The organism is Streptomyces sp. NPDC056222 (genome assembly GCF_042264065.1).
Classification (GTDB): Bacteria; Actinomycetota; Actinomycetes; order Streptomycetales; family Streptomycetaceae; genus Streptomyces.
Map to the genome: position 1 here is coordinate 1 of NZ_JBHJTL010000019.1, position 56,273 is coordinate 56,273.

At 72.4% G+C, this 56,273-nt stretch carries 50 protein-coding genes (1 of these 50 running past the window's edge); 18 read left to right on the forward strand and 32 right to left on the reverse strand.

Annotation, left to right across the window (positions count from 1 at the left end; translation table 11 throughout):
• Positions 1-60 precede the first annotated feature (60 nt).
• From ACFC0D_RS12015 to ACFC0D_RS12045, 7 genes are all read right to left on the reverse strand, one after another.
• On the reverse strand, positions 61-1,113 hold the full coding sequence (locus ACFC0D_RS12015; protein ID WP_376433793.1) for a LuxR C-terminal-related transcriptional regulator: 1,053 nt from the start codon (positions 1,111-1,113) through the stop codon (positions 61-63).
• Positions 1,114-1,221: 108 nt separating this feature from the next.
• Positions 1,222-2,238, reverse strand: coding sequence for a LuxR C-terminal-related transcriptional regulator (locus ACFC0D_RS12020; protein WP_376433795.1), 1,017 nt, complete (start codon positions 2,236-2,238; stop codon positions 1,222-1,224).
• 166 nt (positions 2,239-2,404) lie between these two features.
• Positions 2,405-2,833, reverse strand: coding sequence for a Fur family transcriptional regulator (locus ACFC0D_RS12025; RefSeq protein ID WP_376433797.1), 429 nt, complete (start codon positions 2,831-2,833; stop codon positions 2,405-2,407).
• A 69-nt stretch (positions 2,834-2,902) separates the two neighbouring features.
• Positions 2,903-3,745 (reverse strand): SAM-dependent methyltransferase, encoded by an 843-nt coding sequence (locus ACFC0D_RS12030; protein ID WP_376433799.1) that lies wholly within the window; start codon positions 3,743-3,745, stop codon positions 2,903-2,905.
• A gap of 178 nt (positions 3,746-3,923) precedes the next feature.
• The gene (locus ACFC0D_RS12035; protein WP_376433801.1) at positions 3,924-4,403 is read right to left on the reverse strand and encodes a GNAT family N-acetyltransferase; all 480 of its coding nucleotides are present in this window, start codon (positions 4,401-4,403) and stop codon (positions 3,924-3,926) included.
• Between the two features lie 126 nt (positions 4,404-4,529).
• Positions 4,530-5,441, reverse strand: coding sequence for a M56 family metallopeptidase (locus ACFC0D_RS12040; RefSeq protein ID WP_376433803.1), 912 nt, complete (start codon positions 5,439-5,441; stop codon positions 4,530-4,532).
• On the reverse strand, positions 5,438-5,815 hold the full coding sequence (locus ACFC0D_RS12045) for a BlaI/MecI/CopY family transcriptional regulator (RefSeq protein WP_329125474.1): 378 nt from the start codon (positions 5,813-5,815) through the stop codon (positions 5,438-5,440). The genes ACFC0D_RS12040 and ACFC0D_RS12045 overlap by 4 nt, the downstream gene beginning before the upstream one ends.
• 83 nt (positions 5,816-5,898) lie before the next feature.
• Here ACFC0D_RS12045 and ACFC0D_RS12050 point away from each other — a divergent pair, with 83 nt between their 5' ends.
• The gene (locus ACFC0D_RS12050) at positions 5,899-6,054 is read left to right on the forward strand and encodes a hypothetical protein (RefSeq protein WP_376433805.1); all 156 of its coding nucleotides are present in this window, start codon (positions 5,899-5,901) and stop codon (positions 6,052-6,054) included.
• Between the two features lie 30 nt (positions 6,055-6,084).
• Here the strand turns inward: ACFC0D_RS12050 and ACFC0D_RS12055 are convergent, their stop codons facing one another.
• The 3 genes from ACFC0D_RS12055 to ACFC0D_RS12065 all read right to left on the reverse strand — a co-directional run bounded on the left by ACFC0D_RS12055 (position 6,085) and on the right by ACFC0D_RS12065 (position 9,088).
• Entirely contained in the window at positions 6,085-6,366 is a 282-nt protein-coding gene (locus tag ACFC0D_RS12055; RefSeq protein ID WP_015035316.1) for a metal-sensitive transcriptional regulator, read from the reverse strand.
• A gap of 40 nt (positions 6,367-6,406) precedes the next feature.
• Positions 6,407-8,677: a heavy metal translocating P-type ATPase gene (locus ACFC0D_RS12060; protein ID WP_376433807.1), complete on the reverse strand. Its 2,271-nt coding sequence runs from the start codon at positions 8,675-8,677 to the stop codon at positions 6,407-6,409.
• 126 nt (positions 8,678-8,803) lie between these two features.
• Positions 8,804-9,088, reverse strand: coding sequence for a cation transporter (locus ACFC0D_RS12065; RefSeq protein ID WP_376433809.1), 285 nt, complete (start codon positions 9,086-9,088; stop codon positions 8,804-8,806).
• 166 nt (positions 9,089-9,254) lie between these two features.
• Here ACFC0D_RS12065 and ACFC0D_RS12070 point away from each other — a divergent pair, with 166 nt between their 5' ends.
• Positions 9,255-10,232, forward strand: coding sequence for a hypothetical protein (locus ACFC0D_RS12070; RefSeq protein ID WP_376433811.1), 978 nt, complete (start codon positions 9,255-9,257; stop codon positions 10,230-10,232).
• Positions 10,233-10,283: 51 nt separating this feature from the next.
• Complete coding sequence (locus ACFC0D_RS12075) at positions 10,284-10,973, forward strand: copper homeostasis protein CutC (protein WP_376433813.1); 690 nt, start codon at positions 10,284-10,286, stop codon at positions 10,971-10,973.
• A gap of 101 nt (positions 10,974-11,074) precedes the next feature.
• Here ACFC0D_RS12075 and ACFC0D_RS12080 read toward each other — a convergent pair whose 3' ends face one another.
• Positions 11,075-11,812 carry an SDR family NAD(P)-dependent oxidoreductase gene (locus tag ACFC0D_RS12080; RefSeq protein WP_376433815.1) on the reverse strand — a complete coding sequence of 246 codons (738 nt, stop codon included), beginning with the start codon at positions 11,810-11,812 and terminating at the stop codon, positions 11,075-11,077.
• Between the two features lie 82 nt (positions 11,813-11,894).
• On the opposite strand from ACFC0D_RS12080, the gene ACFC0D_RS12085 reads away from it, so the two are divergent.
• Both ACFC0D_RS12085 and ACFC0D_RS12090 read left to right on the forward strand, forming a co-directional pair.
• Complete coding sequence (locus tag ACFC0D_RS12085; protein ID WP_376433817.1) at positions 11,895-12,764, forward strand: aminoglycoside phosphotransferase family protein; 870 nt, start codon at positions 11,895-11,897, stop codon at positions 12,762-12,764.
• A gap of 85 nt (positions 12,765-12,849) precedes the next feature.
• On the forward strand, positions 12,850-13,545 hold the full coding sequence (locus tag ACFC0D_RS12090; protein ID WP_376433819.1) for an esterase/lipase family protein: 696 nt from the start codon (positions 12,850-12,852) through the stop codon (positions 13,543-13,545).
• Between the two features lie 58 nt (positions 13,546-13,603).
• Here ACFC0D_RS12090 and ACFC0D_RS12095 read toward each other — a convergent pair whose 3' ends face one another.
• Entirely contained in the window at positions 13,604-15,433 is a 1,830-nt protein-coding gene (locus tag ACFC0D_RS12095; RefSeq protein WP_376433821.1) for a hypothetical protein, read from the reverse strand.
• A 345-nt stretch (positions 15,434-15,778) separates the two neighbouring features.
• Between ACFC0D_RS12095 and ACFC0D_RS12100 the strand changes: the two genes are divergently transcribed.
• A complete protein-coding gene (locus ACFC0D_RS12100) occupies positions 15,779-16,591 on the forward strand; it encodes a hypothetical protein (RefSeq protein WP_376433823.1) in 813 nt (270 codons plus the stop codon).
• Between the two features lie 37 nt (positions 16,592-16,628).
• On the opposite strand, the gene ACFC0D_RS12105 is transcribed toward ACFC0D_RS12100, so the two are convergent.
• Positions 16,629-18,689 carry a HelD family protein gene (locus ACFC0D_RS12105; protein ID WP_376433825.1) on the reverse strand — a complete coding sequence of 687 codons (2,061 nt, stop codon included), beginning with the start codon at positions 18,687-18,689 and terminating at the stop codon, positions 16,629-16,631.
• 252 nt (positions 18,690-18,941) lie between these two features.
• Between ACFC0D_RS12105 and ACFC0D_RS12110 the strand changes: the two genes are divergently transcribed.
• Positions 18,942-19,115, forward strand: a complete 174-nt coding sequence (locus ACFC0D_RS12110; protein WP_376433827.1) for a hypothetical protein — start codon at positions 18,942-18,944, stop codon at positions 19,113-19,115.
• 93 nt (positions 19,116-19,208) lie between these two features.
• Here the strand turns inward: ACFC0D_RS12110 and ACFC0D_RS12115 are convergent, their stop codons facing one another.
• Both ACFC0D_RS12115 and ACFC0D_RS12120 read right to left on the reverse strand, forming a co-directional pair.
• The gene (locus tag ACFC0D_RS12115) at positions 19,209-20,864 is read right to left on the reverse strand and encodes a DNA repair helicase XPB (protein WP_376433829.1); all 1,656 of its coding nucleotides are present in this window, start codon (positions 20,862-20,864) and stop codon (positions 19,209-19,211) included.
• A gap of 108 nt (positions 20,865-20,972) precedes the next feature.
• A complete protein-coding gene (locus tag ACFC0D_RS12120; RefSeq protein ID WP_376433831.1) occupies positions 20,973-23,681 on the reverse strand; it encodes a helicase-associated domain-containing protein in 2,709 nt (902 codons plus the stop codon).
• 63 nt (positions 23,682-23,744) lie between these two features.
• Between ACFC0D_RS12120 and ACFC0D_RS12125 the strand changes: the two genes are divergently transcribed.
• Positions 23,745-24,680: a hypothetical protein gene (locus ACFC0D_RS12125; RefSeq protein ID WP_376433833.1), complete on the forward strand. Its 936-nt coding sequence runs from the start codon at positions 23,745-23,747 to the stop codon at positions 24,678-24,680.
• 564 nt (positions 24,681-25,244) lie between these two features.
• Here the strand turns inward: ACFC0D_RS12125 and ACFC0D_RS12130 are convergent.
• From ACFC0D_RS12130 to ACFC0D_RS12140, 3 genes are read right to left on the reverse strand one after another with little or no spacing between them, the layout of a single operon-like run.
• Positions 25,245-26,063: an ABC transporter ATP-binding protein gene (locus ACFC0D_RS12130; protein ID WP_376433835.1), complete on the reverse strand. Its 819-nt coding sequence runs from the start codon at positions 26,061-26,063 to the stop codon at positions 25,245-25,247.
• Positions 26,060-27,115, reverse strand: a complete 1,056-nt coding sequence (locus tag ACFC0D_RS12135) for a FecCD family ABC transporter permease (RefSeq protein ID WP_376433837.1) — start codon at positions 27,113-27,115, stop codon at positions 26,060-26,062. The genes ACFC0D_RS12130 and ACFC0D_RS12135 overlap by 4 nt, the downstream gene beginning before the upstream one ends.
• A complete protein-coding gene (locus ACFC0D_RS12140) occupies positions 27,112-28,116 on the reverse strand; it encodes a FecCD family ABC transporter permease (RefSeq protein ID WP_376433839.1) in 1,005 nt (334 codons plus the stop codon). The genes ACFC0D_RS12135 and ACFC0D_RS12140 overlap by 4 nt, the downstream gene beginning before the upstream one ends.
• Positions 28,117-28,220: 104 nt before the next feature.
• Between ACFC0D_RS12140 and ACFC0D_RS12145 the strand changes: the two genes are divergently transcribed.
• The gene (locus tag ACFC0D_RS12145; RefSeq protein WP_376433841.1) at positions 28,221-28,850 is read left to right on the forward strand and encodes an HAD family hydrolase; all 630 of its coding nucleotides are present in this window, start codon (positions 28,221-28,223) and stop codon (positions 28,848-28,850) included.
• Here ACFC0D_RS12145 and ACFC0D_RS12150 read toward each other — a convergent pair.
• A complete protein-coding gene (locus ACFC0D_RS12150; RefSeq protein ID WP_376433843.1) occupies positions 28,847-29,116 on the reverse strand; it encodes a hypothetical protein in 270 nt (89 codons plus the stop codon). The two genes, ACFC0D_RS12145 and ACFC0D_RS12150, sit on opposite strands and share 4 nt — an antisense overlap.
• Before the next feature lie 195 nt (positions 29,117-29,311).
• On the opposite strand from ACFC0D_RS12150, the gene ACFC0D_RS12155 reads away from it, so the two are divergent.
• Positions 29,312-29,695: a cold-shock protein gene (locus ACFC0D_RS12155; protein WP_308354918.1), complete on the forward strand. Its 384-nt coding sequence runs from the start codon at positions 29,312-29,314 to the stop codon at positions 29,693-29,695.
• 29 nt (positions 29,696-29,724) lie between these two features.
• Here the strand turns inward: ACFC0D_RS12155 and ACFC0D_RS12160 are convergent, their stop codons facing one another.
• From ACFC0D_RS12160 to ACFC0D_RS12175, 4 genes are all read right to left on the reverse strand, one after another.
• Positions 29,725-30,609: a 1,4-dihydroxy-6-naphthoate synthase gene (locus ACFC0D_RS12160; protein ID WP_376433846.1), complete on the reverse strand. Its 885-nt coding sequence runs from the start codon at positions 30,607-30,609 to the stop codon at positions 29,725-29,727.
• Positions 30,606-31,385, reverse strand: a complete 780-nt coding sequence (locus ACFC0D_RS12165; RefSeq protein WP_376433848.1) for a futalosine hydrolase — start codon at positions 31,383-31,385, stop codon at positions 30,606-30,608. Before ACFC0D_RS12165 ends, ACFC0D_RS12160 begins: the two co-directional genes overlap by 4 nt.
• A 7-nt stretch (positions 31,386-31,392) precedes the next feature.
• A complete protein-coding gene (locus ACFC0D_RS12170) occupies positions 31,393-31,872 on the reverse strand; it encodes a DUF2771 domain-containing protein (RefSeq protein WP_376433850.1) in 480 nt (159 codons plus the stop codon).
• A 90-nt stretch (positions 31,873-31,962) separates the two neighbouring features.
• Positions 31,963-33,330: an MFS transporter gene (locus ACFC0D_RS12175; RefSeq protein ID WP_376433852.1), complete on the reverse strand. Its 1,368-nt coding sequence runs from the start codon at positions 33,328-33,330 to the stop codon at positions 31,963-31,965.
• Between the two features lie 358 nt (positions 33,331-33,688).
• Between ACFC0D_RS12175 and ACFC0D_RS12180 the strand changes: the two genes are divergently transcribed.
• Both ACFC0D_RS12180 and ACFC0D_RS12185 read left to right on the forward strand, forming a co-directional pair.
• Positions 33,689-34,609, forward strand: a complete 921-nt coding sequence (locus ACFC0D_RS12180) for a DUF3027 domain-containing protein (protein WP_376433854.1) — start codon at positions 33,689-33,691, stop codon at positions 34,607-34,609.
• 175 nt (positions 34,610-34,784) lie between these two features.
• A complete protein-coding gene (locus tag ACFC0D_RS12185) occupies positions 34,785-37,988 on the forward strand; it encodes a sacsin N-terminal ATP-binding-like domain-containing protein (protein ID WP_376433856.1) in 3,204 nt (1,067 codons plus the stop codon).
• Positions 37,989-38,007: 19 nt separating this feature from the next.
• Here ACFC0D_RS12185 and ACFC0D_RS12190 read toward each other — a convergent pair whose 3' ends face one another.
• Positions 38,008-38,874, reverse strand: coding sequence for an LPXTG cell wall anchor domain-containing protein (locus tag ACFC0D_RS12190; RefSeq protein ID WP_376433858.1), 867 nt, complete (start codon positions 38,872-38,874; stop codon positions 38,008-38,010).
• A 199-nt stretch (positions 38,875-39,073) separates the two neighbouring features.
• On the opposite strand from ACFC0D_RS12190, the gene ACFC0D_RS12195 reads away from it, so the two are divergent.
• Together ACFC0D_RS12195 and ACFC0D_RS12200 are read left to right on the forward strand one after the other, a co-directional pair.
• Positions 39,074-40,459 (forward strand): glycosyltransferase 87 family protein, encoded by a 1,386-nt coding sequence (locus tag ACFC0D_RS12195; protein ID WP_376433860.1) that lies wholly within the window; start codon positions 39,074-39,076, stop codon positions 40,457-40,459.
• Positions 40,460-40,464: 5 nt separating this feature from the next.
• Complete coding sequence (locus ACFC0D_RS12200; protein ID WP_376433862.1) at positions 40,465-40,845, forward strand: VOC family protein; 381 nt, start codon at positions 40,465-40,467, stop codon at positions 40,843-40,845.
• 37 nt (positions 40,846-40,882) lie between these two features.
• Here ACFC0D_RS12200 and ACFC0D_RS12205 read toward each other — a convergent pair whose 3' ends face one another.
• Positions 40,883-43,288, reverse strand: coding sequence for an HAD-IC family P-type ATPase (locus ACFC0D_RS12205; protein WP_376433864.1), 2,406 nt, complete (start codon positions 43,286-43,288; stop codon positions 40,883-40,885).
• 110 nt (positions 43,289-43,398) lie between these two features.
• On the reverse strand, positions 43,399-43,668 hold the full coding sequence (locus ACFC0D_RS12210) for a DUF2530 domain-containing protein (RefSeq protein ID WP_362369515.1): 270 nt from the start codon (positions 43,666-43,668) through the stop codon (positions 43,399-43,401).
• 145 nt (positions 43,669-43,813) lie between these two features.
• On the opposite strand from ACFC0D_RS12210, the gene ACFC0D_RS12215 reads away from it, so the two are divergent.
• Entirely contained in the window at positions 43,814-45,271 is a 1,458-nt protein-coding gene (locus ACFC0D_RS12215) for an NCS2 family permease (RefSeq protein WP_376433867.1), read from the forward strand.
• A 9-nt stretch (positions 45,272-45,280) separates the two neighbouring features.
• Here ACFC0D_RS12215 and ACFC0D_RS12220 read toward each other — a convergent pair whose 3' ends face one another.
• Positions 45,281-45,481: a ribbon-helix-helix protein, CopG family gene (locus ACFC0D_RS12220; RefSeq protein WP_362369521.1), complete on the reverse strand. Its 201-nt coding sequence runs from the start codon at positions 45,479-45,481 to the stop codon at positions 45,281-45,283.
• Positions 45,482-45,613: 132 nt separating this feature from the next.
• Here ACFC0D_RS12220 and ACFC0D_RS12225 point away from each other — a divergent pair, with 132 nt between their 5' ends.
• Together ACFC0D_RS12225 and ACFC0D_RS12230 are read left to right on the forward strand one after the other, a co-directional pair.
• On the forward strand, positions 45,614-46,057 hold the full coding sequence (locus ACFC0D_RS12225; RefSeq protein WP_329117645.1) for a MarR family transcriptional regulator: 444 nt from the start codon (positions 45,614-45,616) through the stop codon (positions 46,055-46,057).
• A gap of 27 nt (positions 46,058-46,084) precedes the next feature.
• Positions 46,085-47,422: an MFS transporter gene (locus ACFC0D_RS12230; protein ID WP_376433870.1), complete on the forward strand. Its 1,338-nt coding sequence runs from the start codon at positions 46,085-46,087 to the stop codon at positions 47,420-47,422.
• A gap of 248 nt (positions 47,423-47,670) precedes the next feature.
• Here ACFC0D_RS12230 and ACFC0D_RS12235 read toward each other — a convergent pair whose 3' ends face one another.
• On the reverse strand, positions 47,671-48,177 hold the full coding sequence (locus ACFC0D_RS12235; RefSeq protein WP_376433872.1) for a GNAT family N-acetyltransferase: 507 nt from the start codon (positions 48,175-48,177) through the stop codon (positions 47,671-47,673).
• A 33-nt stretch (positions 48,178-48,210) separates the two neighbouring features.
• On the opposite strand from ACFC0D_RS12235, the gene thpR reads away from it, so the two are divergent.
• The gene (gene thpR / locus ACFC0D_RS12240) at positions 48,211-48,780 is read left to right on the forward strand and encodes an RNA 2',3'-cyclic phosphodiesterase (protein WP_376433874.1); all 570 of its coding nucleotides are present in this window, start codon (positions 48,211-48,213) and stop codon (positions 48,778-48,780) included.
• A gap of 106 nt (positions 48,781-48,886) precedes the next feature.
• Here the strand turns inward: thpR and ACFC0D_RS12245 are convergent, their stop codons facing one another.
• The 4 genes from ACFC0D_RS12245 to ACFC0D_RS12260 all read right to left on the reverse strand — a co-directional run.
• Entirely contained in the window at positions 48,887-49,660 is a 774-nt protein-coding gene (locus ACFC0D_RS12245) for a 3-oxoacyl-ACP reductase (RefSeq protein WP_376433876.1), read from the reverse strand.
• Positions 49,661-49,700: 40 nt separating this feature from the next.
• Positions 49,701-51,068 (reverse strand): glutamine synthetase family protein, encoded by a 1,368-nt coding sequence (locus ACFC0D_RS12250; protein WP_376433878.1) that lies wholly within the window; start codon positions 51,066-51,068, stop codon positions 49,701-49,703.
• Positions 51,069-51,108: 40 nt separating this feature from the next.
• Positions 51,109-54,894, reverse strand: a complete 3,786-nt coding sequence (locus ACFC0D_RS12255) for an MFS transporter (protein WP_376433880.1) — start codon at positions 54,892-54,894, stop codon at positions 51,109-51,111.
• Positions 54,895-55,077: 183 nt separating this feature from the next.
• On the reverse strand, positions 55,078-56,273 hold the 3' end of the coding sequence (locus ACFC0D_RS12260; protein ID WP_376433882.1) for an amino acid adenylation domain-containing protein. The gene runs 2,209 nt beyond the window's last position; only the last 1,196 of its 3,405 coding nucleotides appear in the window; its start codon lies off the right edge, out of view; it ends in the stop codon at positions 55,078-55,080.

Here is a 56,273-nt window from a genome sequence, read left to right on the forward strand (position 1 = left end):
CCGTAACGGCGACCGCGGGGCTTCTGCGTTCCCCGTCCACTCCGGGAGCGGAGTTTCGATTCAGTCGAGCCAGCCGAGGCGTACCGCCCGCACACCGGCCTCGAATCGGCTCGACGCCCCCAATTCCTGCATGAGTTCGGAGAGCATCCGGCTCACCGTGCGCAGTGACACCCCGAGGTTCCGGGCGATCTTCTCGTCCTTCATTCCCGAGGCGAGCATGTGGAGCGCCGCCCGCTGCTGCTCCGAGAGCCCGTCGCCACCCCGCTCCGGCGCCGCGTCGTCGCCGTACGGGGTCGCGGTGTGCCAGCAGTGTTCGTACAGGCCCAGATAGGACCTGACCAGCACCGAGCCGCGCGCCAGGATCGCGCCCTCGCGGGGCTCCTCGGGCCGGATCGGCACCAGGGCGAACTGCTGGTCGGCGATGATCATGTTCATGGGGATGACGGGCGCCAGACGGATCTCCACGCCCAGCGCCACGCGCCGGCTCAGCAGCTCCGCGACCTCGGGCCGCACCGCGTCCTGGCTGCTGTAGATGGCGCGGACGCGCACGCCGTTGCCGATCTGGCGCCGGTCACGGTCGAGCATCCGCTCGGGGATCTGCCGGTTGGGTCCGCCGGGGTGCATGGCGGCCGAACTCTCCTGCATCACATCGGTGATGTCCTCGAGGGCCTGCTGGATCCGGCGGTAGTCGGTGATGGCCTCGACGGCGATCTCGGAGCGGGCCAGCGCCCCGGCGCGGAGGAAGGTTTCCGCCAGCGTCTCCAGAGTGGAGTAGGCCCTGTCGGCCTCGGCCAGATGGTCCCGCAGCCGCTCGCGCTCCCGCTCGAGCAGGCGCAGCAGGGCGATCTCGGGATCGACGGTGGCCACCGTGTCCGTGTCCGGTTTCCAGCTGGTGTCCCGGACGTCGGCGATCGTGGCATGGGTCTCGGTCGTCGGCACGATCAGGCCGAGGGAGGTCAGTTCGACGCGACATCGCTCGTACTCCTCCGGCGCCAACCGCAGCGCCGAGCAGGCCTCCCGGAAGCTCGACACACCGCGCCTGCGCAGCTCCTGATAGAGAGTCAAAAGCGCCTCGGCGGCCAGTCCTTCCCTGCCGTCGTCCGTCGTGGCCATGGCGCTGTGACCCCCCTCGTCGATCCCCGTCTCCCCACACCACCCTGTCACAGGGGGCGGCGGATGTCCCCGTACGATCTTGGCCACGTCACCTCGGCCCGGCCCGTGTCACAGCTCCCGGTCGCGTACCTCGCCGTCCAGGAGCCCGAGCCTGGCGGCCTTCACCCCGGCCTCGAACCGGCTCGCCGCGCCCAGCTCCTGCATGACCTCGGAGAGCAGCCGGCTGACGGTACGCAGGGACACCCCGAGGTTCTTCGCGATCTGCTCGTCCTTGATGCCGGAGGCCAGCATCCGCAGCGCGGCCCGCTGCTGTTCGGAGAGCCCGTCACCGCCGTGCTCGGGCTTCTCCTCGTCGCCGTACCGGGTGGCGGCGTGCCAGCAGTACTCGTACAGCGCGAGATAGGAACGGACCAGGGCCGGCCCGCGCGCGAGGATCGCGGCGGATCCCGGGTCGTGCGCGTCGGTGGGCAGCAGCGCGAAGTTCTCGTCGGCGAGCACCATGTTCATCGGCACGACGGGGGAGAAGCGGACCTCCACCCCGAGGGCGGCCCGCTCCTCCAGATGCTGGGCCATGTCCGGTACGGAGCCGATGCGTCGGCTGTACATGGCGCGGACGCGCACCCCGCGCGCGGTCCAGCGCCGGTCGCGCTCCAGCTCGGCGGCCATGTCCTCACGCCGTACCGAACCGGTGTGCAGGGAGTGCACCGAGGTCTGCACGGACTCGCCGAGGCCTGCCAGCTCCCGCCCGATGCGGTGCGGGTCGGAGACGATCTCGACCTCGACCTCGGAGCGGGGGGCGGAACCGGCCCGGAGGAAGGGGCCCGCCAGGGTCTCCAGGGTGATCTGGGCCCGGCCGGTCTCGGCGAGCCGGCGCTCGAGCCGGTCGCGCTCGCACTGCAGAAGGCGGACCAGAGCCACGTCGGGGTCGATCACCGAGCGCGTCGTGTCGGCTTCGATCAGACCGAGCGTGGCGAGGTCGCCACGGCATCGTTCCCGTTCCCCGGCGGAGAGGGCGAGGCCGTCCGCGACCTCGTCGAAGGAGCAGGAGGGGTGGGCACGGAGCTCCAGGTAGACCGCGAGAGCCTGTTCGCTTCCCGTACGCGTCCCGGTGGCGTTTTTGGACACAGTGCAGCAGACTCCCCTCGGATCCGTGCGGATCCCGTTGAATCGCCCCGCTAGACCCTGCCACAGATTCGAACGCAACGCACGGTGTTCAAGCGGTCTCAGGGTGCGGTGCGGTACGCGTCCGTCAGGGCCGTCCGGTACCGGCGTCCGGTTCCTGTGGGCGGTCTCAGGAGGCGGCGGACTGTGCGCAGTCGGGGCACAGACCCTTGAAGACGATCTCGGCGTCGGTGGTTCGCCAGTCGGGCAGGCTGCCGCGGGGCGGGGTGGGCGCCTTGGCGTCGACGTTCTCCACCCGGCCGCAGTGCACGCACAGCGCGTGCTGGTGCGGCGGTCCTGAGATCTCGAAGACGGCCGGCATCCCGGGGCGGTCGAACTTGCTGACCAGGCCCGTCTCCTGGAAGTGCCGGAGCATTTCGTACACCGCCTGGCTGGTGAGCGTGCCGAGACGCTCGCGGGCGGTGGCGGTGATGGCCTCCACGTCGAGGTGGCCGGCCGAGGCGAGCACCGTGAGCACCTCCAGGCGGGGGCCCGTGACCCGCAGACCTACATCGCGCAGGCGCTGGATCACCGCCTCGCGGCCTGTCAGCTCATCCACGACTGCCATCTTCTCCGCCTGGTCGGTTCAAACTTTTGCAGGCATCGTACCTCTTGGTGTTCCTCGATGTCAGTCGTCCGCACGACAGACGAGCAGCACGCTCTCGGTGCGTTCGTCGATCCGATGCCGCCGCCGGCCCTCGATGTGCAGGCCCGCGGAGCGCAGTTCCGCCGCGAGGCGCTCCGGGTCGACGATCCACTTGTCGGTGGTCAGTACGGCGCGCTCGGCGGAGAGTTTGCCGGTCCGGGCGGCGTAGTACGTGATCCGTTCGCTCATCTCGGCCAGGTCGAAGACCTGCCGGGCGACCACCCATTCGTCGATCCCGTCGAACCGCGGTACCTGGAAGGCCCAGGTCCGCCGCGGTTCGGCGACGAGTCCGGGGAGCAGGTGGGAGGTGTAGTCCAGGGCGAGGGCGCCGCCGGTGTCCAGGTGCGAGGCGATCTCGCGCAGCAGACCGGGGCGGGCCCTCGGGGGGACGGCGGACACCATGGCGCCGGCGAGCAGGGCGAGTCGGTAACTGCCCTGCAGACGGAGTTCGGTGAGATCGGCGCGGGTGGTCACGATCAGATCGGCGACCTGCGGGCCGATGCGACGGGCCCAGGCCTGGAGCCGCTCCAGGGCGTCGGCATCCCGGTCGACGGCCTCGACGGCGAAGCCGTGCCGGGCGAACGGGACGGAGAGCCGCCCGGCGCCGGAGCCGAGGTCGAGCACGGGACCGGGGCCCGGGGTGGCGCGGGCGAGGCCGAGGTAGCGGACGATGTCCGCGCTGTGCGGGCCGAGGAGGGCGTCGTACAGCCAGACGGAGTCGGCGTCGCCGGGGGCGACGGATTCCAGTCCGGGGAGGGTGTCGGTGGTGAGGTCGTATCGGGACGGCAGGACCGGCGCGAGCGCGGCGCCGCTCTGTTTCCGCATCGCTCCTCCAGGGGCTCGCTCGGTCCATGCCGTCCGGACGAGGAACCCGTGCCGCCGGGCCCGCGCCGCTGTGACCATCCTGGAGCGGGGTCGGGCCCGGGGGCCAGCGGATCGGGCGGCGTGAACACGCGATGGCGTTGATCTGCCAGGGGCGTCCGCGGGAGGGGTGGAGTGTGCGTCAGACCTCGCGGGCCAGGCGCGTGGGCGCCAGCGGGGTGAAGCCGCGCGTCTCGTAGAAGGGGAGCGACGGGTCGCTCTCCGTCGGAAGGCTCACGCGCTGTTCGCCGGCGCCGAACCCCTTCATACGGTCCGTCGTCGCCGCGAGGAGCGCCGAGCCGATGCCCCGTCGGCGCGAACCCTCCGCGACGGCCAGCGCGTACAGTTCGCCCTCGCCCGGGACCGGGACCCCGCCGGCGGCCGCGCCGACGACCGTGCCGTCCGTGTCGGTGGCCACCAGCCAGCCGAGCCAGCCCGGTGCGCCACCGGGAATTTCAATTTCCGCTCGGATACGGGGAAGTGCGCATTGCGTGGAGATCAGTCGACGCACCGGGATTTCACCGAGGATTCCGTCGTAACTGCCCCGAATGGCGTCCGCCAGCAGTCTGGATATCGTCGTCGCGTCGGCGGCAGCCGCCGTCCGCACGTCAGCCAGCTGCATTGGTCCGTACCCTTCGACGTGCCGAGCCCGAGCGTCAACATACCCACAATAGCCGGGAATTCAGCCCGATGTGACCGATGTGAAATCTACGAATTCACTTAGTAAATAGGGGCTGAACCGAGTCAATTAGTTGGGGAAGGAACAACAGGCGATGATCAGCGGCGCGACCGCGAGACCTCCGGCGGCGACCGTCGACAACCCTCGCAGTACGGGGTGTCCCGCGCTGTGCGGAGCGAGGATGCGGCGCATGCGCAGCGCCGCCGACGGCCCGCCCGCCGCGAACGCCTCGCGGGGTGCCTGGCCCGAGGCGAGGGCGTACAGCGCGGTGGCCAGCGCGTCGCGCGTGCAGCGCCGCAACGCCCGGTCGTCCGCCGTCATTTCGAGCAGCAGCGGTACGGCGGTCCCGCCGTGCCGTGCGAGGGGGAGTCGCGGGAACACCGCCGCGAACGCCTCGGCCGCCGCGACGAGAAGATGGTGACGGCCGGTGATGTGGGCCCGCTCGTGCGCGAGCGCCGCCGCCAACTGGGCCTCGGTGAGCGTGTCCACGGCTCCCGAGGAGACGACGACACGGCGTGAGCTGCCGGGCAGGCAGTAGACGGCCGGTCGCGCGTGGTCGAGCACGGTGGCCCGGATCGCCGGGTCGTACCGTCCGACGAGGCGCAGCACCCTCGCGTGCCGCAGCCGGGCCCGCCGGGCCCGCAGCAGCTCCCGTACGTATCCGGCGACCGGCAGCGCGAGCACGACGAGCCCCAGGGTCAGGGCGAGCCGTTCGCGGCCGGTGAGGGTCAGGAGCCGCTCGGGGGCGGGGATCTCGAGCCCGAGATAGACGTCGCTCAGCCGGTGGCTGCTGTCCGCCGGCAGGGTCAGGTGGGCGGCGAGGAGCGCGGTCGAGACGGCGAACACCGCACCGCTCACCGCCCAGACCGCCAAGGCGAGTCGGGGCACCTGCTGGGCCCAGCGGGCGCGGGCCAGGAGCCAGGGGATGAGCAGCCCGGAGGAGAGGGCGAGGCCGAGCGGTGGCAGGAGGTGGTGGTTCACCCGAGCTCGCCGCCCTGGGCGCGTCGGGCGGAGCGGAGCGCCGCGTCGAGGGCCGCCATGTCCTCGTCGGAGATGGTCTCCACGAAGCGCAGCAGCGCGGCCGGCCGGTCCGCGCTGTCGCCGAGGGCGTCCTGCATCAGGGCCGCGGTGTACTCCTCGCGGCCGCGGACCGGTTCGTACAGCCAGGCCCTGCCCGCCTTCTCGCGGCGGAGCCAGCCCTTGCGATGGAGGATGTCCGCCACCGTCATCACCGTCGTGTAGGCGACCCGGCGCCCCAGATTGATGTCGTCGACGATCTCGCGGACCGTGGCGGGCCGTTGCCAGGCCCACAGTCGGTCCATGATCTCGGCCTCCAGCTCTCCCAGCCGGCGCACGCGCATCCCCTCCCCCTACGGGCGGCCCATCGTACGGGCCGTCCATCCCGCGAAGATATACCCCCCAGGGGTACGATGGCGGGATGTCGACCCTCATGAAGAACCGCCCCTGCGCGAAGGTCTGCGGCCCCGGTCCGCCCGGTTCGGTGGAGCTGACGCTCCTCCGGCAGGTGCTCGGGCTCTGTCTTCGCCTGAGCATCAAGCTGTCCGCCGACTGCCCTTCGCACAAGGGCGGTTGATCCCCTCAAAGGGGCGTATGTCTCCGGTGCCTACGTCCTGATCAGCCGGGCGATCGCCTTGGAGGCCTCGCCCACCTTCACCTTCGCCTGGTCCCCGCCCTGGGCGATCGCCTCGGTGACACAGCAGCTGAGGTGCTCGTCCAGGAGGGCCACGGCGCAGGACTGGAGGGCCGCGTTGATGGCGGAGACCTGGGTCAGCACGTCGATGCAGTAGACGTCCTCGTCCACCATCCGCTGCACGCCCCGGACCTGGCCCTCGATGCGCCGCAGGCGCCTGATGATGTCTTCCTTGTGCTGTCCGTAACCGGCCACGGAGGTCTCCTCGGGTGTCCGCAGGGATGTCGGCGGTGAGTCAGCGGTCGGCTGCCTGGAAGCCGCGCAGGCGCAGGCTGTTGCCGACCACGAAGACCGAGGAGAAGGCCATCGCGGCCCCCGCGATCATCGGGTTGAGCAGACCCGCCGCGGCGAGCGGCAGGGCGGCCACGTTGTAGGCGAAGGCCCAGAACAGGTTCGAGCGGATCGTGCCGAGCGTCTTGCGGGAGAGCCGGATCGCGTCGGCCGCGGCCCGCAGGTCCCCCCGCACGAGCGTCAGGTCGCCGGCCTCGATGGCGGCGTCCGTGCCGGTGCCCATCGCCAGACCCAGGTCGGCCTGGGCGAGCGCGGCGGCGTCGTTGACGCCGTCGCCGACCATGGCGACCGAACGGCCCTCGGCCTGCAGCTTCTTGACGACGTCGACCTTGTCCTGCGGCATGACCTCGGCGATGACCTCGTCGATGCCGACCTCGGCGGCGACGGACTCGGCGACGGCCTTGTTGTCACCGGTCAGCAGGATCGGGGTCAGCCCGAGCGCGCGCAGCCGCCTGATGGCCTCGGGGCTGGTCTCCTTGATGGCGTCGGCGACCTCCAGGACCGCGCGCGCCTCGCCGTCCCAGGCGACCGCGATGGCCGTCCTGCCCGCCTTCTCCGCCTCGTCCTTGGCGGACTTGAGGCCGCCGGGGAGCTCCATCGCCCACTCCTCGAGCAGCTTCTCGCGGCCGACGAGGACGGCGTGGCCCTCGACCACGCCCTGCACGCCGAGGCCGGGGATGTTGGCGAAGTCCTCGGGGGTGGGGAGGGTGCCGGCCTTGGCGGCGGCACCGGTGGCGACGGCCTGGGCGATGGGGTGCTCGGAGGAGTGCTCCAGGGCGCCCGCGAGCCGCAGGACGTCGGTCTCGTCGACGCCGTCGGCGGTGTGGACCTTGATGAGGGTCATCCGGCCGGTGGTGACGGTGCCGGTCTTGTCCAGGACGATGGTGTCGACCTTGCGGGTGGTCTCCAGGACTTCGGGGCCCTTGATGAGGATGCCGAGCTGCGCGCCGCGGCCGGTGCCGACCATGAGCGCGGTCGGGGTCGCCAGGCCCAGGGCGCAGGGGCAGGCGATGATCAGTACGGCGACGGCGGCGGTGAACGCGGCGGTCAGTCCGGAGCCGGTGCCGAGCCAGAAGCCGAGGGTGCCGAGCGCGAGCGCGATGACGATCGGGACGAAGACGGCCGAGATCCTGTCGGCGAGGCGCTGAGCGGCGGCCTTGCCGTTCTGGGCGTCCTCGACCAGCTTGGCCATCCGGGCGAGCTGGGTGTCGGCGCCGACGCGGGTGGCCTCGACGACGAGCCGGCCGCCGGCGTTCAGGGTGGCGCCGGTGACGGAGTCGCCGACGGAGACCTCGACCGGCACGGACTCGCCGGTGAGCATGGAGGCGTCGACGGCGGAGGAGCCCTCGACGACGGTGCCGTCGGTGGCGATCTTCTCGCCGGGGCGGACCAGGAAGCGGTCGCCGACCTGGAGTTCGGCCGTCGGAACGGTGACCTCGCGGCCTCCGCGCAGGACGGTGACCTCCTTGGCGCCCAGCTGCATCAGCGCCTTGAGCGCCGCACCCGCCTTGCGCTTGGAGCGGGCCTCGAAGTAGCGCCCGGCCAGGATGAAGGCGGTGACGCCGGCCGCGGCCTCCAGGTAGATGTTCCCGGCGCCGTCGGTGCGGGCGATCGTGAACTCGAAGGGGTGCGTCATGCCCGGCGTACCGGCGGTGCCGAAGAACAGCGCCCACAGGGACCAGAGGAACGCGGCGATCGTGCCGACCGAGATCAGCGTGTCCATGGTGGCCGCGCCGTGCTTGGCATTGGTCCAGGCGGCCTTGTGGAAGGGCCAGGCGGCGTAGACGACGACCGGCGCGGCGAGGGTGAGGCTGAGCCACTGCCAGTACTCGATCTGCAGCGCCGGGACCATGGCCATCGCGATCACGGGGACGGCGAGGGCGACGGCGGTGATGAGCCGCTGCTTGAGTGGCCGCAGCTCCTCGTCGGCCTTCTCCTCGTCGGTGGGCCCGTCCTCGCCGCCGGACTCCGCCTTCGGGGGAGCGGGCTCCTGGGCGGTGTAGCCGGTGGCCTCGACGGTGGCGATCAGATCGGCGACGGAGATGTCGGCGTCGGCGTCGAAGGTCACCTTCGCCTTCTCGGTGGCGTAGTTGACGGTGGCCTCGACCCCGTCCATGCGGTTGAGCTTCTTCTCGATTCGGGCCGCGCACGAGGCGCAGGTCATACCGCCGATGGCGAGCTCGACCTGGGCGGCGCCCGGAATGCTCGTTGTCACTTCCTGCTCCTCGGTTTCGCGGGGCTCGGGGGCCGGGGCCCATGGACGGACGGGCCCCGGCGGCCGGGGTGGGGCTGGGGCGTGTCCGGCGGATCAGGGCCGGGTCCGCGCCCTGGGGCCGGACGGTCAGGCGCGACCGGTCAGCTCGTAGCCGGCGTCGTCGACGGCGGCGGCGATCGCGGCGTCGTCGGGCGCGCCGCCGGTGGTCACGGTCACCAGGCCGCCGGCGATGTCGACATCCACGGAGATGACGCCGGCGAGCGCGGAGACGGAGGTGGTGATCGCGGTCTTGCAGTGTCCGCAGGTCATGCCCGACACGGTGTAGACGGTGGCGGTGCTGTCGGCGACGGCGGTCGTGGCCTCGCCGGCGTCGGTCGAGCAGCTGCCGTCAGGAGTACAGCAGGAACTCATGTCTTCCTCCTCGCTAGGGCCAGATACCCTCGGGGGGTATCCGGTTTCTGATTCCATGTATACCCCCCTGCGGTATTCCATGCAAGCGTCTCCTCGGCTTGACTTGATACCCCCTAGGGGTATGGTGAAGTGCATCGAACGGTTACTCACGTACGGGAGAGCTGCCATGAACACCGGAGTGAAGATCACCGCCTTCGCCGCCGCGCTCGCCGCGACCTTCGGGACCGCGTACGGGGTCGGCGCGGGCGTCGGCCCCGTGGACGAGCCGGCGAAGGCCACGCACGGGGAGCACGTGGCCGCCGGGAAGTCGGGCGGCGCGCAGGCGGACGGCACGAAGGGGGACGGTGCCGGTGGGCATGCCGGTCACGAGGAGGGCGCCGCGAACGCGCCCGCCGCCGGCGGCCTGCAGGTCTCCGAGGGCGGCTACACACTGGCCATGGAGACGCCGAAGCCGGACCGGGGCAAGAGCGTGCTCAGGTTCTCCATCAAGGACGCGGGGGGCGAGAAGGTCACCGCGTACACCACCGAGTACGGCAAGGAACTGCACTTCATCGTGGCCTCGCGGGACCTCACGGTCTACCGCCATCTGCACCCGGTGCGCGCGGCCGACGGGACCTGGTCGACGCCGGTCGACCTGCCCGCCGCGGGCGGCTACAAGGCCTTCGCCGACTTCAAGCCCGCGGGGAAGAACACCAAGGGTGTGACGCTGGGCGTGGACCTGTCCGTACCGGGTGCCTACGCGCCCCAGCCGCTGCCCGCCGCCACACGGACCGCGACCGTCGACGGCTACCAGGTCGCGCTGGGCGGCACCCTCGCCCCGGGCAGGGCGGGCGAGCTGAAGCTCACGGTCAGCAAGAACGGCGAACCGGTCGACGACCTGGAGCCGTACCTCGGGGCGTACGGCCACCTCGTCGCCCTGCGCGACGGAGACCTCGCCTACCTGCACGTCCATCCGAACGAGGGCGGGCCCGGTCCGGACGTCTCCTTCACGGCCACGGCGCCGAGCGCGGGGGCGTACCGCCTGTTCCTGGACTTCCAGCACGGTGGAAAGGTGCGCACGGCGGTCTTCACGGTGTACGCGGGGCAGGCGGCGGCAGGAGCGGATGAGGCATCGCACGATGCGGGAGGCCACACGCACGGCTAGGCTGGTCATTGGACTAGACCTGTAGCCGTCATTCATGGAGGAATGGGCTCGATGAGCAACCGTGCAGTCCTTGAGGTGATCGCCCTCGACGCGGAGGACGCGGTCGCCGCCCAGGCCGGCGGGGCGGACCGCCTCGAACTGGTCACCGACATGGCGGCGGACGGGCTGACCCCGTCCCGCACCGCCTTCGAGGCGATCCGTGCCGCCGTGGACATTCCTCTGCGCGTGATGCTCAGACTCGCCGACGGCTTCGCGGCCGGCGACATCGAAGCGCTGGTGTCGCGCGCCTCCGACCTCCGGGAGGCGGGCGCGGACGAGTTCGTGCTCGGCTTCCTGACGGCCGAGGGCGATCCGGACCTGGTGGCGGTCGAGCGGCTGATCGCCGTCATCGACGGCTGCCGCTGGACCTTCCACCGGGCCATCGACCGCGCGGCGCACCGGGACACCCTGCGCAAGCAGCTCGCGGATCTGCCGGGCCTCGACACCTACCTCACGGCCGGCGCGGCGACCGGCGTCGACGACGGCCTGCCCGTCCTCAGGGCCGAGGCCGCGCGCGCGGGCGAACCGGGCTACGAGCCCCAGCTCCTGGTCGGCGGCGGCCTCCGCCTCGACCACCTCCCGGAGCTGCGCGCGGCCGGCGTCGACGCCTTCCACATCGGCGGAGCGGCACGCCCGAACGGCTGGACGGCCCCGGTGTCACCGTCCGCGGTCCGCCTCTGGCGCGAGGCGCTGGACGCGTAACGCACGACGTCGGGCGAGCGGTGCGGGACTGGTCCCCACCGCTCGCAACGCGCTCCAGAGGTCGGGGGCCCGCCGGCCCGCCCGCACGGCGCCCTCGCGGGTCAGCGCCCGCCCGCGACCCTCAGGACCGTGCCCGTCGCGTACGACGCGTCCTCGGACAGCAGCCAGGCCACCGCCGCCGCGATCTCCGAGGGGCGGCCCGGGCGGCCCAGGGGGATCGTGGCGGCCGCCTTCGCCGGGCGGTCCGGGTCGCCCATCGTCGCGTGCATGTCGGTCTCGACGATGCCCGGGGCGACCGCGTTGACCCGGATGCCGTCCCGGCCGAGCTCCTTCGAGAGGCCCACGGTCAGCGCGTCGGTCGCCGCCTTCGTCGCCGCGTAGTGCACGTAGTCGCCGGGGCTGCCGAGCGTGGCGGCGGCGGAGGAGACGTTGACGATCGCGCCGCCTCCGTGCGCGGCCATGTCGCGGGCGGCGCGGCGGCAACACAGCAGGTATCCCAGGAGGTTGACCTCCACCACCCGCCGCAGGTCCTCCGTCGTGGCGTCCGCGAGGCGGCCCAGCGGCCCCGTCACCCCCGCGTTGTTGACCAGGCCGGTCACCGGGCCGAGTTCGGCCTCGGCCGTGTCGAAGAGCCGCTCCACGTCCGCCTCGTCCGAGGTGTCCGCCCGCACCACGACACACCGCGCGCCCGCCGCCCGGACCGCCCGCGCCGTCTCCTCCGCGGCACCTGCATCGCGTACGTACCCGAGCACCAGGTCGTGCCCCTCGGAGGCCAGACGTACACAGGTCGCCGCGCCGATCCCACGGCTTCCGCCGGTGACGACGGTCGTACGGGACATGCTGTTCCACCCTTCTCGCGGTCGCGCCGCCCCCACCGTAATTGGATGGCCCGCCGCAAGGCCGCTGGCTACGCTCCCCGCCATGGTCGACCTCGTGCGCAGACTCATCGCCGCCCAGTTCCCGCAGTGGGCGGAGCTGCCCGTCACGCAGGTGCCGTCGGCCGGTACGGACAACGACATGTTCCGGCTCGGCGACGCGATGGTCGTCCGGCTGCCGAAGACCGCCGACAACGCCGGGGGCGTGGCCAAGGAGCAGCGCTGGCTGCCGCACCTCGCCCCGCACCTCCCGCTGCCGGTGCCCGTTCCGCTGGGCAAGGGGGCGCCGGGGGAGGGCTTCGACTCCCCCTGGTCGGTGTACGGCTGGCTCGACGGCGCCAACGCCTTCGACGCGCCGATCGGCGATCTCGCCCACGCCGCCGTGGAGTTGGGACGCTTCGGTGTGGCGCTGCGGGGCGTGGACGCCACCGGCGGCCCGAAGTCCTTCCGGGGCGGCCATGTCACCGAGTGGACGGGCGACCACATCGACCGCGCCATCCGCGACCTCGGCGCCGACGGTACGGTCGACGGCGCCGCCGCGGCCGCGGCGTGGGACTCGGTCCTGCGCCTTCCTCAGTGGGACGGCGAACCCGTCTGGGTCCACGGCGACCTGCTGCCCGGCAACCTGCTGACCAGGGAGGGCCGGCTCAGCGCCGTCATCGACTTCGGCGGGGTCGGCACCGGCGACCCGGCCTGCGACATGATGGCCGCCTGGACGCTGCTCACCCCCGAGACCCGCCCGCTGTTCCGTGAGGCCGCCCGCGTCGACGACGCGACCTGGGCGCGGGGCCGGGGCTGGGCTCTGGGCTGGGGCCTGGTGACGGAGCACTACTACCGGGTCATGAACCCCGTCCTGGCCGCCGTGGCGCACCGCTCGTGGACCCAGGCGCTCCCGGAGTTCGAGTCCGGCGCGTGAGGTTCGCGCACGGGGCTGTTCTTCACGGCCCGCAGACCCCACCATGCCCCTGACTACTCGTGCGTAACACCTCGTAGGGGGAAGCGTGTTGAGTCTCCGTGTCAGGATCGTCCCGCTGCTCGCGATCATCGCGTCCCTGCTCGTCCCGGCCACGGCCGCACGGGCCGACGGGACCGCGGCGGCAGCCCGCACGCCCGTCGTCTTCGTGCACGGATACAACGCGGACCCCGGAGTCTGGGGCGGTCTGCGCGAGGACCTCGAGGCCGACGGGTACACGGACGCCGAGCTGTACTCCTTCGGCTACGACACCCACCGGTCCGTCAACGAGGTCATCGCCGGCGAGCTCGCCGCGTACGTCGACAACGTCAAGCGGCAGACCGGTGCGAGCCAGGTCGACCTCGTCTCCCACTCCTTCGGCAGCCTCGTCACCCGCTGGTACGTGAAGTTCGACGGCGCGGGCCGGTCCTCCGTGGCCCGCTGGGTGTCGCTCGCCGGCCCCAACCACGGCACCAGCACCGCGTGGGCCTGCGCCCTGTGGGACCAGGCCTGCCGCGACATGACCCCGAACTCCTACGTCCAGAAGAAGCTCGCGGAGGGCGACGAGACGCCCGGCGCCGTCCGCTACGCCACGTGGTGGTCGAACTGCGACGAGGTCGTCAACCCCGACAACAGCGTCCCGCTCACCGGCGCCACGAACAACGCCGCGGGCTGCCTCGACCACAACGCCCTCCTCGGCGACGACGGCGTCTCCCAGGGCGTCCGCGCCTTCCTCCGCTCCTAGGATGTGTCTTGCCGGCCGGCCACCCGGTACGGCCGGCGAGCCACATCGGAGACGTCGTCTAGCGGTGCGTGGTGTGGATGTTCGTGGACTCGTCGATCGCGCTGCACTGGGTACGCGACCGGCCGCCGGAGAGGGTGAGGTCGAGGTTGTTGGTGTTGCCGCAGCTGTTGTTCTGGCGGCCCTCCTGCGCGGTGTTCTGCTGGAACAGCTCCAGCGCCGAGGATCCACCGGCCGCCTCGGCGCCGTCGCTGACGTCGACGGTGCCGACGTTCGCGGAGTGGTCGACGGTGGCGCACCGGGACTCGGTACGGGCTCCGGTCAGCTCGATGTCCCCGCCGTTGGCGTTGCCGCAGCTGTTGTTCTGGCGGCCTTCCTGCGCGGTGTTCTGCTGGACGACGCCGAGACCGCCGGAGCCGCCGAGGGCGTCGGCCCCACCGTTCTTGACGACCGTCCCGCGGTTGTAGGACCCGTCCTCGGTCACACAGCGCCCCTCGGTCGTACCGCCGGTGAGCAGCGCGTTCTGGCCGAGGTCGTTCACGCCGTTGGCGTTGTCGCAGTTGTTGTTCTGGCGGCCTTCCTGGGCCGTGTTCTGCTGGAAGAGGGAGGCCCCTGATTCACCGCCCGCCGCGTGGGCTCCCTCGCCCTTGACAAGGGTGTGGTCGTTGACGGAGCCGTCCTTGTTCACACAGCGGTCGTCCTGCCGTCCGCCGATCACCTCCACCACGGTCTGGTTGTCGTTGGAGCAGTTGTTGTTCTGCCGTCCCTCCTGCGCCGTGTTCTGCTGGTGCGCGCCACCCAGACCGCCGGCCGATCCGCCCGTGGCGTCCGCCCCGCCGCCGTGCACGACGCTGTGCTCGGTCAGGGAGCTGTCCGCGTTCACACAGCGGCCGTCCTGGCCCGCGCCGGTGAGGGGTACGCGCGAGGCGTTGGCGTTGTCGCAGTTGTTGTTCTGCCGGCCTTCCTGCGCGGTGTTCTGCTGGTTGGCGAGGTTCGGAGACGTCCCGCCTGCCGCATGGGCTCCCTCACCCGTGACCAGCGTGTCGTTGCTCGCGGAACCGTCGTGGTTCACACAGCGGGAGCCCCTCCCCGCGCCGGTGAGACCCAGGTCCGCGATGTTGGTGTTGTCGCAGTTGTTGTTCTGCCGCCCCTCCTGCGCCGTGTTCTGCTGCACGGTCGAGAACAGGATGCCGTCCCCGCCGGCCGCGTCGGCGCCGCCTCCCTTCACCGCGGTGTTGTGGCTGAGGGAGTCGTCCCCGTTGGCGCAGAGCCCCTCGCGCCGGCCTCCGACCGCGGTGACCGTGGCGCTGTTGGCGTCGCCGCAGTTGTTGTTCTGGCGGCCTTCCTGGGCGGTGTTCTGCTGCAGGGAATTGAGGGCCACGGCGTTGCCTCCGGCGGCGTGGGCTCCCTCGCCCTTGACGAAGGTGTGCTCGTTGGACGAGCCGTCCCGGTTGTTGCAGCGCTGGTCCAGGCTTCCCCCGGTCAGCGTGACGTTGGTCAGGTTTTCGTTGTCGCAGTTGTTGTTCTGCCGGCCCTGCTGGGCGGTGTTCTGCTGGAAGGCGGTGGTCGCCGCGCCGCCGCCGTTGGCGTCGGCGCCTCCCGAATCGACCAGCGAGTCCTTGTTGAACGAGGCGTCGGCCGAGGTGCAGTCGCTGTCGGTCAGGCCGCCCGACACGGCCGTCGGGTTGTTCCCGCTGTCGTTGCGGACTCCGCAGTTGTTGTTCTGGCGGCTCTCCTGCGCGGTGTTCTGTTCGAACGCCGAACCCGTCAGCCCCGAGCCGCCGGTGGCGTTCGCGCCGTCGCCCGCCGCGAAACCGACCCCGGCCCCGGAGGTCGCCAGACCACTGACCGCCAGGGCCACCAGCGCGGCTCTCCTCACCCGTACGTACATCCTGCTCCTCCTGAGTCGGCGCGAAGTCCTTTAGGCGGTGGGCTCAACCGCGACGGGGCGCGGCCGGACATGGCAGGACACGTGAACGACACCCGGACGGCGCAAGGGGGGTACGTCGGCCGAAGCGGGGCGTCACCGCTGCCAGACCGGCGGAGTTCAGCTGTTCTGTCTGCCGCGGACACATCCGCCCTCGTTACCTTTCGTGCGGACGCCCGTTCCTGATCCCGACGATCCACGACCCACCGGCGCGCACGGACGCCGGGCGGTCGGGTGTACTACTCGATGGCTGGAGACAGGGCGATGGGGCGCAGGGGACGGCACGCGGCCGAATCATCAGCGGGCAAGGTGCGAAAGACGGCGGCATTGGTCCTCGCCGCCGGCGCGCTGGTCGCCGGAGCCGGCGGCAGCGCGTCCGCCGATGTCCTCAGCGGCACCCCCTTGAGCGGGCGGGAGAACACCGATCAGGACGGGGAGCAGAACCTCGACTGCGGAAACTCCGTCAAACTGATCCGCCTCAATGTCGCGGACACCGTCAACTACGACGAGGTCTGCGTCGACAACGACGGTCACACCCGCCGGTACAGCAGCAATCCCGACGGCGCCCGGGTCACGGGCGACACCGCGATCGGGCCCCAGGTCAACACGGCGCAGACCGGCAAGCAGAACCTGAACTGCGGAAACTCCACCGACGTCATCACCGTCAACGTGCTCGGCACCATCAACCGGGACACGACCTGCATCGCCGTCGACCGCTCCCACGAGGGAATCGGTCACGGGCACGGCGGAGGCGGTTCACACACCGGTGGTTCCGAGGCCCTGGGCGGAACCGCCGTCGGGCAGCAGGTCAACACCGCTCAGACGGGCAAGCAGAACCTGTACTGCGGCAACTCCGCCGACACCCTCACCGTCAACGTCGTCGGCACGATCAGGAAGCGCACCACCTGCGTCGCGGCGGACCACTCGGACCAGCACGGCCAGACGTACAGCCACCGGGGCCGGACCACCGCCGACGGCGGACAGGCGGTCGGCTTCACCAACAACACGTCCCAGAACGGCCGGCAGAACCAGACCTGCGGGGACCCCGGTCGCGGAATCGACCTTCCGCTCGGCGAGACGAAGCGGGACACCGTGTGCAAGGCCCACGTCGCCGGCTCCTAGCGGATCCGCCGCCAGGAGCCGATCCGCCGCCGTCTCCTTAGGGTGCCAACTGCTCCGGCAGCGGCGAGGAGTGAAGAATCGTCAGTCCCGACACGGCACGCGTCAGCGCCACGTACAGCCGCCGCAGTCCCGTTCGTTCGTCCGGTTCGCCGTCCACCACCGCCGCAGGGTCGTCCAGGACCACGTAGTCGTACTCCAGGCCCTTGGCCAGGGACGCCGGGACCAGGGTCAGGCGGGAGTCGGCCGTCGTCTCCTCGCCGGGGGAGAGGTACGCGAGCCCCGCCGCCGTCAGCGCCTCGGCGAGCGGGGCGATCCGGGCGTCGGCGGCGATCAGGCCGATCGAGCCCTCGTGCCGCAGGGACTCGGTGCAGGCCGCGACCACCGCCGCGTCCAGGGCCTCCGCCTCGGTGCTCCGGACCGTCAGCGAGCCCGGGTTCTCACGGACCGACTCGACGGCGGCCAGGCCCGGGGACATGTGGGGCAGCAGCCTCGACGCGTACGCGATGACCTCGCGCGGCACACGGAAACCGGCGGTCAGCTCCTCCACCACGGCCTCCGGCTTCCCCAGGTGCCCCAGGGCCTGGGCCCAGCTCTCCGTCGCCCACGGGGTCGTGCCCTGCGCCAGGTCGCCCAGGATCGTCGCCGAGCCCGTCGTGCAGCGGCGGCCGACGGCGCGGTACTGCATCGGGGACAGGTCCTGCGCCTCGTCCAGGACCACGTGCCCGAGCGAGTGCGTGCGCTCCACCAGGTCCTTCGCCTCGTCGATCAGGACCGCGTCCGCCGCCGACCACTTCGCCGACTTCACCGAGCGCGCGGGCTTCGCCCACAGCAGCAGCTTCTGCTCGTCCGCCGACAGCAGCCCCTCCGCGTGCTCCGCCAGGAAGTCGGCGTCGCTCAGCAGCCGCAGCACCAGCTTCGCCGGATCGACCGCCGGCCAGACCGCCTTCACGACCGCCTTCACCGCCGCGTTCCGCGCCACCGCGTTCTGCACACGGTCGTCCGGGGCCTCGCCCGCCTGCTCCATCCGCACCAGGACCAGGTGCGCGATGCGCTGCGGGAGCGCCTCGTGGGCGGCGCCGTAGCGGATGTCCCGGTCCAGCAACTCGCGGACGATCTCCTCCAGTTCGTACGCGGACACCCGCCAGCGGCGGGAGCCCCGCACCACCATCAGCGGCTCGGTGGGCAGCGTGACGTGCGAGCGCACCGCGCGCCGCAGCACCTCCGCCATCCGCGCATCGCCCTTGACGACCGCCGTCGCCGCCTCGTCCGTCCCCCGCACCTCGACATGGGCCACGAGGTCGTCGACGGTCGCCTGCTTGACCTCCAACTCGCCCAGCGCCGGCAGGACCTGCTCGATGTAGTGCAGGAAGGACCGGTTCGGTCCGATGACCAGCGTGCCGGTGCGTGCCAGCCGCTCCCGGTGGGCGTAGAGGAGGTACGCGACCCGGTGCAGACCCACGGCCGTCTTGCCGGTGCCCGGGCCGCCCTGCACACAGACCGTGCCGGAGAGCCCGGACCGGACGATCTCGTCCTGCTCGGGCTGGATGGTGGCGACGATGTCCCGCATCGGACCCACGCGCGGGCGTTCGATCTCCGCCTGGAGCAGCCTGCTCGTCTGCGACCCCCCGGCGGAGCCGGAAAATGTCGCAGTGCCGGGGTCGGAGAGGTGCTCGTCCTCGTACGCGGTGAGCTCGCCGCCCGTGTAACCGAATCTGCGCCGCAGTCCGACGTCCTGCGGGTCCTTCTTCGACGCCCGGTAGAACGGCTGCGAGACCGGCGCGCGCCAGTCGATCACCATCGGGTCGCCCTGCGCGTCGTGGACGTGCCGCCGGCCGATGTAGAAGCGCTGCCCCTCCTGCGTGGTGTGCAGGTAGTCGAGGCGGCCGAAGAACAGCGGGGTGTGCGAGAGGTCGGCGAGCGACTTGATCCGGTCGTCGATCTGCGCCTGCAGGACGACGGCGTTGACCCAGTTCGCGGTGACGTCCCTGATGTCGAGCGACTCCGCGTCCTCGCGCATCGCGCGCAGCGCGGCGCGCGAGCCGGCGAGATGGGCGCGCTCGCGCGCGAGTGGGTCGAGAGCGTCGTCCTGAGCGGACATGGCGGTGCCTCCGAGTGCGCATACAGACATGACTGGGCGGCCGCCGGTTTCCGACCGGGCGGCAGCACTCCACTCCACGGAGGGAGGCGGGGAAGTCGGAGATTGTAGCTTCAGGCTCCGGTCGTGGGCGAACGGATTTCCCGGGCGCCCGACGGAGGAGGGACCCGTAGGGGACGGGATCCGACTCGAGGGGGACCCGGGTTCCACCCCCGGGCCGATGTGTTCGGAATGTCCGAAATCCATCATGGACTCATGACCACAGTGACCCTGAACCCCGGTGTCCCCCACTCCCGCCGCCTCACCTTCGCCGTGCGCGCGATACGCGCCTTCGGCGGTGCCGCGGTGAACGTCGTCCTGCTCGGCGTGTACGAGGAGGAGGCGGGGGTGCGCAACCCCCGTCCCCAGTACGCGGGAAGGGCGGGCTGAGCGCCCAAACGACTCCCCGCGGGACCGGCGTCCGGAACGCCTCCGGTCCCGCACTCGTACGGGGCCCGGAGCACGCGGTCTTCGGTGCGCCCGTTACGCCGGCGGCGTCTCGCCCGCCATCAGCTCGTCGGCGTCGATGATCCGGTACGCGTACCCCTGCTCGGCCAGGAACCGCTGGCGGTGCGCCGCGAAGTCCTGGTCGATGGTGTCGCGCGCGACCACCGAGTAGAAGTGCGCCTGGTGGCCGTCGGCCTTCGGCCGCAGCACCCGGCCGAGGCGCTGTGCCTCCTCCTGGCGCGAGCCGAAGGTGCCCGAGACCTGGATCGCGACCGTCGCCTCGGGCAGGTCGATGGAGAAGTTCGCGACCTTCGAGACGACCAGCACGCTGATCTCGCCCTCGCGGAACGCGTCGAAGAGCTTCTCGCGCTGCGCGTTCGACGTCTCGCCCTTGATGACCGGCGCGTTCAGATGCTCGCCGAGCTCGTCCAGCTGGTCGATGTACTGGCCGATGACGAGGATCTGCTGCCCGGCGAACTTCTTCACCAGGGCCTCCGTCACCTTCCGCTTCGTCGCCGTCGTCGCACAGAACCGGTACTTCTCCTCCGGCTCCGCCGTCGCGTACGCGAGCCGCTCGGAGTCCGTGAGATTGACCCGGACCTCGACGCAGTCGGCGGGCGCGATGTACCCCTGCGCCTCGATCTCCTTCCACGGCGCGTCGAAACGCTTCGGGCCGATCAGCGAGAACACGTCCGACTCGCGCCCGTCCTCCCGGACGAGGGTCGCCGTGAGCCCCAGCCGCCGCCGGGCCTGGAGATCGGCGGTGAACTTGAAGACCGGCGCGGGCAGCAGGTGCACCTCGTCGTAGACGATCAGACCCCAGTCGCGGGAGTCGAAGAGCTCCAGGTGCGGGTAGATGCCCTTCCGCTTGGTCGTCAGGACCTGGTACGTGGCGATGGTGACCGGACGGATCTCCTTCTTCGTACCGGAGTACTCACCGATCTCGTCCTCGGTCAGCGAGGTCCGCTTCACCAGCTCGTGCTTCCACTGGCGGGCCGAGACGGTGTTCGTCACCAGGATCAGCGTGGTGGCCTTCGCCTGCGCCATCGCACCGGCGCCGACCAGCGTCTTTCCCGCGCCACAGGGCAGCACGACGACCCCGGAGCCGCCGTGCCAGAAGCCCTCGACGGCCTGCTTCTGGTACGGGCGCAGCGCCCAGCCGTCCTCGGCGAGCTCGATGGGGTGCGCCTCGCCGTCCACGTAACCGGCGAGGTCCTCGGCCGGCCAGCCCAGCTTCAGGAGCGTCTGCTTGATCTGCCCGCGCTCGGAGGGGTGCACGGCGACGGTGTCCGGGTCGATCCGGTTGCCGACCAGCGGCTGGACCTTCTTCGAGCGGAGGATCTCCTCCAGGACGGGCCGGTCGGTGGTGGTGAGGACGAGGCCGTGGGTGGGGTGTTTGGAGAGCGTGAGCCGGCCGTAGCGGGCCATGGTCTCGGCGACGTCCACGAGGAGCGCGTGCGGCACGGGGTAGCGGGAGAACTCGACCAGCGCGTCGACGACCTGCTCGGCGTCGTGCCCGGCGGCGCGGGCGTTCCACAGGCCGAGCGGGGTCACGCGGTACGTGTGGATGTGCTCGGGCGCCCTCTCCAGCTCGGCGAAGGGCGCGATGGCACGACGGCAGGCATCGGCCTGCTCGTGGTCGACTTCCAGGAGCAGCGTCTTGTCGCTCTGGACGATGAGTGGTCCGTTCACGCCTGATCAGGTCCTTCCCGCCGTACCGCGCCGGGGATTCCGCAGCGGCCAAACATCCAGTGTGCCTGAGGACCGGCCACCGGTGCTCGGGGCCGGTCCTCAGGCAGGTCAGACCTGGTCGTCCGCCAGTTCCGCGACGCCGGTGATGCGGTGCAGGGGGTACGTGCGGACTTCGTCCGCCGTGTGGTCGTAGCCCGTCACGAAGCCGCCCTCCACCCGGACCGGGGCGATGACGCGCTGGCTCGCCGCACCCTCCGCGTTCACATAGCCGATCCAGACGGCGGAGCCCGTCATCGCGGCGGCCTGGACCGTGGCCAGGGTCTCGGCCGGGGAGGTCCGGGGGAGTTCGCCGGCGACGACCGGGGCGCCCTCGGGGCGCTCCTTGCGGACGGCCGTCGAGGCGAGGTCCCCGGCCCGGATCGCGCGGACCGCCGCGCCGAGCAGGGTCGCGTCCGGTGCGGGCGGGCCGTCCGGGACGGGAACGGGCGCGGTGCGGGCGCCCGTGCGGTAGGCGTCGGCGCGGGTGATCAGGACGTCGCCCTCCGCGGACTCGGCGGCCGGCGCGTACCCCATCGACCGCAGGCCGTCGAGCAGCGCCGCCGGGTCCGTCTGCGAGGCGAGCACGGTCGGCGCGAGGCGGCGCAGCCGCAGCGACGCGGACCGCTTGTCGGCCAGGATCTCGCCGAGGAGCGCGTCGTCGTCGCAGCGCACATAGGCGGAGGCGGCGCCGATCCGCAGATGGCCGTGTTTCCGCGCCACGTCGTCGATGAGATAGGCGAGGGGCTGCGGAACCGGCGTACGGGAGTGCGCGGTCAGGAAGTCGTGCAGGTCGGAGGCGCTGCGTCCGGCGTCGAGCGCGCGGCGCACCGAGCCGGGCGTGAACCGGTAGACCGTCGCGCCACCCTTCGATTCCACGTCCGCGAGCACGGAGAGCATGTGGGCGAGCGGTCGCTGGAGCGGCCCGGGCGCGACGGCGGTGAGGTCGGCCTGGAGCAGGACATGGTCGACGGGTTCGGGGAGGAGCGGGGCGAGCAGGGTCGCGGCCCGGGCGGCGGCGACGGACAGCTCGACGCCGTGAACGGCCACGGGCTCGGTCGCGGCCTCGGCGAGCGGCAGGTTGAGCAGCGCCCGGGCGGGCGAGGCGAGGGCTCCACGTCCGGTGATCCCGAGCATCTCGGCCTCGGAGAGCGCCCACAGGGCGAGCCGGGAGCGGAGATCGGCGGGGGAGGAGCCGGTGCCGGGCCCGTACGAGGCGGTGGCGGCGCTTCGGCCGGCGGGCGCGCCCGCGCCGTACGCGGCGGCCGTGCCGTACGCGGCGGCCGTGCCGTACGCGGCGGAGGTGCCCGTGCCGTACGCGGTGCCGGATCCGCTGCTCGGGCCCCGCCCCGCTTCCGTGTCCCCGGGAGAACCGGTACGGCCCGCGCCCCGCAGCGGCCGTTCCCACCGCAGTCGCGCCAGGAGCGCCTCCGGGTCCGCCGCCGAGCCCGGCGGCAGCGTGGCCTGCAGGGTGAGGACCCGTCGCCGGACCTCGGGCGCCGCGCCCCGGTCGAGATCCGGGCCCAGTGTGGACAGTGCGCGCCCCTTGGCGTCCTGGCCGCCGACCAGGCCGGAAGCACGCGTCCCCAGCAGCCAGGCCGTGACGAGCCCCGCCCAGCGTTCGGCCGCCGGCAGGTCGAGCCAGTCGTCGTACGCGGGCGTCGGCGCGTACCGCTCGTCCGCCTCGCCGTCCGAGGCCAGCAGCCCCGCCCCGTAACAGAGCTCCAGCCAGAACGCCGCGACCGGCTCCGAGACGTCCAGCGTTCCGGCCGTCCGCTTGAGGTCCCGTACCGCCAGACCGCCCGAGCGCAGTACGGCGGGACCGCCCTGGTCCCAGCCCTTCAACAGCTCCTCGACCGTCGACAGCGCCGTGTACGCCTGGCCGGCCGCCGCGCTGTCCACAACCTGGGGACGGTAATCGCGCAGGACGGACAGCTCCGGTGCGTGCGGCTCCGGCGCGCGGTGGGCCCGCCCGCCCCGCAGATGCAGCGCCGCCTCGCGCGGCAGCACGACCGTGCGGGTCGAGGCCGGCAGCAGCAGACCGCGGTCGCGCAGCCATCGCACCGGCGGGGCCGGGTTCGCCGTCACCTCTCCGTACGGCGGACCCCACACCAGCCGGTCGAGCACCGCCAGCGCCTCCGGCGGCGCCGTGTCGAGCAGCGCGCCCATCCGGTCCCGGTCGGTGAACAGATCTGTCAGCGCCGCCACCGCCGAGACCGGGTCGTGCGTCGCGGGCAGCCCGGCCGCCGCGATGATCTCCTGGATCCGGCCGGGCGACATGCCGGCCGTGCACTCGGAGACGGTCGGGCCGAGGCCGGTCGGGGACGGATGCTGCGGCGAGGGTGCGAGCAGTTCACGCGCGGTCCGCACCAGCCGCAGGCGGTCGTCGTCGCCCCAGACCAGGGCCTGTTCGCGCAGCACCTGCACCGCGCGCGGCAGCGCCGCCTCGATGTCCGGGTCGCCGTCGTCGCCGCTGAGCAGGGCGAGGAGTACGGGATACGGGGCGGGGTCCGGGGCCACGGCAAGCGCCTCGGCGGTCTGGAGCGTGAACCGGTCGAGCCGTTCGAGCGCCCGGACGACGGAGCCGCGGGTGCCGGCCCGGGTGGCGAGCTGCGTCAGATCGTTCGGTACGGGGGAGAGCAGATCCGGGCGCGCCCGCAGCAGCGCGGCAAGCCCTTCGTCGCCCCGCGCGCGCAGCGCCTCCGCAAGCGTGCGCGGCGCTGCGGCGGCGCCAGTTCCTCCGGGCACGTGCGCCTCCCGATCGAGCTCACCGATCCCCATCCGCCCCACGTTAGCCCCTGCGCGGGCGCTAACGTCGGGGCGTACCGGCTGTGGAGGGGCACTGTGGGGATCGAGAGCGACCAGTTGGTCTTCGACTATCTGAGCCGGGTCGGCGATCTGGCGCAGCAGAGGCAGCTTCCGTCGAGCACGAGGATGCGGCTCGTGTCGATGCTGCGGAGCGAGATCGACCGTCGGCGCGCCACGTACGGCCAGGAGAGTCCCACCGCGATCCGCGGCATCCTCGACGCGCTGGGCACGCCGGACGAGGTGGTGGACGGGGCGGCGGGGATCGCGCCGGTACCGAAGCTGCCGGAGCAGCAGAGCGGGCGGTCACGGAAGAGCGAGGCGCCGCCGCGGCCCGCGCCGGGCGCGGCCCCTCCCCACCTGGCGGGCACGGACGAAGTCGGGGCGGCCGACACCGAACCGGACTGGTGGAGCCTGGACGACGACACACCGGAGCCGCGGCCGGGGGACGACCTGGCGCCCGGGTTCCGGGGCGGGGTGGAGATCCCGGAGCTGCTGAAGCCGCCGGTGGAGGACGAGGAGGAGGAGCCGGGGGAGCCGGAGGCGCCGAGGCGCGGCTGGCGCCGGGTGCTGCGCCGCGCGCCCGTGGAGGCGGAGGGGGGCACCGAAGAGGCCGTACCGGCCCGCCGCTTCCGCCTGGGCAGCCCCTTCCTGCTCCTGGCCGCGCTGCTCCTGCTCGGCGGGGCCGTCTTCGGCTCCCTGATCCCCCTGGCCCTGGGCTGGCTCCTCGCCTACGCCTCCCGTCGCCTCTCCCGTGCCGAGGCCCAGTGGGCCGTCGTCGTCCTCCCGGGCCTTGCGGCCACGGCGGGCGCGGTCTGGCTCTGGGGCCGAGTGGAGGGCCGCTGGGGCGCCCCGGTCGCACGGGGCGGCGAGGCGATGGGCGCGGCGATCTCGGAAACGTGGCCGTGGACCCTGAAGGGCGCGGCGATAGCGTCGGCCCTGTTCCTACTGTGGCGGTCACGCCGCCACACCTGACGCCGCCGCGCGCCGGCGCCCGCGCCCGCACCCCTGTGCGGGCGTTCGCGCCCCGCGACCTCACCCGCGTGTGGGCGCGCCTGCGTCCCGCGCCCTCACCCGCGTGTGGGCGCGCCTGCGTCCCGCGCCCTCACCCGCGTGTGGGCGTTCGGGTCCCGCTGCCCACCCACCCCACTCCCGTGTGGGCAATCGTCCCGCTGGGCGGGACGGGTGGGCACACGGGACGGCGCCCTTGCGGGCGCGTCCGCTCCGACCCACCCCCGCACCACAAGGCACGTGCACGGTCCAGGGCCCTGGGGCTCGGGGCTCACGGGGCAGAGGCGCCTGCAAAGGCGCCGTTCCGTTGTGCCCACCCTCCCCCCAGACTCCGTCCGGGGGACCCCCAGCCCCAGCGGAACGAATGCCCACAACGGAGCGGGGCGGGGAGGGCGGGGGCACCGCCCCGCGGGCGCCTGCCACAACGGAGGGGGCGGGCGGGGCACCGGCCCCGGGTGCCTGCCGCGACGGCGGCGGGCCGGCGGCCGGGTAGCGCCCCAGCGGCACGCGTGCCCACTACGGGGCGCGTCAGGCGTCGATCGTGTCGAGTTCGGGTGCGTCCGCTCCCCACGGCGCCCCCGGGATCACCAGCGGTGACCCCGTCACCGGGTCCGGGACGACCACCGACTCCAGGCCGAAGACGTCGCGGACCAGGTCCGCCGTCACCACGTCCGCCGGCGCGCCCTCCGCCACCACCTGGCCCGCCTTCATGGCGACAAGGTGGTCGGCGTACCGCGCCGCCTGGTTCAGGTCGTGGAGGACCACCACGACCGTCCGGCCCCGCGCCACGTTGAGACGGCGCACCAGGTCCAGGACCTCGACCTGGTGCGCGATGTCCAGATACGTCGTCGGCTCGTCGAGCAGCAGCAGATCCGTCTCCTGCGCGAGCGCCATCGCGATCCAGACCCGCTGCCGCTGACCCCCGGACAGCTCGTCCACCGACCGGTCGGCCAGGGCGGCGACGTCCGTGGAGGCCATGGCCTCCACGACCGCCCGCTCGTCGGCCTCCGACCACTGCTTCCACCACGCCTGGTGCGGCTGACGCCCCCGCGACACCAGGTCGGCGACCGTGATCGCCTCCGGGGCGACGGGGGTCTGCGGCAGCAGGCCGATCGACTGCGCGATCCGCTTCGTCGGCAGCTTCGCGAGCGACTCCCCGTCGAGGAGCACCGCCCCGCCCACCGGCTTGAGCAGCCGCCCGAGCGCCCGCAGCGTCGTCGACTTCCCGCACGCGTTCGGGCCGACGATCACGGTCACCTTGCCGTCGGGGACGGCGAGGTCCAGGTCCTTCACGACCGTACGGTCCTCGTACGCGAGCGTCAGCTCGCGCGCGGTCAGCCGGCTCACGACTTTCCTCCCACGCTTCGGCTCCGGACGATGAGCCAGATCAGATACGGGGCGCCGACCGCCGCCGTCAGGACACCCACCGGCAGTTCGGTCGGCGAGAACAGCCGCTTGCCCAGCAGGTCGGCCAGGACCACGACGAACGCCCCCATCAGGGCCGAGCACAGCAGCGGGATCTGTGCCGTACGCGTCATCCGCCGGGCGATCTGCGGTGCGAGCAGTGCCACGAAGTCGACCGGCCCCGCCACCCCCGTGGCCACCGACGCGAGCACGACGCCGACGAACACGAGCCCCAGCCGGACCCGCCCGAGCGAGACCCCCAGCGCCGTCGCCGTGTCGTCGTCCAGGGAGACGGTCCGCTGAGCGCGGGCCGCCCACAGGATCGCCGGGAGCAGCGCGATCAGCGTCCAGCGGATCGGCGCGGCCTCGTCCCAGCCACGCCCGTTGAGCGAGCCGGTCATCCAGATCTGGGCCTGCTGGGCGACAAGGTAGTCGCCCTTGGTCATGAACAGGGTGATCAGCGAGCGCAGCGCGATCGCGAACCCGATCCCGATGAGCACGAACCGCGTCGCGTGCAGCCCACCGCGCCAGGCGAAGACGTACACGAGCGCGGCGGCCGCGATGCCGCCGACGATCGAGAGGTACGGCAGGACGGTGTACGAGGTGAGGCCGAAGGTCATCGCGCCGACCGTCAGCGCGCCCGCGCCCTGGCTGATGCCGATGATGTCGGGGCTCGCGAGCGGGTTGCGGGCGACCGTCTGGATGAGGGCGCCCGCGATCCCGAACGCGGCGCCGACCATCAGCCCGACCGCGAGCCGCGGCATCCGCAGCTCCTCGACGACGAAGGTGGACCGGGACTCCTGCCCGAAGACCACCTTCAGGACCTCGGCCGGTGCCACGAACTTCTCGCCGACGCAGAGGTACGCGACGCAGACCGCAGCGAGGAGCGCCACCAGGCCCAGGGCCACGAACGCCGAGCGCCGGTGGAGCAGGAACGATCCCGCTCCGGCGCGTACGACTCCGTACCCGGCAGGACGTACCGACGTCGTCGTCATGCCGGCACCGCCTTCCGGCGCACCAGCGTCACCAGGAACGGCACCCCGATGAGCGCCGTCATCACACCCGCCGGGACCTCGCCCGGCGGGAAGAGCACCCGCCCGATCACATCCGACACCAGCAGCATCACGGGCCCCACGAGCGCTGCCATCGGCAGCACCCAGCGGTGGTCGCTGCCCACGATCGCGCGGGCGATGTGCGGCACCGCGAGGCCGACGAACGCGATCGGACCGGCTGCGGCGACCCCCGCGCCGGTCAGCACGGTCGCCCCGACACCGCCCACGATCCGTACGGTCGCGACCCGCTGACCGAGCCCCTTCGCCACGTCCTCGCCCAGCGCCAGCGCGTCCAGGCCACGGGCCACGGACACCACGAGCACCGCGCCGACCAGCAGGAACGGCCAGATCTGCCCGACGACCTCGGCGTCCCGCCCGTCCAGCGAGCCGATCTGCCAGAACCTGAACTCGTCCAGTGCCGACGCCCTGGTCGTCAGGATCCCGGTCGTCACCGACAGCAGCAGCGCGTTGATCGCGGCGCCGCCGAGCGCCAGCTTCACCGGCGTCGCCCCGCCGCGCCCGCTGGAGGCGATCGCGTAGACGGCGACCGAGGCGAGGGCCGCGCCCGCGAAGGCGAACCACACGTACCCCGTCAGCGTGTGCACTCCGGCAAAGGCGATCGCGAAGACCACGCCCACCGAGGCGCCCTGGCTGATGCCGAGGATGCCGGGGTCGGCGATCGGATTGCGGGTGATGCCCTGCAGGGCGGTACCGGCCAGGGCCAGGGCGGCGCCGACCATCAGCCCGATCAGGGTCCTGGGCACCCGCATCTGCCGTACGACCTCGGCGTCGTCGCTCGTCCCGCCGTGCAGCAGCGCGTCGAGGACCGTGGACGGGGCGATGGCCCGGGCGCCCACGGCGAGGCTCAGCAGGATCGCGACGAGGAGAGCGATGACGGCGGCGACGGTGGCGAGGACGCGTCTGGAAGGGAGTGCGGCTGTCATCGAGGCCCATCGGGAGGTGCGGGTACGACGTCGACTTCGGCGGGCCGACTTCGGTAAGGCTTGGCTCAGTCTAAGCAGCGGCCCTATTCGAACATCCGGGCACAATGTCACCCATGACTCTCTCTCGCCCTCCGCTGACCGTCGGCTTCGACCTGGACATGACGCTGATCGACTCCCGCCCCGGCATCAAGGCCACGTACGAGGCCTTCTCCGCCCAGGTCGGCGTGGAGATCGACGCGGACCTGGCCGTCTCCCGGCTCGGGCCGCCGCTGGAGCACGAGCTGGCGCACTGGTTCCCGGAGGCGGAGATCGAGGAGCGGGTGGCCCAGTACCGCGCGCTCTACCCGACGTACGCGATCGAGCCGTCGCTCGCGATGGCCGGCGCGCGGGATGCGATTCAAGCCGTTCGTGAGGCGGGTGGCCGGACCATCGTCGTCACCGCGAAGAACGAGCCGCACGCCAAGCTGCACCTCACCCACCTCGGCATCGACCCCGACGCCGTCATCGGCGGCCTGTGGGCCGAGGGCAAGGCGGAGGCGCTGCGCGAGCACTCCGCGGGCGTGTACGTCGGCGACCACACCGGAGACGTACGCGGCGCCGCGACCGCGGGCGCCGTGTCGGTGGCCGTGGCGACCGGACCGTGCGACGAGGCGGAGCTGCGCGCGGCGGGCGCGGACGTCGTCCTGCCCGACCTGACAGAGTTCCGTGCCTGGTGGGAGGCGTACTGCGGCTAGTTGCCGCCGGTCGCGGCCGGCTTCGCCTGGCGGCGCTGCGCCGCGATCGAGCGCAGCACCCCGGCGCCCGCGACCAGGAATCCGACGCCCATCAGCATGCACACCGCGTACGCGATCGGCGGGAACGGGTCGGTGCCCAGGAACAGCGGGGCCACCGTGACCAGCGTGGCCACCGCGCCGACGATGAAGACAATCGCACCGGCCCGGACGAGACCGTCACCCGGCGCGGAGTCGTCCGAGAGGGCGGAAGGGGTTTCACTACGCATTCGGCCAGGGTAGTTCCCAGGCCGGAGGAACAAACCGGCGACGTCTTGTCACCAGCCCGAAGCCCATTAGCCTTGGCGCCTGGGGGTCCCCTGCTCGAGTGCAGTCGAGAACTCGAGGGAGGTCGGGCGCCCGCTGTATTGGTATCCAGAGCCGGATTCCCGGCGTATCCATCGAGTACGAGGACAAGGACAGACGTGCCTACCGGCAAGGTCAAATGGTTCAACAGTGAGAAGGGCTTCGGCTTTCTCTCCCGGGACGACGGCGGCGACGTGTTCGTCCACTCGTCGGTGCTCCCTGCCGGAGTCGACGCCCTCAAGCCGGGGCAGCGCGTGGAGTTCGGGGTGGTCGCGGGACAGCGCGGCGACCAGGCGCTGTCCGTGACGGTCCTCGACCCGACGCCCTCCGTCGCCGCGGCGCAGCGCCGTAAGCCCGACGAACTGGCGTCCATCGTGCAGGACCTGACGACGCTCCTGGAGAACATCACCCCGATGCTCGAGCGGGGCCGCTACCCCGACAAGGCGCAGGGCGCCAAGATCGCCGGCCTGCTGCGGGCGGTCGCGGACCAGCTCGACGTCTGAGGCGGGCCGTCGGAGGTGGCCCGTCAGGGTTACGGGAACGCCAGCGCGTCCGGGCCGAGGGGCGGTACGAGCCCCTCGGCCGCGGCGCGCGTGAGCAGCCCGCGGACCGCCGCGTAGCCGGCCTCGCCGAGGTCGGCCGTGAACTCGTTGACGTAGAGACCGATGTGCTGATCGGCCACCTTGGGGTCCATCTCCTGCGCGTGCTCGAGTACGTACGGGCGCGAGGCGGCCGGGTCGTCCCAGGCCATCCGTACGGATGCGCGGGCCGTGTCGGCGAGGCGCCGCAGCATGTCCGGGCCGAGCGAGCGCCGGGCGATGATCGCGCCCAGCGGGATCGGCAGACCGGTGGTGTCCTCCCAGTGCGCGCCCATGTCGGCCAGCGCGTGGAGGCCGTAGTTCTGGTAGGTGAACCGGGCCTCGTGGATGACGAGCCCCGCGTCGACCTTCCCGTCGCGCACGGCGGGCATGATCTCGTGGAACGGCATCACGACGACGTTCCCCACGCCGCCAGGGACGACGTCGGCGGCCCAGAGCCGGAAGAGCAGATACGCGGTCGAGCGCTCGCTCGGCACGGCGACCGTCTTCCCCGTCAGTCCCCCAGAGCCTTCGGCCTGGGAGGTGCCCCCACGAGCCCCCGGCTCCCGCGTCAGCACCAGGGGGCCGCAGCCGCGGCCCAGCGCGCCGCCGCAGGGCAGCAGCGCGTACTGGTCGAGGACCCAGGGCAGCACGGCGTACGAGACCTTGAGGACGTCGTACGCGGGGTCCTCGCTCTCGGCCCAGCCGTTGGTGAGGTCGATGTCGGCGAACGTCACGTCGAGGCGCGGGGCGCCGGGGACGCGGCCGTGGGCCCAGGCGTCGAAGACGAAGGTGTCGTTCGGGCAGGGCGAGTACGCGATCTTGAGCTTGGGCGTCATGGGGCGGGCTCCACGAAGACGGTGGTGCTGAGCAGCTGGAACGTGTGCCGCAGCGAGTCCAGGGCCTCGCCGATGCGCCAGGCGGCGCGGTCGCGGGGGCCGACGGCGTTGGAGACGGCGCGGATCTCGACCACGGGGACTCCGTACGCGGCGGCGGCCTCGGCCACGCCGAACCCCTCCATCGCCTCGGCGGCGGCGCGCGGGTGACGCCGTGCCAGCTCGTCGGCGCGCTCGGCGGTGCCGGTCACGGTGGAGACGGTGAGCACGGGCGCGACGGTGTGGGGTCGTTCGTTCCGGGTGAGCGCGTCGGAGATCCGGCGGGTGAGGGTGGCGTCCACGGCGTGCGAGGACCGCCCGAAGCCGAGCTCCTCGACGGTCAGATAGCCGTCGGGAGTCTGCGCGCCGAGGTCGGCGGAGACGATGACGTCGGAGACGACGACGGAGCCGAGGGGCGCGAGCGGCTGGAACCCACCGGCGATACCGGCGGAGACGACGAGGTCGTAGGGCGCGTGCGGGCCGTCGGCGGGGTCGTGTGCGGCGGAGGCGTGTGCGAGGGCGGTGGCGGTGGCGGTGGCCGTCGAGGCGGGGCCGACGCCGCCGACGAGCACGTCGACGACAGCGGGTCGCCCTTCAGGTCCCGTACCCGCGTGGCGGCGCAGCACGAAGCCGCCGGGCAGCGGGAACTCGCCCGAGCCCGGTCCGCCGAACGTGAAGCCCCGGGCGACGGAGTCCGCCTCCGCCGCCACGGCCGTCACGATCAGGATCCGGAGGAGCACCGGAGGATCAGGCGTCCTTCTTCAGCTCGAAGTGCCAGATGCCGGTCAGCTTCTTGCCGTCGTTCTCGACGATGGTGACCTGCGTCGAGTTGGTGGCCTCGCCGGTCTGGGTGGAGAAGAAGGCGCTGGCCGGGATGGTCCGGTACGTCTTCTTGTAGGGCTCCGGCTCGGCGTTCTGGCCGCCGAGGAAGATCGTCCAGCCGTTCTCGGCGATCGAGGGGTCGACGCCGAAGCGGATCTTGTCGTCCGCGGAGACCGTGATGGTCTTCTCGGCCTTCTTGTTGAGGCACTGCTGGATCTGCGACTCCTTGATGGCGTCGCCGTCGTTGTAGCAGGCGGCCTCGGAGTGGATCGACTCGGTCCCGACCGTCAGGGTCGCGAGCGGAGTCGGCTTGTCGCAGGCGGAGAGAACGAGGAGCCCGGCGGAGACGGCCCCGAGGGCGACGGCGGCCCGGCGGCGCGAGCCGGTGAAGAACGCAACGGTCATGGCCCGAAGGCTATCGGGCGCACCGGACTCCGCCACGCGGGGGTGCGGCGCGCCGCGTTTTCGGTGCGACCACGCGCCTGCCGGGTGGGGTCATGTCACCTCCGCCTTCTTGTCGTCCGGAGTCCGCGCCGCCGTCAGGAGGCCGCGCACGGCCAGGAGCGCGCCCAGGCCCAGGATGGCCGCGGCGACCCACATGCCCACCTGGCCGCTCAGCGGGAGCGAGATGCCGATCCCGCCGCCCACCACCCATGACATCTGCAGCAGCGTCTCCGAGCGGGCGAACGCCGACGTGCGGACCACCTCCGGCACGTCCCGTTGGATCAGGGCGTCCAGGGACAGCTTCGACAGCGCCTGCGTCAGGCCCGCCACCGCTCCCAGCACCGCCACCATCGCCCCGCTGAAGAACACCGCCGCGAGGACCGCCGCCCCGCACACGGTCGTGATCATCGTGGCGATGATCACTTCCGGCGCGTGGCCGCGCTCCTTCAGGAGCGAGCCCACCGCCGTCCCGCACGCGTTCCCCACCCCCGCCGCCACCGCCACCATCGCCAGCGACACCGCCGCGCTCTGCCCCGGCAGCGGATGCTCGCGCAGCAGGAACGCCAGGAAGAAGATCAGGAACCCTGACAGCATCCGCTGCGCCGCGTTCGCCTGGAGCCCGTGCAGCACCGCCGGGCCCACCGTCCGCAGGCTCGGCTTCTTCTCGCCGTGCGTCAGCAGGTGCACGCGCCGCTCACCCTTCGCCGAGTCGACCTTGTGCGGCATCCGGAACGCCCAGTACCCGCCCAGCAGGAACAGCGCACACGCCCCGTACAGCGGCCACGCCGGCCCGACCTGCTGCAGCCCCGCCCCGATCGGCGCGGCGATGCCGGTGGCCAGCAGGCCCGCGAGGGTGACCCGGGAGTTCGCCTTGACCAGGGAGAAGCCGGGTGGCAGCAGACGCGGCACGACGGCGCTGCGCACCACCCCGTACGCCTTCGAAGCCACCAGCACGCCCAGCGCCGCCGGGTACAGCTCCAGGCCGCCCGTGGACACCGCCGCCGACATGGTGATCGCCAGGACCGCCCGGGTGAGCATCGCCCCGGCCATCGCGGCGCGGCGGCCGTGCGGGATGCGGTCCAGGAGCGGGCCGATCACGGGGGCGAGGAGCGTGAACGGGAGCATCGTGATCGCCAGGTAGAGCGCGACCCGGCCGCGTGCCTCGTCGGTCGGTACGGAGAAGAAGACCGTGGACGCGAGCGCGACGGTGATCATGACGTCGCCGGCGCCGTTCACGGCGTGCAGCTCGATCAGCTTTCCCAGACCCGACTCGCCCGCGCCGTGCGCGTGCGTAGCCTTCCGGATCCCCTTCGCCGTACCGGTGAACGGCAGGTGAAGGGCGCGCCCGACCGCCCGGCCCGCTCGGCTGAGCGGCCCGGCATGATCGTGGGATCGTGCGGACGACCGTGCGGCTGCCACTCCGTCATAGTGCCCCACACCAGTCCCGGACGAACCGTTGGCGCGGCCCTGCGGCCCTCTCCAACCCTGCGTGAATGCGGTCGGGAAGTCCGCGATACGGGCCACTTGGGGCGGGCAGGTGGGCGGCGGGCGGCAGAGGGGGTAGCGTGCGTAGCGCGCCACCGGCGGAAGTTCTCGGCCGCGCGCCTCTTCGGCATCCCGCAGAATGGATGACGATAGGTGTGCCCGAGACACGCGAGACATGTCGGGTGCGGACGTCGATGCGGCCCTCTGGTCCGCTCCGCCCGCCGCCCGTAGCTTCGCTCCCGCTCCTCGGCCCGGCGCACCCGTGAGACGGCGTAGGAGAGAAGCGAGACCTGTGAGTGCTGCGACGACGCGAAGCCGTACTGCGCGTACCCCGCGTACCCCCGACCGCCTGTGCGCCGAGGCGGTAGACCTGGCGCGGGCGGCCGCCGACGAGGCGGCCGCACCCGGCATCGTCGGGGCGCACGTGGAGGCCGTCGCCGAGGGTGACCGGGTGGTCACGCACTTCTTCGAGTGCAAGGAGCCCGGCTACCGCGGCTGGCGCTGGGCCGTGACGGTCACGCGCGCCTCCCGGGCGAAGAACGTCACCCTCGACGAGACCGTCCTGCTGCCCGGCTCCGACGCTCTCCTCGCCCCTGAGTGGGTGCCGTGGAGCGAGCGGCTGCGGCCGGGTGACATGGGGCCGGGGGACCTGCTGCCTACGGAGCAGGACGACCTGCGGCTCGAGCCGGGGTACTCCGGGGAGGACGCGCCGCCGCCGAACTCCGCGGTCTCGGAGGAGATGGCGGACCATCTCGACGCCGAGGACGCCGAGATCGTGTCCCGTACGCCGTCCCGGGGCGCGATCGCCTCGGTCGCCGAGGAGCTCGGGATGCGGCGGGCGCGGGTGCTGTCGCGGTACGGGCTGCATGTGGCGGCGGACCGGTGGGACGAGTCGTTCGGGGCGAAGACGCCGATGGCGCAGGCCGCGCCGGCGTCGTGCGAGTCCTGCGCGTTCCTGGTACCGCTGGCGGGGTCGCTGAAGCAGGCGTTCGGTGTGTGCGCGAACGAGTTCTCGCCGGCGGACGGGCGGGTCGTGTCGCTCGCTTACGGCTGTGGCGGTCACTCGGAGGCGGCGGTCATGCCGAAGCCGCCGCGGCCGGCGCCGCCGGTGCTGGACTCGATGGGGGCGGACGCGTTCCCGCTGCGTCCGGCGAAGGATTCGGGCTCGACGACGGAACCGGACGGCACGTCGGAAGACCTGGGCCACTCGTAACGGACGGGGGCGTCCCCCAGCCCCTGCGGGACGAGTGCCCACACGGGGGCCGGGCCCCGGGGAATGGGCTCGGTGGGCTCGGGTAGTCGGGATGGCGGGCGTCGGGTACCCCGTGGCGCCCGGGGACGTGCAGGTCGCGGTACCTTCGGGCCCCGGCACAATCCCGCCCCGCAGAGTGGAGTCAGACGTGAGCGTCAGCGTCAGGACGTCGACCGACGGAGCCGACCCCTTCGGGACCGCACGGCTGCGGAGAGGCGTGCTCGATTCCTGGGGTGCCGGGCCCGCCCGGTTCCGGGAGGACGCCAACGCCGAGGAGGACCTCGCCCTCGGCGGCTACCGCGACCGCCTCGTCGTCGAGCTCGCCCAGAACGCCGCCGACGCCGCCCGCCGCGCAGGGGTGACGGGAAGGCTCCGGCTCACCCTGCACGCCGCGGGCCCCGACGCCCCCGCCGTCCTCGCCGCCGCCAACACCGGAGCCCCGCTGGACGCCACCGGCGTCGAGTCCCTGTCCACGCTGCGCGCCTCCGCGAAGCGGGGCGAGCACGACACGAACGCCGTCGGCCGTTTCGGCGTCGGCTTCGCCGCCGTCCTCGCCGTCTCCGACGAGCCCGCCGTCCTGGGCCGCCACGGCGGTGTCCGCTGGTCGCTCGCCGAGGCCCGGGAGCTGGCCGCCGAGGTCGCCCGGCACAGCCCCGGCCTCGGGGACGAGCTGCGCCGCCGTGACGGACATGTCCCGCTGCTGCGCCTCCCGCTGCCCGCCGAGGGCACCGCCCCCGACGGCTACGACACCGTCGTCGTGCTCCCGCTGCGCGACTCCGCCGCCGTCGACCTCGCCGAGCGTCTCCTCGACTCCATCGACGACGCCCTGCTCCTCACGCTCCCCGGCCTCGCCGAGATCGTGGTCGACACCTCGGAGGGCGTACGGACGCTCCGCCGCTCCGAGGCTGACGGTTACGTCCACATCGCCGACTCCGCGACCGGCAACCACCGCTGGCGGACCGTCAGTCACGGCGGCCCCCTCGACCCCGCGCTCCTCAAGGGCCGGCCGGTCGAGGAACGGCTGCGCCCGCACTGGTCGGTGACCTGGGCCGTGCCGGTCGACGGCGAGGGCGCGCCGCTGTTCCCCCGTACCGCCCCCGTCGTGCACGCCCCCACCCCCACCGACGAACCGCTCGGCCTGCCCGCCCTGCTGATCGCCTCCCTCCCGCTGGACACCGCCCGCCGCCACCCGGCGCCCGGGCCGCTCACCGACTTCCTGGTCGAGCGGGCGGCCGACGCCTACGCCGAACTCCTCGCGGACTGGCTGCCGGTGACGGTCGCCACGATCGACCTGGTGCCCGGCCTGCTCGGCAAGGGCGTCCTGGACGGGGCGCTGCGCGCGGCGATCCTGGAGCGTCTGCCGCGGGTGGCCTTCCTGGCCCCCGAGGCGCCGTCCGAGGACATGCCCGCACTGCGGCCCGTGGAGGCGGAGGTCGTGGAGGGCGCGGGCGCCGAGACCGTCGCCGTCCTGGCCGAGGTCTTCCCGACCCTGCTGCCCGCAGGGCTCGAACGGCGGCCCGAGCTGCGCACCCTGGGGATCGGACGGGTGCCGCTGACGGAGGCGATCGACCGGCTGGCCGGGGTGGACCGGGCGCCGTCGTGGTGGTGGCAGCTGTACGACTCGCTGGCCGGGGTGGACCCGGACCGGCTCACGGGCCTGCCGGTCCCGCTGGCGGGCGGGGATGCCGAACGTACCTACGATGAAGGTCTCGACGAGGACCGCGAGGACCGGGAAGAGCAGCCCGGCTCCCGGATCCGGACGACCATCGGCCCCCGGCATGTGCTGCTGCCCCAGGACCACACTCCCGCCGACCTGACCCGGCTCGGCCTCAAGGTCGCCCATCCGGACGCCGCTCACCCCCTCCTGGAGAAGCTGGGCGCCCTGCCCGCCACGCCCCGTGCCGTGCTGACGACACCTCAGGTCAGGGCGGCGGTGGCCGGCTCCCTCGACGCGGGGGAGATCTGGGACGAGGACGCGGACACCCTGGACGCCGACGAGCTCGCCGAGACGGTCCTCGCACTCGTCCGGGACGCCGAGTTGGAGCCCGGCGACGAGCCGTGGCTCGGCGCCCTCGCCCTGCCCGACGAGGACGGCGAGCTCGCGCCCGCCGGTGAACTGGTCCTGCCCGGCAGTGCCTTCGCCGCCGTGATGCGCGAGGACGAGCTGGCGCTGTGCGACGCGGAACTGGCCGAGCGGTGGGGCGAGCAGCCGCTCGCCGCCTGTGGGGTGCTCGCCAACTTCGCCCTGGTCCGGGCCACCGACCTCGTCCTCGACCCGGACGAACTGGAGCCCCGGGAGAGCGACTTCGCCGAGTCCGACGATGCCGGGCTCCTCGACGCGGTCGACGTGTGGTGCGAGGACGTCCTCGACCGGCTGCCGGAGGCGCCGGTGCCGCCGGTGGCGACCGAGATCGTCGCCGTACGGGATCTGGACCTGGTCGACGACGAGGCCTGGCCGCAGGCGCTCGCCCTGCTGGCGCAGCCGCCGCTGCGGGACGCGCTCACCCAGCCCGTGCGGGTCCTCATGCCGGACGGGACGACCGAGACCGTACGGTCGTACACCGCCTGGTGGCTCCGCGACCACCCGGTCCTCGACGGCCGCCGCCCGGCCGGTCTGCGGGCCGCCGGTACGGACCCGCTGCTCATGGGCCTGTACGACTCCGCCGACGCGACCGGCTTCGAGGACGAGCAGGTCCTGCGGGCCCTGGGCGTCCGCACCTCGGTCACCGCGCTCCTCGACGAGCCGGGCGGCGCGGCCGAACTCCTGGCCCGTCTCGCCTCCCCGGAGCGCGAGGTGACCGGCGCCCAGCTGCACGCGCTGTACACCGCGCTCGCCGATCTGGACCCCGAGCAGGTCACCCTCCCCGACGAGCTGCGCGCGGTCGTGGACGGGGAACTGCTGGTGGTCGACGCGTCCGAGGCGCTGGTCGCGGACGCGCCCGACCTTCTCCCGCTGGCCGGCGGGCTGCCCCTGCTGCCGGTCTCCCCGTCGCGGGCGGCGGATCTGGCGGAGCTGTTCCAGGTCCGGCGGCTGAGCGAGTCCGTGGAGGCCGAGGTCACCACGGTCGGCGAGGAGCACGACGTACCGCCCTCGGTGCACGCCCTCCTCGGGCCGGCGACCCCGGACTCGTACATCGAGCACGAGGAGCTTCGCGCCGCGGGCGTCGAACTCGACTGGCGCCGCACGCCCGACGGCACGATCCACGCGGCGACCCTGGAGGGCGTCGCCGCGGGTCTGGCCTGGGCGGCCGGCCAGTGGCCCCGCCGCTTCGAGGTCGCGGCCCTGCTGGAGGACCCGTCGAGGACGGCGGAGCTGGCCAGGGACCGGTGGTTCGACTAGACGTCCTTGGATCAGGACGTCAGCGGTTGCGGCGGCGGCCGAAGAGCACCGCCGCCGCGCCGAGGACGACGACCGCGCCGCCGATGACGGCGAGCGTGGCCGTGCCCGACGAGCCGGTGTCGGCGAGCCCGCCGCCGGTGTTCGGCGCGTGGGCGGCCGGAGGTGTGGCCGACGGAGTCGCGGTCGGCGCTGTCGTGGGCGTGGCGGTCCGGGTGGGCGTGGCGGTCCCCGTCGGTGAGGCGGTCCGCGTCGGCGTGGCGGTCGTCGTCGGGGTCCTGGTCGGCGTCGGCCGGGTGGTCGGGGCGGGCTTGATCATGAAGCCGTCCTGGGCGGGGGCGACCCCCACGCAGTCGGTCCGATTGCCGGTGTCCGGGTGGCTGTAGACGTCGGCGAACCTCCCGTACAGGCTGAAGTCCGCTCCGGTGAGGTCGGCGGGGATCTTGGCGAGCACCTGGACGCGCAGCTCGTAGTGCTTGGTCTCGCCGGCCTTCAGGAGGGCGATCTCGTCGACGTCCGCAGGTCCGTCCCCCAGGTCGCGCCAGCTTCCGTCGGCCGCCTTCACCTGCGCTTTCACATAGTCGCCCAGGTGGTACTCCGGGAACTCGACCTGGCGCCAGGGGTACGCGTCCACCGCGACGCCCGGCAGGTCCGCGGCCCCGATGTTGGTCACCGAGCCCTTCACCGGCTGCCAGCCGCTGCCCGCCACGACGGAGGCGGCGACCACGTCCAGCTTCGCGGTGAGCGACTTCTGTTCGTAGTCTCCGTTCGAGACGTCCACGCAGCTCGGCAGGTCCGCCGGAGGTCCGGCGGCATGGGCGGCGGCGGGTGAGGCGAGGAGCAGCGCGGCGGTGGTGGCGGCCACGGTGGCGGCCGGGCGGAGTTTCATCGGGGTTCCCTCCCACAGGCGCCGGATGGCGCCTGGTCTTCAGGCACGCGCACGATGCGTGTACGCACAGGGGGGACACCTGGCCCCGCCAAAGGGTTGCCCGGCCCGGTCTCTCGGGGGCCGCTCTCTGGGGGACGTGTGCCGGGACCAGCGGTTCGCTCCGGGAGAAAGCGGTCATATCGGTCTACATTTTCGATCCATGACGCAGCAGAAGGCCGGCCTTCTGGGCGGCGCCCCTCCCGAGGAGGGCCCGGACCCGGCCACCCATGACCCGGCCGTCCCCCATCAGCAGAAAGACCTGGCCGATGGCCGAGGTGCGGCGGCGCGTGCCCTGGACAGAGCGGCCCGGCACGCGGACGCCTGGGCCGCGACCTGGTCCAAGGGCAGGTCGCTCGCGGCGATCGGGACGGTCTGGGCCCTGACCCGGATCGTCATGGTGTACCTGCTGGTCCAGGACGACATCGGCGTCAGCAACGTCTCGTCCGAGGTGGTGTTCCTCTACCCGCGGTGGTCCCAGCAACTGGCCGACGGCGCCTTCCCGGTCGGCGACGTCACCTGGCAGTACCCGCCGGGCGCCGGTCTGCTGTTCCTCTCCCCGTCGCTGCTGCCCTTCCTCGACTACTTCGCGGCGTTCCTCGTGCTCACGCTCGTCGCCGACGCCGTGGTCATGGTGGCCCTGGCCCGCTCCGGCCGCAGGCTCGCGGGGGCGTGGCTGTGGACCGCCGGTCTGCCCATGCTCCTGAACCTGCCGCACGGGCGGTTCGACATCCAGGTGACGGCCCTCGCCGTCCTCGCGCTGCTCGCCGGCCGTCGCAGGCCGCGCCTCGGCGGGGCGCTCGCCGCGTTCGGGGCACTGATCAAGGTGTGGCCACTGCTCACCCTGGTGGGCATGGAGCGGGGCCGTACCACCAGGGACGCCTGGGTGTCCGCCGCCGCGGCCGCCGCTGCGCTGCTGACCGTCCTCGCCCTCGCCTTCCGGCACAGCTTCGACTTCCTGCAGCAGCAGGGCGCCCGGGGTGTGCAGATCGAGTCGCTGGGCGGCACGGTGCTCTCGCTGATGCGGGCGTCGGGGATGCCGATCTGGGTGGAGACCCGCTACGGCGCACTGGAGTTCAGCGGTGAGCACGTGGCGACCGTGGCGCAGCTGTCGCTGATGCTGACGGCCGCCGCGTTCGGCTGGCTGATGTTCTGGCGGGGCCGGGCCTCGCGGTGGACGGAGGCGACACCGTTCGACGCGGCGCTCACCGCGATCCTGCTGTTCACGGTCACCAGCCGGGTGATCAGCCCGCAGTACATGGTCTGGCTGCTGGGCCTGGCGGCGGTCTGCCTCACCTCCCGGCTCACCACCCAGCGCCCGGTGGCCTGGGTCCTGCTCGCCGCGACCGCCGTGACGGCGTTCGCCTACCCGCTCCACTACCTGGAGGTCATGCAGGGCACGGCCCTGGGCAACACCTTGATGGTCGCCCGCAACGGCCTCCTGCTCACGGCGGCCGTCCTCTCCTGCCGCCGTCTGTGGACGGCGACAGCCCGGGACCCCGACCCGACCGTTCCCTCGACTTCCGAGTCGTCCCCGTCCCTACACTGACGGCCATGGCATGCCGCATCAGTGAACTGGTCATCGACTGCGTCGACCCCGAACGGCTCGCCGCGTTCTGGAGCGAGGTGCTCGGCTACGTCGAACGGGGCCGGGAGGACGACGGATCCATCGAGATCGGGCCGCTCGACGCCGGCTCCAGCGGCCTGCCCACCCTCGTCCTCAGCCCCAGCAGCGACCCGCGGACCGGGAAGCTCCGGCTGCACATCGACGTCAACGCCACCGACCGCGACCAGGACGCCGAACTGGAACGGCTGCTCGCCCTGGGCGCCGAGCCGGTGGACGTCGGCCAGGACGGCAGCGAGAGCTGGCACGTCCTGGCCGACCCGGAAGGCAACGAGTTCTGCCTCCTGCGTGCCCGACTCCAGCCCCTCTGACCACCCGCGTCCTGTGGTGCGGGCCGGTCCCGTCGCCCTACGCGGGGAACCTCCGGTCCACCCAGCGCCAGGCCACCTCCAGCAGCGCCGCACCGATCGCCGCGATCGCGACCGCCGTCCAGGGCATCGTCACGCCCACCAGCTTCAGGGCGAAGAAGTCCTGAAGCCAGGGGACGACGAGGACCAGGAGGAAGGCGCCGCCCATCGTGGCGACCAGGGCGATGCGCCACCAGGTGTACGGGCGCGCGACGATCGCCAGGACCCACATGGAGACCAGGAAGAGCGTCAGGGTGGCGGCGCTCGTCTCCGCGTCGAGGGCGCCCGGGCCGCTGTAGTGCGCGCGGGCGATGAGGTACGTGGTGAAGGTGGCCGCCGCCGCGACGATGCCGCCCGGGATCGCGTACCGCATCACCCGTCTCACGAAGTTCGGCTTCGCGCGCTCCTTGTTGGGGGCGAGGGCGAGGAAGAACGCGGGGACGCCGATGGTGAGGGTGGACAGCAGGGTCAGATGCCTCGGCAGGAAGGGGTACTCGACCTGGGAGCAGACCACCAGGACGGCGAGGAGGACGGAGTAGACCGTCTTCGTCAGGAAGAGGGTCGCCACCCGGGTGATGTTGCCGATGACCCGGCGGCCCTCGGCGACCACCGACGGCAGGGTCGCGAAGGAGTTGTTCAGGAGGACGATCTGGGCGACGGCCCGGGTCGCCTCGGAGCCCGAGCCCATCGAGACGCCGATGTCTGCGTCCTTGAGGGCGAGGACGTCGTTGACGCCGTCGCCGGTCATGGCGACCGTGTGCCCGTGGGACTGGAGGGCGCCGACCATGTCCCGCTTCTGTTGCGGGGTGACGCGGCCGAAGACCGCGTTCCGGTCGAGTTCGTCGGCCATCGCCGCCTGCTCGGTGGGCAGGTGGCGGGCGTCGACGGTGTTCTCGGCCCCGGGCAGGCCGAGCTTCCCGGCCACGGCTCCGACGGAGACCGCGTTGTCGCCGGAGATGACCTTGGCGGCCACGTTCTGGTCGGCGAAGTAGGAGAGGGTGTCGGCGGCGTCCGGGCGCAGCCGCTGTTCGAGGACGACGAGCGCGGTCGGGTCGGCGTCCTGAGCCACGTCGGGGGAGTCGAGCTCGCGGGCCGTACGGGCGAGGAGGAGGACCCGGAGCCCCTGCTCGTTGAGATGGTCGATCTCGGTGAGGGTCGGGTCCCCGGCCTTCAGGAGGACGTCGGGGGCGCCGAGGAGCCAGGCGGAGTTCTCGCCGTCGCCCTCGCTGAACGCCGCGCCGCTGTACTTGCGGGCGGAGGAGAAGGGCAGCGACTCGGTGCAGCGCCACTCCTCCGCCTCGGGGTAGGCGTCGATGATGGCCTGGAGCGAGGCGTTGGGGTGCGGGTCGGACTCGCCGAGGGCGCCGAGGACCTTCCGTACGTACTCCTCGTCGCTTCCGTTGAGGGCCCGTAGCTCGGTGATGTCCATGCCGCCCTCGGTCAGCGTGCCCGTCTTGTCGAGGCAGACGACGTCGACACGGGCCAGGCCCTCGATGGCCGGCAGTTCCTGCACGAGGCACTGCTTGCGGCCGAGCCGGATCACACCGATCGCGAAGGCGACGGAGGTGAGGAGGACGAGCCCCTCGGGGATCATCGGGACGATGCCGCCGACGGTCCGGGCGACGGAGTCCTTGAAGTTGGTGTCCTTGACGACCAGCTGGCTGATGATGAGGCCGATCGCGGTCGGGACCATCATCCACGTCACGTACTTGAGGATCGTGGAGATGCCGGAGCGCAGCTCGGAGTGGACGAGGGTGAAGCGGGACGCCTCCTCGGCGAGCTGGGCCGCGTACGCCTCGCGCCCGACCTTGGTGGCGGTGAACGCGCCGCCGCCCGCGACCACGAAAGAGCCCGACATCATCCTGTCGCCGGGCTTCTTCACCACCGGGTCGGCCTCGCCGGTCAGCAGCGACTCGTCGATCTCCAGACTGTCGGCCTCGGCGACCTCGCCGTCCACGACGACCTTGTCGCCGGGTCCGAGCTCGATGAGGTCGCCGAGGACGATCTCGGAGGTGGAGACCTCGGCGGAGACCCCGTCGCGTCGGACCGTCGGTTTCGCCTCACCGATGACGGCCAGACTGTCGAGGGTCTTCTTGGCGCGCAGTTCCTGGATGATGCCGATGCCGGTGTTGGCGACGATCACGAAGCCGAAGAGGCTGTCCTGGATCGGCGCGACGAGGAACATGATCACCCAGAGCACGCCGATGATCGCGTTGAAGCGGGTGAAGACGTTGCCGCGGACGATGTCCACGGTGGAGCGCGAACTGCGGACGGGGACGTCGTTGACCTCGCCGCGGGCGACGCGTTCGGCGACCTCGGCGGAGGTCAGTCCGGCGACGCGGTGGACGACCGGGGGCTCGTCCGCGATCTCACTGCCGTCCGTGTCGATCTTCGCCCGCTGAGTCATGTTTTCGACGGTACGACCGGAAGCGACCGTTCACCCGCCGAGAAGGGTGAACATCAGACCGCGGGAGGACGGAAATCGTCCCGCGGTACTACGCGGATCAAGGAGCGGGATCAGGGGGTGGGCGAGGCGTTCCGCTCGGCTTCGTGCCGCTTGATCGCGGCGTCGCGCTTGCGTACGTACCAGATGCCGATGAGCCCGAGGCCGGCGCCGGCCAGGCAGGTCCACACCCACCAGGTCAGGTCCCGGTCGTCGAACCAGCCGTAGAAGGGGACCTGGACCAGGAAGAGTACGAACCAGAGGATCGTGCCGCCGGTGATGGTGGCGACGACGGGCCCCTCCAGGGGCTCGGGTGCCTCGTGCTTGGGGGTCCACTTCGCCATGCGGTCAGTCTAGGCGGCGGGAAAAGGGGTCTACGCGCGGAGATAGACGCTCGCTCGTTCATGTGTTCATACTGAAACGGTTTGCCTCTGGCGGGTTTCTCTCGTATGAACCGCCAAATTGGACGCCCCGAAGAGGAACCACCCCATGAGCACCACGGCCCCCGCCAAGGCCATATCTCCCGAGCCCGCGCCCGAGTCGCCGCAGCGACCCACCTCCGGACTCGACCGCTTCTTCAAGATCTCCGAGCGCGGGTCGACCGTCGCCCGTGAGGTCCGCGGCGGCTTCGCCACCTTCTTCGCGATGGCCTACATCATCGTGCTGAACCCGATCATCCTCGGCAGCGCCAAGGACATGTACGGGCACCAGCTCGACGGCGGCCAGCTGGTCACCGCGACCGTGCTCACCGCGGCCTTCTCGACGCTCCTCATGGGAGTCATCGGCAACGTCCCGATCGCCCTCGCGGCAGGCCTCGGCGTCAACACCGTCGTCGCCCTCCAGCTCGCGCCGAAGATGTCCTGGCCGGACGCCATGGGCATGGTCGTCCTCGCCGGCCTCGTCGTGATGCTGCTGGTGGCGACGGGCCTGCGCGAGCGCGTGATGAACGCGGTCCCGGTCGGCCTGCGCAAGGGCATCGCGATCGGTATCGGTCTCTTCATCATGCTCATCGGCCTCGTCGACTCGGGCTTCGTCTCCCGTATCCCCGACGCCGCGCACACCACCGTCCCGCTCCAGCTCGGCGGCGACGGTCACCTCAACGGCTGGCCGGTCCTGGTCTTCATCCTGGGCACGCTGCTCACCCTCGCGCTGATCATCCGCAAGGTGCCGGGCGCCATCCTCATCTCCATCGTCGTGATGACGATCGTCGCGATGGTGATCAACGCGGTCGCCACCATCCCGTCCTGGGGTCTCACCACCCCGACCTGGCCCGGGAACCCGGTGGCCTCGCCCGACTTCGGACTGGTCGGCGAGGTGAGCCTGTTCGGCGGCTTCGAGAAGGTCGGGATGCTGACCGGCGTCCTCTTCGTCTTCACCGTGCTGCTGTCCTGCTTCTTCGACGCGATGGGCACCATCCTCGGTGTCGGCGACGAGGCGAAGCTGATCGACAAGGACGGCAACTTCCCCGGCATCAACAAGGTGCTGCTCGTGGACGGTCTGGCCGTGGCGTCCGGCGGTGCCACCTCCTCCTCGGCCACCACCTGCTTCGTGGAGTCCACGGCGGGTGTCGGTGAGGGCGCGCGCACCGGTCTCGCGTCGGTGGTCACCGGCGGTCTGTTCTCGGTCGCGCTGTTCCTGACGCCGCTGGCCACGATGGTCCCGTCCCAGGCGGCGACGCCCGCGCTGCTCGCGGTCGGCTTCCTGATCCTGGCCGGTTCGATCAAGGAGATCGACTGGAGCGACTTCACCATCGCGGTGCCGGCGTTCCTGGCGATGGTGATGATGCCGTTCACGTACTCGATCACGAACGGCATCGGCATCGGCTTCATCGCGTTCAGCGTGCTGAGGCTCGCGACGGGCCGGGGCCGCGAGGTCCCGGTGGCCATGTACGTCGTGTCGGCGGTGTTCGTCTTCTACTACGCGATGCCGGCCCTCGGCCTCACGTGACCCACACGGTCATGACGGAGCGTTCGTGGGCTTGAGCCCGTAGAACTTCTCCGTCTCGTCGACGGCGGTCTGGAACCGGTCGTCGAAATCAGCGCGGATGAGCGTCCGGACCACATAGTCCTGGACGCTCATTCCGCGTTTGGCGGCGTGTCCCTTGAGACGGTCGAGCAGCTCACCGTCGATGCGCAGGCTGAGCACGGTCGATCCCATGCCCGTCAGGGTCGCGGCAGGAACGGGCCCCGTGCGTCACTTTCCGGATCCAGCTCACTCGTTTGGGTGACAGATTCGGTCACGGGCATCCCGAGTGGTATTTAGATTGGGTAATGAGTTATGCTAACGAACATGCCTGACCTGTCCCACGGCACCGCCGACGACGTCGCAGCCGTGAACGAGCTCCGCTCCGCCGTCATGCGACTGAGCCGACGACTCAAGCACCAGCGAGTCGACGAGTCGCTGAGCCCGACCGAGATGTCGGTGCTCGGCACCCTGAAGCTCTGCGGCTCCGCCACCCCCGGTGAGCTGGCCCGCAAGGAGCACGTCCAGCCGCCGTCGATGACCCGCATCGTCGCGCTGCTCGAGGCCAAGGGACTGGTCCGGCTGGAGCCGCACCCCGACGACCGCCGACAGAAGGTCGTCAGCCAGACCGAGCGGGCCGAGGCCATGCTCGAGGAGTCCCGCCGCAAGCGGAACGCCTGGCTGGCATCCCTCGCCGAGGGTCTGGACGAGGACGAATGGGCCAAGCTGCGCGCGGCCGCCCCCGTCCTGGAGAAGCTCGCCCATCTCTAGACCCCCACGCCGAGGAGGCGACGCACTTTGAGTACGGGACCCGGAGCAGACTCCGCACCCGTCCATAAACCCGACACCGACACCCCCGGGCGAGACGGCACGTTCTCCTCGCTCAGGATCCGGAACTACCGGCTGTTCTTCACCGGTGCCATCGTCTCGAACACCGGCACCTGGATGGCCCGTATCACCCAGGACTGGCTGGTCCTGAGCCTCACCGGATCCGCCGCCGCCGTCGGCATCACCACGGCGCTGCAGTTCCTCCCGATGCTGCTCTTCGGCCTCTACGGCGGTGTCATCGCCGACCGCTACCCGAAACGACAGCTCCTTCTGATCAGCCAGGCCGCGCTCGGCCTCTGCGGGCTCGCGCTCGCCGTCCTGACGCTCTCCGGTCACGTCCAGGTCTGGCACGTCTACCTGATCGCCTTCCTGCTCGGCATGGTCACCGTCGTAGACAACCCGGCCCGGCAGTCCTTCGTCTCCGAGATGGTCGGCCCCGACCAGCTGCGCAACGCCGTCTCGCTGAACTCCGCGAACTTCCAGTCCGCCCGGCTCGTCGGCCCGGCGGTCGCCGGTCTGCTGATCGCCACCATCGGCAGCGGCTGGTCGTTCCTGCTCAACGGCCTGTTCTTCCTGGCCCCGCTGGCCGGGCTGCTGATGATGCGGCCCGCCGAACTCCACAAGGTGGAGCGCGCGCCGCGGGGCAAGGGGCAGCTGCGGGAAGGCCTGCGGTACGTGGCCGGGCGGCCGGACCTGATCTGGCCGATCGTCCTCGTGGGCTTCGTCGGCACGTTCGGGTTCAACTTCCCGATCTGGCTCACGGCCTTCGCCGACGACATCTTCCACGTGGGCGCGGGGACGTACGGCTTCCTGAACACGCTCATCGCGGCCGGCTCGCTCGCGGGCGCTCTCTTCGCGGCGCGCCGGGGCAGCACGCGGCTGCGGATGGTGGTCGTCGCGGCGGTGGTCTTCGGGCTGCTGGAGATCGCGGCGGCGGTCTCACCGTCCTTCTGGCTCTTCGCGCTGCTGCTCGTCCCGATCGGCATGTTCGGCCTGACGGTCAACATCACCGCGAACTCGGCGGTCCAGCTGGCGACGGACCCGGCCATGCGGGGGCGGGTCATGAGCCTCTACATGATGGTCTTCGCCGGCGGCACGCCGATCGGCGCGCCGCTGCTCGGCTGGATCACCGACACGTACGGCCCGCGGGTGGGCTTCGCGACGGGCGGCCTGGTCTCGCTCGTGGCGGCGGGCGTGGTGGGCCTGGTGCTTGCGCGGGTCGGCGGCCTGAGGATGGCGTTCGGCTGGCACCGCGGGCACCCGCGGGTGCGGTTCGTGGAACGGGAACGCCTGGCGACGGCGGCGTAGCCGCCTGGGGGGCCGGCGCGCCAACCGTGGCGTGCCGCCCCGGGCGCCGCGGGTCCGCTCCGTGCGTCCCCCGGTGTAGGCACGCGTTCCGCGGGGCGGCTCCCTTCCCCTCCCCGGTGTGCCCACCCGTTCCGCAGGGTGGAACAGATGCCCACAAACGTTCCTCCGGAGGGGAAGGGGACTGCCCGGCGGAATCCGGGCCCAGTCCCCGTGGGAGCGGAGCGTCTGGCCCCGTCCCCCCGTCGTCGTCAGACGCGGCGTTCCAGGACCTGGCCCGGCCAGTCGCCCACCGTGAACGGGGTCGTCCTCGTGAAGCCCTGGCGTTCGTAGTACGACACCAGGCGGCCCTCGCTGCCCGCGAAGCAGTCGACCCGCAGCAGCGAGAGGCCCTGGCGGCGGGTCTCCTCCGCCGCGTGGGCGAGCAGCGCCGCGCCCACGCCCCGGCCGTGGAAGCGCGCGTCCGTCGCCAGGATGTGGACGTAGACCTCCGGCTCGTCCGCCGGCGCCACGTAGGACGCCGGGTGCGGGGTCAGCGTGACCGTTCCCGCCGGGACGCCGTCGATCTCGGCGATCCACGGCGTGCCCTCGGACACGATCTTCTCGACCAGGCTCACCGCCTTCGCGCGGGTCGACCACGGCTCGGTGCCCCACTGGTCGGTGATCCCCTGGCCGTTGAGCCAGACGACGGCACTGTCGAGCATCGCGAGTATCGCGGGGACGTCGTCCGCCCCGCCCTTCCTGATCGTGATCTCCATCCGGTCGACGGTAGCCGCTGACACACTCTGCGCATGAGGCTTTTCGCTGCCGTAGTGCCGCCCCCGGAGCAGCTGACCGAACTCGCCCATGTCGTGGACCGCCTGGCGCACCTGCCCGACGCCGAGCGCCTGCGCTGGACCTCGCGGCCCGGCTGGCACTTCACACTCGCCTTCATGGGCGAGGTCGACGACGAGCTGCTCCCCGAACTCCACGAGAGGCTCGGCCGCGCGGCCCACCGCACCCCGCCGTTCGCCCTGCGTCTGCACGGCGGCGGACACTTCGGCCGGGCGGTGCTGTGGACCGGGGCCGCCGGGGACCTCGACGAGATGCGCCTGCTCGCGGAGCGCGCCGACGCGGCCGCCCGCCGCGCCGGCGTGCCGATGGACGAGCACCGCCGCTACCAGGCGCACCTGACGATCGCGCGCTCGCGCGCCGACGTCGGCCTGGGGCCGTTCGTCGACGCGATGGCCGGATTCGAGGGCACCCGCTGGCAGGTCCCCGAGCTGGCGCTCGTCCGCAGCAACCTCCCCGGCGGTGGTGTGCCGGGGGAGCAGCCGCGGTACGAGACGGTCGGCGCCTGGCCGCTGGGCGGGGCAGGTTAACCTCGAAGGGTGGATCCCAAAACCCGTAACCGGATCATGGCCGGTGTGCTTGTCCTGATGTTCGCGATGATCGCCGTGGCCTCCGTGGTCGGCCAGTAGCGCCGGATCACTCCGGGGTGACGTACGCCCCCGCGATGCCGCCGTCGACCAGGAAGTCCGAGGCCGTGACGAACGACGAGTCGTCGCTGGCCAGGAACGCGGCCGCGGCGGCGATCTCCTCCGGCTCGCCGAACCGGCCCGTGGGGATGTGGACCAGACGGCGGGCGGCGCGTTCCGGGTCCTTGGCGAACAGTTCCCGCAGCAGCGGCGTGTTGACCGGTCCCGGGCAGAGGGCGTTCACACGGATTCCCTCGCGGGCGAACTGGACGCCCAGCTCCCGCGTCATCGCGAGGACGCCGCCCTTGGACGCGGTGTACGAGATCTGCGAGGTCGCCGCGCCCATGCGGGCCACGAACGAGGCCGTGTTGATGATCGAGCCCTTGCCCTGGCGCTGCATGTAGGGGATCACGTACTTGCAGCACAGGAAGACCGACGTGAGGTTGGTCTCCTGGACGCGGCGCCAGGCGTCGAGGCCGGTGGTGAGGATCGAGTCGTCGTCCGGCGGCGAGATGCCCGCGTTGTTGAAGGCGATGTCGATGCGGCCGTACGCCCGGAACGCCTCCTCGTACATGCGCCGCACGTCGGTCTCGTCCGTGACGTCCGTCCTGACGAACAGGCCGCCGGTCTCGTCGGCCGCGGCCTGTCCGGCGGTGGGGTCGACGTCGGCGACGACGATCTTCGCACCCTCGGCGGCCATCCGGCGCACGGTGGCGAGGCCGATGCCGCTGCCCGCTCCGGTCACGACGGCGACCCGGTCCTGAAGCCGGAGGTTCATGTTCATGGTGGTGGTGTCCGTTCCTTCGTGTGCGTACGGGTGGGGGTCAGAGGCGTTCGAAGCCGCGGCGCAGTTCCCAGTCGGTGACCGCCCGGTCGTAGGCGGCCAGTTCCTGCCGGGCGTGGTTGGCGTAGTGGGCCACGACGTCCGGTCCGAAGACCCGGGTGGCCAGCGCGCTGTTCTCCCACAGCTCCAGTGCCTCCCTCAGGTCGCGGGGGGCGTGCGGCGCGTCGACGGCGGTGTAGGCGTTGCCTTCGTGGACGGGCTCCAGGGGGAGGGCGCGGTCGATGCCGTCCAGGCCGGCGGCGATGAGGGCGGCCACCGCGAGGTAGGGGTTGACGTCGCCGCCCGGGAGCCGGTTCTCGACCCGCAGCGAGGGGCCGTGGCCGACGAGGCGCAGCGCGCAGGTCCGGTTGTCCACACCCCACTTGACGGTCGTGGGGGCGAAGCTGCCGGGGACGAAGCGCTTGTACGAGTTGATGTTCGGCGCGTAGAAGAGCGTGAGCTCGCGCAGGGCGGCCAGCTGGCCGGCCAGGAAGTGCTCGCCCAGCGGGGAGAGGCTCCCGGGGCCGTCGCCGGCCAGGACCGGGGTGCCGTCCTCGGCGCGCACGGAGATGTGGATGTGGCAGGAGTTGCCCTCGCGCTCGTTGGGCTTGGCCATGAACGTGAGGCTGCGGCCCGCCTGCGCGGCGATCTCCTTCGCGCCCGTCTTGTAGACGGTGTGGTTGTCGCAGCTCGTCAGCGCCGAGGCGTAGCGGAAGACGATCTCGTGCTGGCCGAGGTTGCACTCGCCCTTGGCGGACTCGACGTACATGCCCGCCGCCGTCATCGACATACGGATGCGGCGCAGCAGCGGTTCGACCCGGGAGGTGCCGAGGACCGAGTAGTCCACGTTGTACTGGTTGGCGGGCGTCAGGTCGCGGTAGTTCTTCCGCCACGCCTCTTCGTAGGTGTCCTCGTACACGACGAACTCGAGCTCCGTGCCCACCATCGCCTGCCAGCCGCGGGCGGCCAGCCGGTCGGTCTGGGCACGCAGGATCTGACGGGGGGAGGCGGCGACCGGGTCGCCGCCCTCCCACCGGAGGTCGGCGAGGACCAGGGCGGAGCCCTCGTGCCAGGGCAGCAGCCGCAGCGTCGAGAGGTCGGGCACGAGGACGAAGTCCCCGTAGCCGCGGTCCCAGGAGGACATGGCGTATCCGTCGACGGGGTTCATCTCGACGTCCACGGCCAGCAGGTAGTTGCAGCCCTCCGTGTGCCCCTCGGCGACCTCGTCGAGGAAGTACTCGGCGGACAGCCTCTTGCCCTGGAGGCGGCCCTGCATGTCGGTGAAGGCGAGGACGACCGTGTCGATCTCCTCGGCCGCCACGCGCTCGCGGAGCTCGTCGAGGCCGAGCATCCCTGTGCGCTTCGTCATGATCTGCTCCACGGTTCTGCGGTTGAGGTCTGCTGCGGGTTCAGAGGGTGTACGCGCGGGTGGCGAGGGTGATCCCGGACGCCTCGCCGGACCAGGTCACGGTCGCCGGGCGGGGGACGTGCAGGGCGTCGGCGGGAAGGGCCGGGGTCTGGGCCACGACCCGCAGGGGCAGCGGCCCTTCACCCCGTACGCGCAGGGTGATGTCGGTGCCCTGCGTGCCGGGCGCGGCCATGATGAAGCCCCATCCCCATGCTCCGGCCTCGGGGCTGCGGTTGCGGCCGCCCGGGAGGTCCGTCGCGCCGTGCCGCGCGCCGACGACCTCCGCCCGTTCGGTGTCGGCGTACAGCATCAGCTGGGTGGGCGCGCCGTCCTGCGCTCCGAGGTGCAGGGTGAGGGTGCGGACCCCGTCGGCCCCGCGCCGGTCCTCGCGGACCTTCAGGGTCGGCAGCGGTACGGCGGCCGCCGGCGCCGGGCCGACCCGCCAGGTGTCGGGCTCGGTCAGGGGCGGGAAGCGGCGCACCAGACCCGTCGCGTCGGAGGTCACGTACCGGGCGACCCAGGGGTCGGGGTTCCCGCCGTCGCTGAGCCATTGCGCCGTGCCGGCGTCGGCGTCCACCGCGTACATCAGGCTGACCTGGGCGGGGTGGCGCGCATCGGTCCGGTCGACGACCACTCCGGCGCCGAGCAGGGCGCCACCGAGGAGCGCCGCCGCGCAGAAGCCGGCCAGGACGCGCCGGCCCGGCAGCACCGGGGTGGCCGGTACGACGACGGGGGCGGCCACGAGGACGACGACGGCCAGCGGCACCGAGGCGTACACCAGGCCCACGGTGGTGAAGAGCATGAGCACGATCGGGGTGAGCAGCGCGGCGGCGGGGATCGCGGCGAGCGCCGCGCAGGCGCCGCGCCACGGTGAACGGTGGGGCAGCCGGGCCGAGACGACGAGACCGGCGGCGCCGGCCAGCGCGGGCCAGGCGAAGAGGTACGAGGCGCCGGGGAAGACCAGCGCGGTGACCACGGCGAGGAGCGTGAAGAGGGCGGTGACTCCGGCGGCCAGTTCGAGGGCGGTACGGGCGGTACGGGCCGGGCGGCCCGCGCGGTGCCGTCGGACGCGGCGCAGGAACGCGGTCCACGCCCAGGTCAGCGCCACGGCCACGAGGGTCAGGCCGAGGGCGGGGAGTTCCGGCCGGTACGGGTCGCCCAGCATGAGGCCCCGGTAGTCGGGGCGGAGCAGGGTGAGCAGCTCCCAGCCGAGCCAGCCGGTGGCGGCGGCGCCGAGCAGCGGCAGCGGCAGGCCGCCGACCACCGCCCCGACGGCCCGCAGTCGGATCGCTCCGCGCCGGCGGGCGAACCACAGGGCGGCGGCGAGGCCGAGCACGGTCGCTCCGGCGAGCGGCAGGACCAGTGCGGCCGGGTAGTGCAGCAGCAGGCCGAAGAGGCTGAAGTAGGTGGCGCCGTCGTGCCCGGAGACCTGCCCGAGGTCGCTCGCGGCGAGCGCGCGGGCCGAGGACAGGGCGGTGGAGCCCATGTCCTGGAGGCTGGAGCGGTCGATGTTCGCCAGGTTGTCCTGCGGGGTGTGGTACTTCGCGGAGCCGCCGAGCACCGCGAAGTTGAGGCCGGTCAGGCCGGTACGGCGAAGCTCCGAGAGGTCGGTGTCCTGCGCCAGCAGACGATAGATCTCGTACGAGAACGAGGTGGCGACCGGAGGTTCCTCGGCCAGCGTCGGGATCAGGGCGCTGTTGTGCGCGCCGGTCTCGAACATCACCACGCGCCCGGACGTGCCGCGCGCCTCCAGGTTGATCACCACGGTGCGGTCGGCGTCGGTGACGCCGGCCGCGGTGAACGCCCGGGCCCCCATCAGGCCCGGTTCCTCGCCGTCCGTGAAGAGGAAGGTGATGTCGTTGCGCGGGGCGGGGCCGGAGGTCAGCGCGCGGGCGGACTCCAGGAGGGAGGAGACGCCGAGGCCGTCGTCGGAGGCGCCGGGGCCGATCTCGACGGAGTCGTAGTGCGCGACCAGGAGCACGCGGCCGGTCGGGTCGGTGCCCGGCAGGGTGGCGCTGATGTTCTGGACGTGGGCGGAGAGGGCCGCCCCGGAGCCGGTGTCGGTGCTGACCGCGCTGTCGACGCGGGGGGTGAGCCCGAGGGAACGGAGTTCGGCGACGAGCCTGTCGCGGACCTTGTCGTGCTCGGCGGTGCCGAGGGGGTGGGGATGGTCGGAGAGCGAGGCGAGCTTCGCATGGGCGCGCTCGGCCGAGAAGGCGCTCGCGGGGGCGTCGGCGGGGAGCGGGGCGGGTCCGGCGACGGTGGTCCAGGCGCTGACGGCGGCGGCGGTGGCGGCGAGCGCGACCACCAGGGCCTGCGCGCGGCGGCGGGGGCGCGCCGCGACACGGGACGCCTTCGAGGGGGGCTCGGGCACCTGCTGCGAGGCGGGCGCGGCCCCGTCCTGCGACGGGTCCGCCGCCGGGCCCTCGGCCGTGGCGGCCTCGGCGGGGGCGGTCCCGCCGTCGTGCGTGTCGGCGGTGTCGTCGTCGTTCGTTTCGCCGGCCTTGTCCTGGTGCGGCTCGATGTCCAGGCTCCTCGGCGGCAGCATCACCAGCGCCGTCACCGTCACGGCGGTCATCAGGGCCGCCGACATCAGGAACGGAGCCCGCAGCCCGAAGTGGTCCGCGACCACGCCGCCGACCAGGCCGCCGACGGGGGACACGCCGTTGACGACGAGCCGGTAGGCGCCGTTGACGCGGCCGAACAGCTCGGTGGGGACCAGGACCTGACGCAGCGAGATGGTGACGACGTTCGCCAGTGAGATGGCGGCGCCGACCAGGCTCAGCGTGCCGGCGGCGAGGAACGGGTCGTTCGTCAGGCCGGGGACCAGAAATGCCGGCGGGCAGAGCGCGAACGCCAGTTGGAGGGTGCGGCCACGGCCGATCCGCTTCACCACGAGCGGCGCGACGAGCAGGCCGACGAGTCCGCCCACCGCGACGAGGACCATGAGCAGCCCGTACGCGTTCTCGCCGATACGCAGGGTCTCCAGGGCGTACAGGACGGCGATGGACAGTACGGCGAGGATGGAGAAGTTCAGCGTCCCGATCAGTACGCAGACGGTGCGCAGCGTGCGGTGGCCGCGCAGCCAGCGGATGCCCTCGGCGGTCTGCTCCCGCAGCCTGCGGAACGTCATCCGCTCGGCCGGCGCGGCCGCGTTGTCCTTCGCGGCCGCCGTACCCGCCGCCCCCGACCGGCGGATCGAGAGGATCAGCAGCGCCGAGAGCCCGAAGGAGATCGTGTCCAGGGCGAAGGGCAGCGCGTGCGAGGTGGAGAACAGGAACGCTCCGAGGGGCGCTCCGAGGAACTCGGTGGTGACGAACTGCCCACCCATCAGACGGCTGTTGGCCGAGTCCAGCGAGGCGCTGCCCGCCACGTCGGGCACGACCGCCTGGGACAGGTTCTCCGCGAGCGTCTCGATGGAGCTGAGGACGAACGCGGTGACGGCGAGGACCGTGATGCCCACGCCCCCGGTGAACGCCAGCAGGGCGAACAGCCCGATGACGGCGGCTCGCGCGAGGTCGCAGAGCCACAGCGCCCGCCACCGGTCGACGGAGTCGGCGAGCGTCCCGGCGAAGGGACCCACGAACAGCCACGGCAGCCGCGAGGCCACCGTCACCAGCGCCACCAGGAACGGGTCCTCGGTCAGCGCGGCGGCGAAGACCGCGAACGCGGTGATCCGGATGCCGTCGCCGAGCCCGGAGAGCGTGGTGGCGCTCCACAGGCGGCGGAAGCCGCCGGCGAATCCGCCGCGGCTCGCGGCCGCCGGCGCCATGGTCTGCGTCGCCACGGTCTGGCCTTTCTGTCGGGTCGGGTCGGGTCGGGGTGGGATCGGGTCGGGGTGGGCCGGAGTGGAGGGTTCCCGTGCGGGTGGCGGCCGGTCGCGGTCGGTCGCCACCGGTCGCGGTCGGGACGGGTGCACGGCTCGGCAGTACGGCCCGGGCGTTCGAGCCCGGGAACGGGCAGCAGACGGTCAGGCGCGCAGGCCCGCGTCCACCTCGGCCGCGGACATGCGCTGCACCGTCAGGACCAGCTCGGCGACGCGGTCGATGTCGATACCGGCCTCGACGCCCTGCGCCCGGACCAGGTCCGCGAGGGCCGCCACGGTCGGCGCCTCGATGAAGAAGTGCAGGGGCAGTTCGATCCGGAACAGCTGCCGGATGTTGGAGACCACGAGCGTCGCCAGCAGCGAGTGGCCGCCCAGGGTGAAGAAGTCGTCGTGCACGCCGATGCCGGGAACGTCGAGCGCCTGCTCCCAGACGCCGGCGAGGACCCGCTGGACGTCGTCCGACGGCGCCACCCGCTCGGCGCCCGTGGCGGGACCGCCCGCGCCGGGCAGTGGCAGCGCCGCGCGGTCGACCTTGCCGTTCGGGGTCAGCGGGAAGGCGTCCAGGACGGTGTACGAGGACGGGATCATGGGGGTCGGGACGATCCGGCCGAGGTGGCGGCGGAGCGCGTCCGCGCCCGGCACGGTCGTGCCCTCGGCGGCCGTGACGTACGCGGCCAGGCTCAGGTCGCCCTGGCGGTCGGGCAGGGCGAGGACGGTGGCCTCGGCGACCGACGGGTGGGTGCGCAGCGCGGTCTCCACCTCGGCGGGCTCCACCCGGTAGCCGCGGATCTTGACCTGGTGGTCGAGCCGGCCGAGGAACTCCAGCGTGCCGTCCGCCTTCCAGCGGGCCCGGTCGCCGGTGCGGTACAGCCGCTCGCCGGGAGCGAAGGGATGGGGCACGTAGCGTTCCGCGGTCTGCCCGGGGCGGTCGAGGTATCCGCGCGCCAACTGCACGCCTCCGATGAGGAGTTCACCGGCGACACCGATCGGCTGGATGCGGCCGAGCTCGTCCAGGACGTACAGCTTCACGCCCGCGATCGGCGAGCCGATCGGCACCGGCTGCGGAACCGGCACGGGCACCCGGTGCATGGCCACGTCGATGGTGGACTCGGTGGGGCCGTAGCAGTTGTAGAGGTCCGCGTGCGGGGCGAGTTCGAGGAACCGGCCGGCGAGTTCGGCGGTCAGCTCCTCGCCGCCGCTCTGCGCGACGCGCAGGGTGCGCGCGGCCTCCGCGAAGCCGGGCTCGGCGACCACCGGGCGGAGCGTCGAGGGGACGAAGTCGGTGGCCGTGACCCCGTGGCGGACCAGCACCTCGTGGACGTAGCGGGCGTCGGTGTTCC

Excerpts from the sequence above, each read along its gene's own strand:
- ACFC0D_RS12015 (WP_376433793.1), bottom strand. The coding sequence starts at position 1,113 with ATGGCCACGACGGACGACGGCAGGGAAGGACTGGCCGCCGAGGCGCTT.
- ACFC0D_RS12030 (WP_376433799.1), bottom strand. The coding sequence starts at position 3,745 with ATGCGGAAACAGAGCGGCGCCGCGCTCGCGCCGGTCCTGCCGTCCCGA.
- ACFC0D_RS12035 (WP_376433801.1), bottom strand. The coding sequence starts at position 4,403 with ATGCAGCTGGCTGACGTGCGGACGGCGGCTGCCGCCGACGCGACGACG.
- ACFC0D_RS12050 (WP_376433805.1), top strand. The coding sequence starts at position 5,899 with ATGTCGACCCTCATGAAGAACCGCCCCTGCGCGAAGGTCTGCGGCCCC.
- ACFC0D_RS12065 (WP_376433809.1), bottom strand. The coding sequence starts at position 9,088 with ATGAGTTCCTGCTGTACTCCTGACGGCAGCTGCTCGACCGACGCCGGC.
- ACFC0D_RS12070 (WP_376433811.1), top strand. The coding sequence starts at position 9,255 with ATGAACACCGGAGTGAAGATCACCGCCTTCGCCGCCGCGCTCGCCGCG.
- ACFC0D_RS12075 (WP_376433813.1), top strand. The coding sequence starts at position 10,284 with ATGAGCAACCGTGCAGTCCTTGAGGTGATCGCCCTCGACGCGGAGGAC.
- ACFC0D_RS12080 (WP_376433815.1), bottom strand. The coding sequence starts at position 11,812 with ATGTCCCGTACGACCGTCGTCACCGGCGGAAGCCGTGGGATCGGCGCG.
- ACFC0D_RS12085 (WP_376433817.1), top strand. The coding sequence starts at position 11,895 with ATGGTCGACCTCGTGCGCAGACTCATCGCCGCCCAGTTCCCGCAGTGG.
- ACFC0D_RS12095 (WP_376433821.1), bottom strand. The coding sequence starts at position 15,433 with ATGTACGTACGGGTGAGGAGAGCCGCGCTGGTGGCCCTGGCGGTCAGT.
- ACFC0D_RS12105 (WP_376433825.1), bottom strand. The coding sequence starts at position 18,689 with ATGTCCGCTCAGGACGACGCTCTCGACCCACTCGCGCGCGAGCGCGCC.
- ACFC0D_RS12110 (WP_376433827.1), top strand. The coding sequence starts at position 18,942 with ATGACCACAGTGACCCTGAACCCCGGTGTCCCCCACTCCCGCCGCCTC.
- ACFC0D_RS12120 (WP_376433831.1), bottom strand. The coding sequence starts at position 23,681 with ATGGGGATCGGTGAGCTCGATCGGGAGGCGCACGTGCCCGGAGGAACT.
- ACFC0D_RS12135 (WP_376433837.1), bottom strand. The coding sequence starts at position 27,115 with ATGACGACGACGTCGGTACGTCCTGCCGGGTACGGAGTCGTACGCGCC.
- ACFC0D_RS12140 (WP_376433839.1), bottom strand. The coding sequence starts at position 28,116 with ATGACAGCCGCACTCCCTTCCAGACGCGTCCTCGCCACCGTCGCCGCC.
- ACFC0D_RS12145 (WP_376433841.1), top strand. The coding sequence starts at position 28,221 with ATGTCACCCATGACTCTCTCTCGCCCTCCGCTGACCGTCGGCTTCGAC.
- ACFC0D_RS12150 (WP_376433843.1), bottom strand. The coding sequence starts at position 29,116 with ATGCGTAGTGAAACCCCTTCCGCCCTCTCGGACGACTCCGCGCCGGGT.
- ACFC0D_RS12160 (WP_376433846.1), bottom strand. The coding sequence starts at position 30,609 with ATGACGCCCAAGCTCAAGATCGCGTACTCGCCCTGCCCGAACGACACC.
- ACFC0D_RS12170 (WP_376433850.1), bottom strand. The coding sequence starts at position 31,872 with ATGACCGTTGCGTTCTTCACCGGCTCGCGCCGCCGGGCCGCCGTCGCC.
- ACFC0D_RS12190 (WP_376433858.1), bottom strand. The coding sequence starts at position 38,874 with ATGAAACTCCGCCCGGCCGCCACCGTGGCCGCCACCACCGCCGCGCTG.
- ACFC0D_RS12195 (WP_376433860.1), top strand. The coding sequence starts at position 39,074 with ATGACGCAGCAGAAGGCCGGCCTTCTGGGCGGCGCCCCTCCCGAGGAG.
- ACFC0D_RS12200 (WP_376433862.1), top strand. The coding sequence starts at position 40,465 with ATGGCATGCCGCATCAGTGAACTGGTCATCGACTGCGTCGACCCCGAA.
- ACFC0D_RS12205 (WP_376433864.1), bottom strand. The coding sequence starts at position 43,288 with ATGACTCAGCGGGCGAAGATCGACACGGACGGCAGTGAGATCGCGGAC.
- ACFC0D_RS12210 (WP_362369515.1), bottom strand. The coding sequence starts at position 43,668 with ATGGCGAAGTGGACCCCCAAGCACGAGGCACCCGAGCCCCTGGAGGGG.
- ACFC0D_RS12215 (WP_376433867.1), top strand. The coding sequence starts at position 43,814 with ATGAGCACCACGGCCCCCGCCAAGGCCATATCTCCCGAGCCCGCGCCC.
- ACFC0D_RS12220 (WP_362369521.1), bottom strand. The coding sequence starts at position 45,481 with ATGGGATCGACCGTGCTCAGCCTGCGCATCGACGGTGAGCTGCTCGAC.
- ACFC0D_RS12225 (WP_329117645.1), top strand. The coding sequence starts at position 45,614 with ATGCCTGACCTGTCCCACGGCACCGCCGACGACGTCGCAGCCGTGAAC.
- ACFC0D_RS12235 (WP_376433872.1), bottom strand. The coding sequence starts at position 48,177 with ATGGAGATCACGATCAGGAAGGGCGGGGCGGACGACGTCCCCGCGATA.
- thpR (WP_376433874.1), top strand. The coding sequence starts at position 48,211 with ATGAGGCTTTTCGCTGCCGTAGTGCCGCCCCCGGAGCAGCTGACCGAA.
- ACFC0D_RS12245 (WP_376433876.1), bottom strand. The coding sequence starts at position 49,660 with ATGAACATGAACCTCCGGCTTCAGGACCGGGTCGCCGTCGTGACCGGA.
- ACFC0D_RS12250 (WP_376433878.1), bottom strand. The coding sequence starts at position 51,068 with ATGACGAAGCGCACAGGGATGCTCGGCCTCGACGAGCTCCGCGAGCGC.